Below are 55,730 nucleotides of genomic sequence, written 5' to 3' on the forward strand. Positions count from 1 at the left end.
ATCACTCCGAGGTCTGAGCCCCTCCGCCCGCCCGTCCTCCTCGGGAGGTACGCCGCCCCTGACGAAAAAGCGGGAAGCCCCGGACCATGGCGGTCCGGGGCTTCCCTCGGGTCGTTCCCACTGTGCCCCAGGCAGGATTCGAACCTGCGACACCGGCTTTAGGAGAGCCGTGCTCTATCCCCTGAGCTACTGAGGCGCGCTCGGTGGACAGCGTACCGGATCGGGGATGGGGCGGGCGTTGAGGTTTCCGCGATGCGCGGGTGACCGGGGAGGCGCGTGCGGCGGGGGGCGGGGCCGGTGCCCAGAGGGGCGACTGCCGACTGGGCGTCAGGGGACGTCCAGTAGCCTGCGAGGGACTGCCCAGCACCCGTACGACCACGAAGGCCGCCCGATGAGACCAGCTGCCGCCCCGCACCCGGCTCTCCGCCTGCTCGGGCAGGTCTGGCTGTGGCCCGCGCTGGCCATGCTCTGCATCGGCGGGTACCGGCTCGGGACGCCCGAGCTGTGGCGGGACGAGGTGTCGACCTGGACCGCGGCGACCCGGCCGCTCGGCGACCTGCTCAGGCTGCTCCAGCACATCGACGCCAGCAACGGTGCCTACTACCTGCTGATGCACGGCTGGACCACGGTGGCCGGCGACTCCGTGATCGCGCTGCGGCTGCCCTCGGTGCTGGCGATGGCCGGCGCGGCGGCGTTCGTGGCGCTCACCGCTCAGCGGCTGTTCGGGGGCCGGGTGGCGGCGGTCGGTGGCGGGCTGCTGTTCGCCGTCGTGCCGCTGATCTCCCGGTACGCCCAGGAGGCCCGCTCGTACGCGCTGGTGACCTGTGCGGTCGCCGCGGCGACCTGGTTCCTGCTGCGCGCGCTGGAGCGGCCGGGGCTGCGGCGCTGGGCGCCGTACTGCGTGGCGATGGCGATGGCCGGGGCGGGCCACCTGATCTCGTTCAGCACCGTCGCCGGGCAGGTGGCGGTGGTGCTGCTGCACCTCTGGCAGACCCGCGGCGCGGTGCAGCGGCGGCTGCTCTGGCAGTTCCCGGCGGCGGTGGCCGTGGCGGCGCTGCCGGCCGTACCGGTGCTGCTGCTGGGCAGCCGGCAGTCCGGGCGGCAGCTGGGCTGGATCGGCACGCCGTCCCTCTACCAGCTGCGGCACTTCGGCGAGCCGCTGTTCGGCTCGGCCGGGGTGTTCCACACCTTCCTCCTGCTCGCCCTGCTGGCGCTGGCGCTGCCCGGGCGGCGGCTGCCCGCACTGCAGCTGCTGCTGCTCGCCGTCCTGCCGGTGATGTCCGTCTGGCTGGTTTCGCGGGGCAGCACCTCGTACTTCGTCGACCGGTATCTGCTGTTCACCGTCCCGGCCTGGGCGGCGCTGGCCGGCGGCGGGGTCCGGGCGGTGTACACGACGCTGGCGGCGGCGGCCCGGCGCAGCCGGACCCCGGGGCAGGTCCGGGCCGCCGGGGTGCTGGTGGCGGTCGGGCTGCTGGCGGTGCCCGCGCTGGTGGCGCTGCCGAAGCAGTCCTCGGTGCGGGACGCCGGCTCGCACTCCTTCTCCCGCGAGCCGTACCGGGCGGCCGCCGAGCTGATCGCGGCCGGCTACCGGCCCGGGGACGGCCTGGCGGTCCCGCTGGGCAACCAGAGCTGGTCGATGGTCGGGCCGGGCGTCTCCTACTACCTGCCGGCGGACGTCCGCCCGTACCCGGTCTTCGTCGAGCAGAGTGCGGAGCAGGCGGAGGACCTCTTCCCCTCCGTCTGTCCGCGGCCGGACGAGTGCCTCGGGCAGGGGCAGCGGATATGGCTGCTGGTGCTCGGGGACACCACCGAGCCGCTCGCCGCCATGCCCGACGACCAGGCGCAGGCGCTCCGGGCGCGGTACGGCGCACCGGGCCGGGTGACCCCGCTCGGCGGCGTGACGCTCGCCGTGCTGGACCGCACCGCCCGCTGACGGGCCGGCCGCGGCGCTCGCCGCCTCCCGGATGCGGGTGCGCGGGGGCCGGGCGACCATGGAGCACGGCGATCAGGGCGCCTCCGCCCTGCGGCCCACGGCCGCGACAGCCCCGGGAGGACGAGCCCGTGAGCGAGCAGCCGGCCGGGCGGATGGCCCGGCTGAGGAAGCGGTCGGCGGAGCTGGCCCGCTACGGCCGCGGGCTGCCCGAGCACGTGCCACTGGTCGGCCGGGCCCTCGGCCAGCTGCTCCGGGTGAACCTGCTGGACAGCGCGACCCGGCTGGCCGCGCAGGCCTTCCTGAGCGCGCTGCCCGCGCTGTTCGTGGTCTCGGTGTTCGCCCCGGCCGCGCTCCGCAACGGCATGGCGACCTCGCTCCGCAAGGAGCTGGGCCTGCAGGGCGCGGCCCAGCAGTCGGTCCAGCAGTTGCTGCAGACCAGCCACGAACAGGAGACCGGCGTCGGGGTGCTCGGCGCGCTGGTGACACTGCTGTCGGCGACGGCGCTGAGCCGGGCGATGCAGCGGGTCTGCGAGCGCTGTTGGGAGCTGCCCAAGTCGGGGACCCGGCTGGCGGCCTGGCGCTGGCTGGTCTGGCTGGTGGTCTGGCTGGCCTACCTGGTGTGCCAGACCCCCGTACGGGAGGGCTTCGGGCTCGGTGCCTGGCTGGGGATCCCGCTGGCCTATCTCCTCACGACGGCCATCTGGTGGTGGACGCAGCACCTGCTGCTGGTCGGCCGGGTGCGCTGGCTGCCGTTGCTGCCGGGTGCGCTGCTCTGCGGGGTCGTGGTGGGCGGCCTGGGGATCGCCGCCCGGGTCTACCTGCCCCGGGCGATGTCGCGCAGCGTGGCCCAGTTCGGACCGTACGGGGTGGTCTTCACCAGCCTCTCGTGGCTGATCGTGGCCTTCACCGGACTGACGCTGGCGATCGCGCTGGGCCGGGTGGTGTCCGAGGAGGAGATGGTGGCCCGCCGGCTGGGCACCCGCACCGAGCCGGGCCGTTGGGGCGGCGCCCGGCTCTGACCCCGCGAGGCCACCGCCACCGGAAGCACCGGAAAGCACCCGGAAGCACCGGAAACGCCGACGGGGTGGGAGGCCGGCCGGCCTCCCACCCCGTCGTCCCGAGGCGGGTCGCTCAGAGCAGGCGGGTGATGCGGGAGAGGATGGACGGCGGCGCCAGGTCGGATTTGAGGAGCACCGGGACCTCCGTCCGGTTGTCGCCCGCGCCCACGCTCAGCGTGCCGACCTGGGTACCGGCCTTGGCCTGGTGGCCGAGCTTCGCCGGGTCCAGGGTGAGGGTGCCGGTGATGCCGGGGAAGCCGGCCGCGGTGAGGTCCTTGCCCGCCACGACCGGGACGGTACCGCCGAGGCCGTTGTCGACCCGGCCGACCACGTCGCCCTGCTTGGCCAGGGTCTGCCCGGTCACCCCGTTCTGGGCCGCCTGGACCTGCTTGCCGCTGACCTTCAGCACCGTCGGGAGGATCCCGTCGGTGACCGCGGGGGACGTGGCCGGCTGGCCCAGGGTGACGCCGAGGATCAGCCGCTTCACGCCGCCGATCTCCTTGTACGCGGCCCACATCAGGCAACCGCCGGCCGGGGTGCTGGACCCCGTCTTGACGCCGATGACCCCGGTCTTCGCGTTGATCAGGGTGTTGGTGTTGTAGATCTTCTGCCCGTTGAAGGTGGTGTCCGGGGTCGAGACGATCTGCCGGAAGATCTCGTCCTGCATCGCCTGCTCGGCCAGCTTCAGCTGGTCCTTGGCGGTGCTCTTGGTGTCCGGGCTGAAGCCGGCCGGGTCGGTGTAGACGGTGTTGGCCATGCCGAGCTTGGCGGCGGCGTCGTTCATCTTCTTGACGAACGCGTCCTCCGAGCCGACGTCCCACCGCGCCAGCAGCCGGGCCACGTTGTTGGCCGACGGCAGCATCAGCAGCTCCAGTGCCTGGTACTGGGTGAGCTGCTGGCCCTCGGTCAGGGTGACCCTGGACTCGTCGGTGTTGCCGGACTCCTGGGCGGCCTGCTTGTCGATGGTGATCTTCGGGCCGCTCTCCCCCTTCTTCAGCGGGTGCGACTGCAGGATCAGGTAGGCGTTCATCACCTTGGTGACGCTGGCGATCGAGGCCGGCGTCTCCGGGCCGGAGCTGCCGAGGCTGCCGACGCCGACCACCTCGGCCGCCGACTGGCCCTTGGCCGGCCAGGCCAGGTCCAGCGGGTCGCCGCCGAAGCTGAAGCTGCCCGAGGCGGTCATCTTCACCTTGGTGTCCGGCAGCGGGCGGAGCAGCTGGGCGACCACGACCGCGCCGAGCACGACGGTGAGGAAGACGGTCCAGATGGTGATCCGCTTGAGCGCGCGGCGCAGCGGCGAGACCGGGCGGGCGTTGAGCGCCGCCAGCACGTCCATCGCCTCGGCGGTCGTCGCCGGCCCGAGCATCGGCTGGGTGAGGCTCAGCAGGTCGGGGCCCGCCAGGGGTTCGGTGGTGGCCGCCTCCGGGTTTCGCGACGCGTCCGGGCGCGACGTGTCCACCCGCGACGCCTCCGGGCGCGGCGCGTCCGGGGCGGGCAGCGGCTCCGGCTTCGGCAGCGGCGGGGCCGGCGGCAGCGGCTTCGGGTCGGGGGTGGGGAGCGGCTCGGGCTGCGGGGCCGGGCCGGGCTTCGGGGCCGGCGCGGGCTTCGGCAGCGGCTCGGGCGTCGGCTCCGGCTCGGGGAGGGGCGCCGGCTCCGGGTGCGGCTCGGGCACCGGCTTGGGCACGGTGCCGGAGCCGGGGGCGGCGGGGAGCGCGGCGGCGGCCTTCGCGGAGAGGGGCTTCTCCAGCTTCTCCGCCTTCGCCTGCTCCGGCTGCTGCTTCCCCGACTGCCTCTCGACGGGCTTCCCCGGCTGCGTCTCGGCCGGCTTCTCGACGGGCTCCTCGACGGGCTCCTCGACGGGCTCCTCGATGGGCTTCTCGATGGGCTTCTCGATGGGCTTCTCGGCCTTCGCCGGCTCCTCGTCGTCCACGGGCTGCTCGGCCGGCGCGGCAGTCCGAAGGGCGAGACGCGGGTCGGGACGGGACGAACGGCCGGTGGCTCCGACGGGCTCCTCCCCCTTCGCCGGCGAACGGTCGGCGGCATCACCGGACCCTCCGTCAGCTGCGGCTTCGTCACGCTTCGGGGCGGGCGCGGTGAGCTCCGGCGGCAGCCTAAGGGCCGTGGTCGCATTGTCGACGGGCAGCCGGATCATCGTGGTCTTCGTGTCCACATCCCGGACCCGGAGCTGCACGGTCGAGCCGGCAGTGGCCGTTCCGGACGGCACCTCGACCGGCGCGCCGTCGGCACGGTCGGCGACATCCGCGGCGTCCGCGGCGTCCGAGACATCGGCGGCGTCGGCGGCGTCCGTGGCGGCGGCGTCCGCGGCGTCCGAGACATCGGCGGCGTCGGCGGCGGCCGTAGCGGCCGGACCGGCCGAATCAGCCGTCTCCTGCACACCGTCACCCCCGGCCGGGCGTTCCCGCTCCCCGCCCCGTTCCCCGTCCTGCTCGCGCGCCCGATCGCCGTCCCGCAGCACCCTGTCGGGGGACTCGCCCACGTAACCCAGCCTCCTCAACGACCGGCGGGGCACCGGCAGACCCGATTTCGGGAAGCCGACGCCCCGCCCCGTGTACCTGTACAGTCTCCGCCACCGACGGAGGTTCCGGCCGCCCACACCCCGCCCGACCGGCGGTTATTGCCGCCGCACGGCCGCACCGCGGCCCGTTCACCGCTCAGACGCCGGGCCTGGCGCCGCCGGTTCCCCGCTTCGTACGCAAGGTCACGATTCGGAGGCGTACTCGACAAGCCCGTGTGAGAGGCGTCACGCTGTTTCCCATCCACGCGGGGAGGCTTGGATGGGCAAGAGCCGCAGAACTGTTCCCGAGGAACTCTTGCTGCTCGCATTGGACCCGACCACGGGTACCACGGCGCAGCCGCAGACCCTCGACCTCGGACTCGCCGGGGCACAGCTCGTCGAGCTGTCCCTGGCCGGACGGATCGTCCCGGAGGGCGACCGGATCGCCGTCGTGCTGCCAAGGCCGACCGGCGACCCGACACTGGACCACGCACTGGAGTTGCTGCGCCGACGCGGCAGTCCGGTCCGTGCCGCGCACTGGATCGGCGGGCCCCGGCTGGGGCTGCGGCAGACCTATCTGGCGCACCTGGAGAGGTGCGGCATGGTCACGGCCGTGCCGGGCCAGGTGTGCGGGGTGCTGCCGACGACGCGTTACCAGGCGTCCGACGACTGCACCAACGCCGCGATCAAACAGCGACTGGACACCGCGATCCGCACCGGCGTGCCGCCGGACCCCCGGACCGCCGCACTCGCCGCCCTGGCCCATTCCGTGGGCCTGGGCAAGCATCTGTACCCGGGCAACGAGGGCCGGTCCTCGCGGTCCCGGCTGCGCGACCTCATCCGGTACGACCCGCTGAACGGGATGGTCGCGCACGCCGTCATGGACGTGCAGAACGGCCTGCCGTCCCAGCAGAACCGTTCACCCCAGGGCGGCGGCGCCCCGGCCGGCGCGGGCCACCCCGGCCAGCGCACGGCGAGCCGCAGCGGATCCGGCGGCCGGGTCGTGGCGCCGCGCGTGGGCGTCCGCTGACGCGGCCGGTCCGGGCAGCACAACCCCAGGAACCACCGCACCGCAGCACCACCGCTCCGCAGCACCAGAGCACCGCAGCACCACCGCTCCGCAGCACCAGAGCACCGCAGACCGCACCGCGCCGCGCCGCAGAACAGGAACCGCAGCATCGCGGGAACCGCAGGACGGCACCGCGTGCGGCACGGCGCCGGCCGCACCGCTCACGCCGCCACCCGGCGGAGAGCAACCAGCAGCACGGAGGGGCGGTCGCCCGCGACGGAAGTCGCCGGGCGGCCGCCCCTCCGCCGTCCCCGAGGGCGGCCGGACCGCTCCGCGGAGCCGGGGCCGGGCCACCTCGGCACGTGCCACCAGCACATCCGCGGGCGTCGGCGGCGCCCGCACCGCCATCACAGAACTACCGGATCGAGCCGCAGAGCCGCCTTACCACTCCGGGGTGCCCGCTGTCTCTCAGAAGCGCTTTTCCGATGATCTGTTCTACTGCGCTCCTGTGATTCCCCGGCGCCGACCTGATCCAAGGTGACATGCTGCTCCAAGTCAGGGGGGTTGGTCCCAATTTCCACAGTGTTCCGAGGACTGCCGTTCCAACGATCACCAGAGGTCCGGCCGGAGGTCGACGTGTCCGCGAACATCAATCCCACCGTGCGCCGCAGGCGCCTGGGCTCCGAACTGCGCAAGCTGCGCGAGGGCCTGGCCATGACGGCGGAGGAGGTGGCCGGCCGGCTGATGGTCTCCCAGTCGAAGATCAGCCGCCTGGAGAACGGCCGCCGCAGCATCAGCCAGCGCGACGTGCGCGACCTCTGTGACGTCTACAACGTGACCGACGAGGCGATGCGCGCCAGCCTGATGGAGATGGCCCGGGAGTCCCGGCAGCGCGGCTGGTGGCACGACTTCAACGACATGCCGACCCCCTATAGCGTCTACATCGGCCTGGAGGCCGAGGCCTCCTCGATCCGCGCCTACGAGTCCTCGTTCGTCCCCGGCCTGCTGCAGACCGAGCAGTACGCCCAGGCCGTGGTCGAGGGCACCCAGCCGGACACCGACGCGCTCGCCGTCCAGCGCCGGGTGCAGGTCCGGATGAAGCGCCAGGACCGCGTCAACGGCGAGAACCCGCTCGGCAGTCTCTGGACCGTCATAGACGAGGCGGTCCTGCGCCGCGAGGTCGGCAGCAAGGCCGTGATGGCCGATCAGCTGAAGCACATGCTGGAGCTGAGCCAGCGCTCGAACATCACCATCCAGGTGATCCCCTTCGCCCACGGCGCCCATCCCGGCATGACCGGGACATTCTCCCTGCTCGAGTTCCCCGAGTCAGCCGATTCCACGGTTGTCTACTTCGAAGGGGTGACGAGCGATCTCTACCTGGAGAAGGACGCGGACGTGCGCCGCTATACCAGTCTCTACGACCACCTGCGGGCGGCCGCGCTCGGGGTGGCCGAGAGCCGGTCACTGATAGCCAACATTGAAGAGGGATACCACTCATGAGCACCACCTTCGAGAACGGGACGGCCTGGCGGAAGAGCAGTCACAGTGGCGGCAACGGCGCCTGTGTGGAGATCGCCACGCCGGCCGCGGACGCGGTGGCGGTCCGGGACTCCAAGGACCCACAGGGACCGCAGCTGCACTTCTCGGCCGAGGCCTGGAACGCGTTCGCCAGCGCCGCCGGAGCAGGGGTGTTCGGCGGCTTCTGAACCGACTCCACCGTTCTCGGCCCGGTTGCCCGTGGCGGTGCCCGTCGCCCTCCCCCGGTGGCGGACGCCGCTACGGGCACCTGCGTGCCCGGGGCGTTCGAGGCGGCGGCGCAGTCCACGCGGCAGCCCGCGGGCCGGGGGCAGAACGATGAACCGGCACCGAGCGAGCACCGGCGCCGACCGGGGACCGGGGACCAGGGAGCGGCACCCAACGAGGGCCGGCGCAGACCGGGGCCGGCACCCAACGGGAACACGGCACCCAACGGGGATCAGCGCAGTACGGGGTAACGCGCGGACCAGGCCGCACCCTCCGCGGTGTCCGGGCCGTGCAGCTCCGACCCGTGCATGAGCTCCAGGACGAAGTCGTCGGCAAGCTCCAGCAGCGCCCCGCGCCCCTCCAGGCCGGCCACCAGGCCGGACGGCAGCGCGGTGTCGCCGTGCAGCACACCGAGCAGGTTGCCGCAGATCGCGCCGGTGGAGTCGCTGTCCCCCGAGTGGTTCACGGCCAGCAGCAGGCCCGAGCGGATGTCATGGGCGACCAGCGCGCAGTACAGCCCGATCGCCAGCGCCTCCTCCGCCACCCAGCCCTCCCCCAGGGCCTCGACCCGCTCGGCCGACGGCTCCCCGGCCCGGACCGCGTCCAGCGCCGCCCGCAGCGCCGCCGTGGTCTCCTCGTGCGCCGGCCGCTCGGAGAGCAGGGCCAGGGCCAGGTGGACGCCCTCCTCCAGCGTTCCGCCGCGGGCCGCGGTCTGGACGATCACCGCCAGCGCGCCGGCCGAGAGGTAGCCGGTGGGGTGGCCGTGCGTCAGTACCGAGCACTCCACCGCCAGCTGGAACACCAGGCCGGGCTCCCAGGTGGTGAGCAGCCCGAACGGCGCCGCCCGCATCACCGTGCCGCACCCCTTGGAGTGCGGGTTCTTGGGTGCCTCCAGGGTGCCGAGGCGCTCGGCGTCCGGCCCGGAGAGGCCGGAGAGGCAAGCCTGGCCGGGCGCACGCTGGGCGTACAGCCACTCCTCGCGGCCGAGCCAGCCGAGATCGGCCCGCCGCTCGTCCGGGCCCCAGTCCCGCTGGGTGGCGGACCAGCGCAGGTAGGCGAGGTGGAGGTCGGTGGGCGGGTGCCAGCTGCCGGTGTCCCGGCGGATGTGGGCGCGGATCAGCCCGTCCACGGTGAAGAGCACCATCTGGGTGTCGTCGGTGACCGCTCCGAGCCGCCCGTACGCGGGGACGTAGCCGGTGACGCCCTGCGGGCCGTGCACCGCCCTGATCTTCTCCAGCGACTCGAACTCGATGCCCGCACCGAGCGCGTCACCGATCGCGCCGCCGAGCAGACAGCCCCGCACCCGGCTGCGGAAGTCCTGCTGCTGTGCGCGTGACCACAGTGGCATCACGACGGGGCGCCTTTCGTCCGGGAAGGGGGGCGGCGCGACCCGGGCCGGTCGCGCGCCCTCGCACTGTATTCGAATGGCTGAACAAGTCGAGGGGTTCCGTGGAACAGCAGTCTTCAACAAAATGTTGCTGCACGGGTCATGCGCCGTCCACGGACCACCGCCCCGGGCCTACCGTCCCGGCCCATGACCTCTCCCGCACCCGCCTGGCCACCGCGCCCGCCCTGACCGGCGCACTGACCCTCGGCACCCCGGCGCTCGCCGTCGCCGCCCCGGCCCGCTCTCGCAGCCTGCTGCTCGTCGGCTGAGGCCGCCGGCCGTGGGGTGGCCGCCCCAAGGCCGCTCAGAACCCGCAGGTGTTCCCGTTGGTGTGGTCGACGGCCAGTATGTCGACGGCGGTGTACGTCTCCAGCAGACAGAGCAGCCCCGCGAGGGAGGCGACCACGACCGCCGTCCCCATCAGACCGGGCCGCCGCCGGGCAGCCACCGCCAGCCACGTCGTCCCCGCCGCGCCCACCAGGCTCGCCGCCGGCGCCCCGATCGCCGCGGCCCACACCGCCACGGGCAGGGAGGCGACCGCGTGGCAGACGTCCCCCGCCAGGTCCCGGTGGGTGTCGTGCGCGTACGTCGTGAGCGCGAACCCCAGCACGGCCAGCAGCAACGCCGCCCCGACCACGCCCCACCAGCCGGCGCCGCCCCCGACCGCCGTCCTCCGCACCGCGTCCCCCCTCGTCGTGGCGGCCCCGTCCGGCGGCCGCCACGGCGAGGACGCGGCCACCGGCGCCCCGGTTCCGTCCCCCGCCCCGGCGGCGGTCAGTCGAGCACCGGCAGCAGCTCCGGCAGGTGCCCGTCCGAGGCCAGGGCGGCGGCCTGCCGTTCGGCGGGCACCTCGCCGTAGGTGGTGGTGCGCTGCCGGTGCGGGCGGCCCGCCGCCTCGGCGATCGCCCGGAGGTCCCGGACCGACTTGTAACTCCCGTACGCCGAACCGGCCATCCGCGAGATGGTCTCCTCCATCAGCGTGCCGCCCAGGTCGTTGGCGCCCGAGCGGAGCATCTCGGCCGCGCCCTCGGCGCCCAGCTTCACCCAGCTGGTCTGGATGTTGGGGATGTGCGGGTGCAGCAGCAGCCGGGCCATCGCCACCACCGCGCGGTTGTCCCGGGCGGTCGGCCCGGGCCGGGCGATGCCGGCCAGGTAGACGGGCGCGTTGGTGTGGATGAACGGCAGCGTCACGAACTCGGTGAAGCCGCCGGTGCGCTGCTGGATCTCCGCGAGCAGCCGCAGGTGCCCCAGCCAGTGCTGCGGGGTGTCGACGTGCCCGTACATCATGGTGGACGAGGACCGGATGCCCAGCTCGTGGGCGGTGGTGACGACCTCCACCCAGGTCGCGGCCGGCAGCTTGCCCTTGGTGAGCACCCAGCGGACCTCGTCGTCCAGGATCTCGGCGGCCGTGCCCGGGATGGTGTCCAGGCCGGACTCCTTGGCCTGCTGGAGCCAGTCACGGATGGAGAGCCCCGTCCGGGTCGCCCCGTTGACCACCTCCATCGGCGAGAAGGCGTGCACGTGGATGCCGGGCACCCGCTTCTTCACCGCCCGCGCGATGTCGAAATAGGCGGTGCCGGGGAGGTCCGGGTGGATGCCGCCCTGCATGCAGACCTCGGTGGCGCCGACCTCCCAGGCCTGCTCGGCCCGGTCGGCGACCTGCGCCAGCGAGAGCGTGTAGGCGTCCGCGTCGGTGCGGCGCTGGGCGAAGGCGCAGAACCGGCAGCCGGTGTAGCAGACGTTGGTGAAGTTGATGTTCCGGGTGACGCAGTAGGTGACGTCGTCCCCGACCGCCGCCCGCCGCACGTCGTCGGCGATCCGGCAGAGCGCGTCCAGCGCCGGGCCGTCCGCGTGGAACAGCGTCAGCGCCTGGTCGTCCGTCAGCCTCGCCGGGTCGTCGGCGGCCACCGCCAGGGCCTCGCGGACGTCACCCGTCAACCGTTCCGGCACCGGGAGCGAGGCCTGCTCGCGCAGCACCTCCCAGTCCCCGTAGACGTCCTCGAAGTCGGCGCGGCGGTCGCCGGTGCGGCCCTCGGTGTCGATGGTGGCGTGCAGGTCCGTGCGCCCGTACGAGGCCGGGAGGTCCTCCGGCTCCTGCCAGGGGTGGCCCTGGACCACCGCGTCCGGGCGGGCCAGGCCGGTCTCCGGGTCGGACAGCGCCCGGACGTGCGGCAGCACCCGCGGGTCCAGCCACGGCTCGCCGTGCCGGACGTACTCCGGGTAGACGGCGAGCCGCTCGCGCAGCTCGAAGCCGGCCGCCGCCGACTCCTCCGCCAGCCGGTCGATCTGCGGCCAGGGGCGCTCGGGGTTCACGTGGTCCGGCGTCAGCGGCGAGACCCCGCCCCAGTCGTCGATCCCGGCGCCGATCAGCCGCCGGTACTCGCCGTCCACCAGGTTCGGCGGCGCCTGCAGACAGGCGGACGGGCCCATGATGTGCCGGGCGACGGCCACGGTCGCGACCAGCTCGTCCAGCTCGGCGTCGGGCATGCCGCGCATCGCCGTGTCCGGCTTGGCGCGGAAGTTCTGCAGGATCAGCTCCTGGATGCCGTGGTAGGCCCGGGAGACCCGGCGCAGCGCGAACAGCGACTCGGCGCGCTCCTCGTACGTCTCGCCGATGCCGATCAGGAGCCCGCTGGTGAACGGCACCGAGCTGCGCCCGGCGTCCTCCAGCACCCTCAGCCGGACGGCCGGCTCCTTGTCCGGCGAGCCGTGGTGCGGGCCGCCGGGCTCGCTCCACAGCCGGGTGGCGGTGGTCTCCAGCATCATGCCCATCGAGGCCGAGACCGGCTTGAGCCGCTGGAAGTCCGTCCAGCTCAGCACCCCGGGGTTGAGGTGCGGCAGCAGGCCGGTCTCCTCCAGGATGCGGATGGACATCGCCCGGACGTAGGCGACGGTGTCGTCGTAGCCGTGGGCGTCCAGCCACTCGCGGGCCTCCGGCCAGCGGTCCTCGGGCTTGTCGCCGAGCGTGATCAGGGCTTCCTTGCAGCCGAGTTCGGCGCCCCGGCGGGCCACCTCCAGCACCTCGTCCGGCGACATGAACATCCCGTGCCCGGCCCGGCGCAGCTTGCCGGGGACGGTGACGAAGGTGCAGTAGTGGCACTTGTCGCGGCAGAGCCGGGTGAGCGGGATGAAGACGCTCTTGGAGTAGGTGATGACGCCGGGCCGGCCGGCCGCTTCGAGGCCCGCGTCCCGCACGCGGGCCGCGCTCGCACAGAGATCCAGCAGGTCCGCACCCCTGGCTTGGAGCAGCACCGCAGCCTCGGCCGCGTCCAGCGCGACACCGTCCCGGGCACGGCGCAGGGCGCGCCGCATCGCGTTCGCAGTCGGGGTGTTGGTTGCATCCATGGCGCGACCCTACGCCAGTTCTCGTACATCCGGAGGAGCCAACCCTGAGGAGGTATCAGGGTCGGCTGCGCCCATAGTGCGACCCCTATCTGGCCCTGGAGGGCGATGACTCGGGCCGCCCGGGGCCGTGTAATGGAGGAGCAGAGGCAGTCGGTCACGGTGATGGAGGGGTAGGACGACATGACGGACGACACGGCGACTGAGCGGGACCAGGACGGCGCCGCGGTGCCGTACCGGGCGGGGCGGCGCACGGCGGTGCGGGTCGCGGTTCCGGTGGCGGTGGCGGCGGTGATCGCCGCGGGCGTCGGCCTGGTGCCGGCGCTCGCGGCCGACTCCCCGCCGGACCTGCCGACACTGTCGGCGGAGCAGGTGGTGGCGAAGGCCCTCGGCTCGCAGGCGCAGACGCTCTCGGGCACGGTCTCGGTCTCCGCCGACCTCGGGGTGCCGAGCCAGCTGCTCGGGGCCGGTGCCGGGCTCTCGGCCGGTGGCGGAGTGGGCTCGGGCGGCACCGGCGGCACCAAGCCGTCCGCGGCCTCGCCGGAGGCCAAGCTGACGCAGCTGCTCGGCGGCGAGCACACCCTGCGGGTCGCGGTGGACGGCCCGGACCGCCAGCGGATCGGCCTGATCGAGCAGCTGGCCGGGTACGAGGTGGTCCATAACGGCGACCAGGTCTGGGCCTGGGACAGCTCCAGCAACGAGGCCGTCCACCTGACGGCCCCGCAGGGCTCCCGCCCCGACGGCCACCCCGGTGGCGGCCACCCCGGCAAGGCGCCGCTGACCGAGGTTCCGGCCACCCCGCAGGAGGCCGCCCGCCAGTTCCTCACCGCGGGCGCGGGCACCACGGCCGTCACCGTGGACGGCACGGCGACCGTCGCCGGGCAGAAGGCGTACCAGCTCAGCGTGAAGCCCACCCAGTCCGGCTCGACCATCGGCGAGGTCCGGATCGCGGTGGCCGCCGAGAACGGCGTGCCGCTCGCCGTGCTGGTCAAGGGCGCCGACGGCGGCAAGGTGTTCGACATGCACTTCACCGAGGTGTCGTTCGCCAAGCCGGCCGCCAAGACCTTCGACTTCACGGTGCCCAAGGGCGCCAAGGTGACGGAGCAGAAGGCGGGAGACGCGGCCGAGGCGCCGTCCGGGGCGGAGGCACAGAAGGCCGCCGACGGCCTGAACGTGGTCGGGGAGGGCTGGACGGCGGTGCTGAGCGCCAAGCTGCCCACCGGCGACGTCAGCGTCCCGGCCGAGGGCGGGCACGGCAAGCACGGCAAGGGCGGTCCGGCCCAGCTGCAGAACCCGCTGGCGCTGGCGAAGTCGCTCGGCAAGCCGGTCAAGGGCGGCTCGCTGATCAGCACCAAGGTGCTGAACGTGCTGGTCACCGACGACGGCCGGGTCTTCGCGGGCGCGGTGACGCTGCCGGTGCTGCAGAGTGCGGCCGGGGTGAAGTAAGTGACCCAGGCTCCCGTAACGGGGGACGTTACGGAGCCGGCCGGGGGCCGGGGCGCTGCTGCGCGCCCGGCCCCCGTGGCCCTTCCCGCCTCCCCCGGCTCTCCTTCTCCCGGGTCCCCCGGCGCTTCCTGGTCCCCCGGCTCTCCTTCTCCCGGGTCCCCCGGCGCTTCCTGCTCCCCCGGCTCTCTTGGCTCCCCGACCGACGACGTGATCACGACCCGAGGGCTCACCAAGCGGTTCCGCGGCGGCCAGCTCGCCGTGGACGGGCTGGACCTGACCGTCCCCCGGGGCTCGGTCTTCGGCTTCCTCGGCCCCAACGGCTCCGGCAAGACCACCACCATCCGGATGCTGATGGGCCTGATCGCGCCCACCGCGGGCGTCGCCACCGTGCTCGGCGAGCCGATGCCGCAGTCCGTCGGCACGGTGCTGCCCCGGGTCGGTGCGCTGATCGAGGGCCCGGCGCTGTACGGCTTCCTCTCCGGACGGGACAACCTGGCCCGGTTCGACGCTGCCGATCCGACCGCCGATCCGCGCACCCGCAAGCAGCGGGTCGCCGAGGCGCTGGAGCGGGTCGGCCTGACGGCCGCCGCGGGCAAGAAGGCCCGGGCCTACTCGCTGGGCATGAAGCAGCGGCTCGGCCTCGCCTCGGCCCTGCTCCAGCCGCGCGAGCTGCTGGTGCTGGACGAGCCGACCAACGGCCTCGACCCGCAGGGCATGCGGGAGATCCGGGCACTGGTCCGCGAGGTCGCGGCCGAGGGCACGACGGTCTTCCTCTCCTCGCACCTGCTGGACGAGATCGAGCAGGTCTGCACCCACGCCGCGGTGATGTCGCGCGGCCGGCTGGTGGTGCAGGGCACCGTCGCCGAACTGGCCGCCCGGGCCCAGGGCCGGCTCGTCGTCCGGACCCCGGACGTGGCCATGGCCGCCGAGGTGCTGACCGCGCACCAGGTCGCCGACCTGCAGAAGGGCGAGGACCGGGTGGACGGCGGGCTGGACGCGCCGGCCGACGACGTCCTCCCCCGGATCTGCGCGGCGCTGGTCGCGGCCGGGGTGCGGGTGCACGGCTTCGGTGTGGAGCGGGGCACGTTGGAGGACGCCTTCGTGGCGCTGACCGGGGAGGGCTTCGATGTCGCGGGCTGAGGTGGCGAACAGCGCCGTGGCGGGCGGTGCCGTGGCGGGCGGTGCCGTGGCGGGCAACGCCGGGGTCCCGGGTGTGCCGGGTGTGCCGGTCGTCCCGGTGGCCGGGCGCCGGGCGCAGACGCCGGCCGGGTTCCTGGCGCTGTTCCGCAGCGAGCTGCTGCTGACCTTCCGCCGGGTGCGGACCATGGTGCTGCTGGGCATCCTGGCGGTGCTGCCGGTCCTGATCGGCGTGGTCGTCAAGATCGAGACGGACGGCCCGCGCGGCGGTGAGGGCCCGGCGTTCATCGCGCAGGTGACCCACAACGGCCTGTTCCTGGTCTTCACCGCGCTCGCGGTGGCACTGCCGGTCTTCCTGCCGATGACGGTCGGCGTGGTCGCCGGGGACTCGGTGGCCGGCGAGGCTGCCGGCGGCACACTGCGCTACCTGCTGGTCGCCCCGGCCGGGCGGACCAGGCTGCTGGCCGCCAAGTTCACCGCCGGGCTGGTGTTCTGTTCCGCTGCGACGGCAGCCGTCGCCCTGGCGGCACTGGCCACCGGCGCGGCGCTGTTCCCGCTCGACGACGTCACGCTGATCTCCGGGGAGACCATCGGCCTCGGCTCGGCGCTGCTGCGGGCGGTGCTGGTCGCGATCGTGGTGGCCGCCTCACTGGCCGGACTCGTCGCGATCGGGCTCTTCATCTCGACGCTCACCGGCAGCGGCATCGCGGCGATGGCCGCCACCGTCGGCCTGGTGATCACCATCCAGATCCTGGACAGCTTCCCGCAGCTGCACGCGATCCAGCCGTTCCTCTTCACCCACCACTGGCTGAGCTTCGGTGACCTGCTGCGCGAACCGATGTACTGGGACGGCGTGCTGAAGAACCTCGGGTTGCAGGGCGTGTACGTCGCGGTCTTCGGCTCGGCCGCGTGGGCCCGCTTCACGAGCCGGGACATCACGGCCTGACCTCCGTTCCCCGGCCGACGGCCCCTTCCGGGGTGGCCGGGGAGTCGTGGTCAGGCCGCCCGTTCAGCCGGGGCCGGCCGTCGTCGGCGGGCCGGGCGGCGGGTACAGCGGGCGGCGGGTTCAGCGGGCGGCGGCCGGCGCGGTGGCGGGTCCGGCCGTGCCCGGTCCGGTCATGCCCGGTCCGGCCGTCGTGGAGGCGGCGGCCCGGGCCAGGGCCGCGGCGCGCTCCACCCGGTCGGCCCGCACCCGGCGCAGCGCGTCCCAGGTGAGCAGCACCAGCGCCGCCCAGACCAGGGCGAAGCCGGCCCAGCGCGCGGGCGGCATGGACTCGTGGAACACCGCGATGCCGATCAGGAACTGGAACACCGGCGCCAGGTACTGCAGCAGCCCGAGCACGGTGAGCGGGACCCGCACGGCCGACGCGCCGAAGCAGAGCAGCGGGATCGCGGTGATCACTCCGCTGAGCATCAGCAGCCCCGAGTGCCCCCAGCCGTACGAGCCGGCCACCGTGTGCCCGAGGGTGCCACGGCCGCTGAACTCCAGGTAGACCAGGTAGCCGAGGGCGAAGGGGAACATGAAGGCGCTCTCGGCCGCCAGGCTCTCCAGCCCGCTCAGCCCGACCTTCTTCTTCAGCAGCCCGTAGGTGGCGAAGGAGAGTGCCAGGGTCAGCGCGATCCACGGCAGCCGGCCGTACCCGACGGTCAGCACCACCACCGCGAGGGCGCCGATCCCGACGGCCGCCCACTGCGCCGGCCGCAGCCGCTCCTTCAGCACCAACACGCCGAACCCGATGGTGACGAGCGGGTTGATGAAGTAGCCGAGGCTGGTCTCGACGACGTGCCCGGCGTTGACGCCCCAGATGTAGACGCCCCAGTTGACCGAGATCACGGCGGCGGCCGCGCCCAGCATGGCGAGCCGGCGCGGCTGGCGCAGCAGCGGGCGTATCCAGCCCCAGTGCCGCTGGACGAGCAGCAGCAGCGCAACGGCGACCAGCGACCAGACCATCCGGTTGGCGAGGATGTCGTCGGCCGCGCCCGGCTCCAGCAGCGGCCAGAACAGCGGGAAGAGCCCCCAGATCCCATACGCGGCCACACCGAACCAGAGCCCTCGGCCGGCCTCCTGCTGGGTTGTCTCTGGCATTGCCGGCCTGCCCTCCGCGCGCACGTGTGTCGAGCCGACGGTAGCGGGCCCGGGGGCAGGCTGTCATCTCCGTACGCGCATTTTGGTCATGACAGCGGAGGGACCGGGAACCGTCAGGCGGTGAGCGCGGCGCGCACGGTCTCCGCCAGCGGGACGGTCGGACGGCCGATCAGCCGGGCCAGGTCGCCGGTGCGCAGGCCGAGTTCGCCGCGCGCGATGGCCGCGTCCGTGTCCACGAAGACCTCCGCGAACGCCTCCGGCAGACCCGCCGCCACCAGCCGCTCGACCTGCTCGGCCGGCTCGACCTCGCGGTACACCACCGGCCGGCCCGAGGCCGCGGAGAGCTCCGCCGCGTACTCGCCCATGCTCCAGTCGGCGTCGCCGCTCAGCTCGTACACACCGCCCTCGTGCCCCTCGCCGGTGAGCACCGCGACCGCGGCGTCGGCGTAGTCCTGGCGCGGGGCGGTGGCCACCCGACCGTCCCCGCCACTGCCGAAGACCTCCCCGCGCTCCAGGCTCCCGGCCGCGGTCGCGGTGTAGTTCTCGGTGTACCAGCCGTTGCGCAGCAGCGCGAAGGGCAGGCCGGACTCGCGCAGCACCGCCTCGGTGGCGATGTGCTCCTCGGCGATCCGGAACGTCGCCGCCGGGCCGCCCAGCACGCTCGTGTAGGCCAGCAGCCCGGCCCCGGCCGCCTTCGCCGCGTCGATCACCGCGCGGTGCTGCGCCACCCGGCTGCCGAACTGGTTCCCGGAGATCAGCAGCACCCGGTCGCCGGCCGCGAACACCCCGGCGAGCGTCTCGGGGCGGCCGTAGTCGGCCTCGTGCACCCGCACGCCCCGGGCGGCCCAGGCGGCGGCCTTGTCCGCCGAGCGGACGACCACCGCGATCTGGTCCGCCGGGACGGCAGCCAGCAGCCCCTCCACGACCAGCCGGCCGAGCTGTCCGGTGGCACCGGTGACGACGTACATGTGCTGCTCCCTGGGGTTTCTCACCGCGCGTCGGGGGTCCTCGCCGCGCTTCGGCTTCGAGAACTCACCCTAGGGAGGGCACTAACTTCTGGATAGTACGCACTTCGAAGTAGGGTACTGACATGAAGGTAATGGCAGAGACGTCATCGGCCTCATCGGCCCCGTCGGCCTCGTCGTTCCTCGACAGAGCGCCCGACATCTACGACCGCATGTGCCCGTCGCGCGGCGTCCTGGAGCACGTCACCAGCCGTTGGGGCGTGTTGGTGCTGGTCGCGCTGCGCGAGCGTGGCTACCGCTTCAGCGAGCTGCGCCGCCGGGTGTCGGGCGTGAGCGAGAAGATGCTCGCGCAGACCCTCCAGACGCTGGAGCGCGACGGCTTCGTCCTGCGCGAGGCCCACCCGGTGATCCCTCCCCGGGTCGACTACAGCCTGACCCCGCTCGGACTGGAGGCGGCCGAGCACGTCTCCGCGCTCGCGCACTGGGTGGAGGAGCGGATGTGCGGCGTCCGGGCCGCCCGCGAGGAGTACGACGCCCGGCCGCCTCGCTGAGCCGGGTGAGCACGGCGGCGCGGGTGGGACGGCGGCGCGGGCGAGCACCGCGACGCCGGCGGGTCGGCGGCACCGGCGACCCGCCGGGCAGGGGCGCGGACGGGCGGGGCGCGGCCCGGTCCGGACGAGGCTCGAGCGGGCAGCACCGGGGGTTTTATGCAGACCGGTCTACCTATGTAGACCGGTCTGCATATACCGATCGGATCTGCATATACCGATCGGTCTACAGATTCACCGCGTGGCAAGCCGGCGCAGCAAAATAGGTAGGCCGGTCTACTTACTCTCCCTGCGCCGCGATCAGCGCCGCGAATCCGTCCAGCACCCGGGCAAGTCCGAACGCGTACGCGTGGTCCGGGCTGTACGCGCCGCCGTGGGCCTCGCCGGCCGCGGAGCCGACGCGCGCGGCGACCGGGAACCGTTCGGGGTCGAGGACGCGGGCCAGCAGCTCGGCGTTGGCGGTCCACCACTGGGCGTCGCTCATCGCGCTGTCCTGCTCGGCGGCACGCTCGTCGACGGCCATCCGGGCGCAGGTCTGCACGAAGCCCAGCAGGTGGGTGAGAGCCGCATCCAGCTCCACGTCCGCCAGACCCGTCCCCTCCAGGGCACGCAGCTCGTACTCGTACTTGGCCATCACCCCCGGCCCCAGCGGCGGGCGGCTGGTGGAGACCCCCGCCACCCAGGGGTGCGCCCGGTAGAGCGCCCGGTTGTCGTCGGCCACGGCGGTGACCCGGGCCCGCCAGTCCTCGCCGGCGGGGGCCGTGCGCGGCATCGTCGCGTAGACGGTGTCCAGCATCAGGTCGAGCAGTTCGGCCTTGCCCGGCACGTAGGTGTAGAGCGCCATCGGGGAGACGCCCAACTCCTGGGCGACCCGCCGCATCGTGACGGCGTCCACACCCTCCGCGTCGGCCAGCGCGATCGCCGTCGCGGCGATCTCCGCCGGCGACTTCGCCTGCCGGGGCCCGCGCCGGCCCGGCTTCTCCTCCGCCGACACACCCCAGAGCAGTGCCAGCGTGCGCGCCGGATCTCCTGCACTGCTGCGCTCACTCGCCATGGGGAGATCCTTTCACGGCCGGGCCCGGCTACCGTCTAGCCCATGACCGCCCCCGACCCCCTCCCCGGCACGGACGCCCCGGAGGTCCTCCGCCCCCGGGTCACCTGCCGCCGCTGCCACCGGCCGCTGCACGACCCCGAGTCCCGGATGCTGCGCCTCGGCCCGGAGTGCCGGGACCCGGCGGAGCGCGTCGCCCGCCACGAGGTCGAGCAGGACACGCTGCCGGGGCTGGACGGCCCCTGAAGCCTGCTGGAGAAGGAAGGCTGTGCGTGAGCTCTAGCCGACCAGGCGGCGGCGCCAGTCCAGGGGGGCGACGGTGACGGCCTGGCCCGGGTCGCCGTCCCACGAGGTGTGGAAGCCGCCCGCTTCGAGGGCGGCCACCACCTCGTGGCCGATGGCCGCGGTGGTCTCGGACGAGCCGTCGAAGCCGCCGTAGAGCAGCGTCAGGCCGTGGCCGGCCGCGGCGGCGTCCGTGCACTGGGTGTGGAAGTAGACGAAGCCGCGAGCGTCCGGCCCGCCTTCGCCGCCGATCTCGGACTGCCCGCAGCTGCGGCAGCAGGTGAAGTTCTCGCGGGCGGTGATGCCGGCCTCCTGCAGGGCGGCGAACACACGGGTGAGCCGCTCCGGGTCGGTCTCACCCTGCCAGTGCGCCTGCTCCGCGACGCGCTCCAGCCACAGCCGGTCGGCCAGCACCTGCGCCTGCTCGCGCGAGACCGGCCGGCGATCCTTGGTGACCAGGTAGTCCTCGGCGAGCTCGGCCAGTTCGGCGCGGGAGGCGTAGCCGCCGACCAGCACCTCGCGGACGCGCTTCTCCAACTGCCTGCGGTCGTCCTCGTCCAGGTCGAGCGCCGGCACCTCGCGTGTGGGGCCCAGGTCGAGCAGCGACCAGACCGGACCGGACTCCCAACCGGCCTCCTGCCGGGCCCAGCCGGTCAGCACCGCGACCACGACCTCGGGACCGTCGGCCGGCGTCCGGAAGTGCCGGTCGGAGGAGCCGTCGCGGTACTCCAGCGTGTACTCCCCGCCGGACTCGTGCCAGACCTGCGCGAAGACGTCGGGCAGGTCGGGAACCCGCTGGATCACCAGGAACCGGTCACCGTCGCCGCCGATCCGGCGGACCAGCCCGGCCAACTCCTCCGCGGACAAGCGGACATGCCGCTCCCTGTTCTCCGTCTCGACCACGATCTCAAGCACACGCAGACTCTGGCACACCCCCCTGACAGCCACTATCCGGGGATCACCTCCTCGGGTCTCGGGCCTCGGGCCTCGGGCCTCGGGCCTCGGGCCTCGGGTCAGGGTCCCGTCTCCTCCTCCGGGGGCGCACCCCGGCCCGACACTCCCTCGGCGGGGGGAGACGGTCCGCCGGTGCAGACGATGGATCCGGTCGCCCGCTGCGCGATCGTCGAGGGGTCGGTAAACCCCGTTCCCACCGCAGGAGTTCACGATGTCCCGCCGCCACCTGTCGAACACGACCACAGCCGCCGCGCCCCGCTGGGCCGTGTGGACGGCGTGGGCCACCGTGCTGTGCACGGTCCCCTCGTGCGTGTGGCGGCTGGCGTTGGGCTTCGGGGCCGACGTCGGCTTCACCGGCAGGCTCGGCGAGCTGTACACCGGTCCGGCGATCATGGTCTACGTGCTGGTGCTGTCGGTCGCGTCGCAGGCGGCGGCCTGCCTGACGCTGGGCCTGGTCCGGCCGTGGGGCGAGCGGGTCCCGAACTGGGTTCCGGGGCTGGGCGGCCGGCGCATCCCGCGGGCGGCGGTGACCGTCCCCGCCGGGCTGGGCGCTGCGGCCGTGACCGCGCTCTGCGCCGCGGTCACGCTGATCCCCGGCGGCCCTCTGGACAACCCCGACTTTCCCCGGGGCACCGCCGGCCTGGTGATGGACGCCTGCTACGCGCCGCTGCTGTTCTGGGGCCCGCTCGTGGCGGCGCTCACCGTCGCCTACGCCCGGCGTCGCCGCGCCGAAGCGGCGGCACCGGCAGCGGAATGAGCACCGGCAGCGGGACCGAACGCCGGAGGGCGCGGCCGGGCCCTCCCTGCCGCCACCACCACCCGCTGCCGCTGATCAGCTCCTACGCCAGCGGCCCGACCTGGGTCGTCACCGTGGACGGCGCATCGGACGTCGACGCGACGCTGTGGGCGTCGGCGATCTGTTCCACGGCGCCGCACACCCAGGTGTTCAGCGGGCCGGTCGCGGTTCCGGCGCGGAGCCAGCAGACCTTGCAGGCCCTGTGCCCGGCCGGCCAGTACGCCACCGGAGGCGGCGGGCGCGTCGACCTCGGCGCCCTCAACGTCGAGGGGTCCTTCGCCACCGGGAACGACCTGAACGACCAATGGTCCGGGGCCGGAGCGGTGTCCGCGCCGACGGGTAACGTCCTCGCCGACCCGGTCTCCGTCCACCGTCTCCGTCCACCGCCGAAGGACCTCCGTTGGCACGCACCACACCGCCCCGCCCCGCGGACATCGTCGCCGCGTTCCCCGAACTGGCGCCGCTGGCCCGCGAGACCGTCCGGTTGCACCCGCGCCGCGGCGAGCCGACGGTGCGCGACAGCTCCGTCGGCGGGCCGCTGCTCTGGCCGGCGGGCGAGCCCTGGCCGGTGTGCGAGCGGGAGCACGAGGACGACCACGGGCTGCCGGTGTCGCCGAGCGACGTCCGGCTGGAACGGCAGATCCTGGGCGAGGCCCGGAAGCGGCCGCGGCGACCGGGAGCCGACTTCCTCACGCCGGAGGAGCGGGCGGCGCTCGACCGCGCCGGGGAGGGCCACCCGTGGAGCACGGCACCGAACGCGATGCTGCCCGTGGCCCAGTTGTACGCACGGGACGTACCGGGCCTGCCCTGCCCGGACGGTGCCGACCTGCTCCAGGTGCTGTGGTGCCCGCTCGACGGCCACGGGGAGGACATGCCGGTCGTGCACCTGGTGTGGCGGTCCTCCGCCGACGTCCGGGCCGTGCTGACCGACCCTCCCGCGCCGGCCGACGTGGAGAGCCACGGCGGGACGGTCCCGGAGCCGTGCGTGCTCCACCCCGAGGTGGTCACCGAGTACCCGGCGCCGTTGGAGCTGGACCGGGAGCTGCGGTCCCGGATCCGGCAGTGGGGCGAGACGTCCGGCCGCCCTGGGGGCGGCGACCCTGCCTGCTACCAGTCGGACCTCTCCGTCGCCCCCGGCTGGAAGGTCGGCGGGTGGGGCCCGTGGAGCTTCCGCGATCCGTGGGCGATGACCTGCGGCGCGTGCGGGGCCGCCATGACACCGTTGCTGACGATCAGCTCCGGCGGCTCGGACGGGACATGGGCGCCGCTGGAGGAGCAGGGTGTGCCGGCGGACGCGGAGGCCCGGCGCGACATCGACGACCCGGTCATGGTGCAGATCGGCCGGGGCTACAACCTGCAGCTCTACTTCTGCCCGACGTCCTTCGACCACCCGCACCTCGAGGTCATGCAGTAGCCGGCGGTCGGCCTCGCTGCGAGCACTGGAACGTTGCCCCGCAGGCCTGTTGGGGATCGGACGGTGAGCATCCCCGCCGTCCCGGCGCGACAGCCCAGGGCGTAGTGTGCGCGGAGTGAACGAACTGATCTTCCGGGCCAAGGACCGGTACCGTCCGTCCTGGTCGCACCTCCTGATGACGCTCGTCATCTTCGGTCTCGAAGGCTCCTTGGCCGTCGTCAAGATGGGTCCCACGGCTGGCGCTTGGCTGATCGGCGGAACGATTCTGCTCCTGACACCCCTCGGCTGCGTCACGTTCCGGAGCTGGTCCTCGGTCGGCCCCGCCGGAATAACCATCTGCTGGGGCCTCGGGCGCGGCCGCACCTACCCGTGGCACGAGGTCCAGTGGATCGACGTGCGGAAGATCGAGAGCCAGACCGGCGACTCGCAGGCGGCCCGGATGTTCCTCACGAGCGGGCGGCGCCGCTCGCTCCCCGGGCTCCAGAACAGCGACATGTACCCCGACTCCGAATTCGACGTCGACTTCCAGCGCGTCGTCAACTGGTGGGAACTGAGCACGGACGAGGCTGCTCGGGTCCGGCCGCAGAAGCAGTTCCGGGACCGGATCTCGCCAACGGTGCTCGGCCTCCTCATCGCGGTCCTCATCGCGGTCGTCGCCGGAGCCGTCTTCGTACTGATGCACTAGGACCGTCTGACACATGATCATCTGACTGGTTCGCGGAGCCGTGGGATCAGGGGCCCGGACCAACGGCCTCACGGTAGCGGTCGGCGAGCTCGCCGAAGCGCAGGGCGATCGCCCGGAACCACTCAGGGCGGGCGAGTGGCCGGTCCTCCCCGGGAGCGGCCGAGGGCCTGGCTCCGCTCCCACACCGCATCCGTCACCCCATCTCGACCTACCACAAGACCGATCATCAGACCGGCTTTAGAGTGCTTCCCGTGGCGGATCATCAGGACGAGACCAGGGTGGCCTACGACGGGGTCGTGGAGCTGTACGCATCACTGTTCGCGGACCGGCTGGAGGGGCGGCCGTTCGCCCGGGCCATGATCGGCACCTTCGCCGAACTGGTGCGCGAGACGGGCAACCCGCGGGCCGCGGACGTCGGGTGCGGGCCCGGACATCTGACGGCCATGCTGCACGAACTGGGCCTGGACGCCTTCGGACTCGACCTCTCCCCGGGCATGGTCGACCACGCCCGGGGGGCCCATCCGGCGCTGCGCTTCCAAGAGGCGCGGATGGAGTCCCTGCCGGTCGAGGACGGCGCGCTCGGCGGCGTACTGGCCCACTACTCGATGATCCACACCCCGCCGGGGGAACTGCCGGAGCTGCTCGCCGAGCAGGTGCGCGTCCTGGCACCGGGCGGCCTGCTCCTGGTCTCCTTCTTCGGGACCGACGGACCGGAGCCGGTCCGATTCGACCACAAGGTGACGCCCGCCTTCAGCTGGCCGGTGGACGGCCTCGCCGAACTGCTGGCCGACGCCGGGCTCGTTCCCTTCGCCCGGCTGCTCCACGACCCGGCCTCCGAACGGGGCTTCCTCGACGCCCACCTGCTGGCCCGCCGTTCGTAGGGCCTGTACGACAATGCCCGCACGGCAACGCCACGTGTTGTGACGAGGCTTCAGCCCCTGGGTCGAGACCTCGTCACCGTTGCGGCCGGTCGGGCGCGGCCTGCCGGTCTGTATCCGCCCCGCGTCCTTCGTTCCCTCGCGCCCTGAGGTCAGGTGGGAGGGCGCCGGTGGCAGTCGCGGAGTGGGAAGTCGGAGGGGCCGACTTCCCGCTACGGGTCCGAGGCGGCTGGTCTGACCCTGGGACCGGCCCCGGGTCGGGGGTTGAGACGGGCAGGGTGCCAGGTGGTGTTGCGGCCGGCGCCCTCGCGATAGGCGATCCGCTGGACGGCGGTGAGCAGGCGGTAGAGATTCAGGGCAGCGTCCGACTCGTCGGCGTCATAGCCGAGTTGGTGGATGAATGCTTCGAGCTGGGGCCAGTCGAAGTCGTCGGGGACGGTCGGGGTGCATCCGGTGGCGGTATGCGCGTTGAAGGCGGCGGCGACGGCGTAGTGGGCGGCGGCGAGCGCGTTGGCGAGCGGAGGCTGCGGCGGCACTTCGGGCATGGAGGTGCCCTTCATGGGAGGGGTGACAGGGGGCGATCAGTTCGGTGTGCGCCGGGCGGGCGCGTCATCCTCGGGCTTTGCAACCTTGACAGCGGTGATGACGCCGAGGACGACGGTGACGATCGCGAGCGCGATCAGGACGGCGAACGCGGCGCCGACGAGGAAGTCGATGGTGCCGGTTCTCATCGGCGGATCCCGATGACGTGGTGGCCGAGGTGGGCGGCGAGGCCGTGCAGAAGTTCGTGGGCCTGGTCGCGGGTGAGGGGGAAGGCGAGCTGTTCGCCGGGGCCGGCGTGGACGTCCAGGTCGACGGCGAGCCGGAGCTGCACGGTGGCGTCTGGGACGGCCTCAACGGCGAGGTAGGGGACGGTCGTTCGCTCGACATGGGTGGAGCTGGTGACGAGCGGGATCACGACTCCCACGGGTCACCTCGTCGGGCGCCGGGGAAGGAGTTCGGGCTCACGCGGCGGCGTCCAGCTCGAACCAGACGCTCTTGCCGCGCTTGCGGGGGTCGGCCCCGAAGCGGTGGGTGAGCGAGCGGACCAGGTGGAGCCCTCGGCCGGAGAGCTCGTAGGGGTCGGCGGAGGTTCGCTGCTCGGGGAGGTCCGGACTGTCGTCGCTGACCGAGACGCGGACGGTCCGGTTCAGGAGGACGACCACCACGAGGGGCGCCTGACTGCCGGCGTGCTTCCAGGCGTTGACGAAGAGCTCGTGGAGGGCGAGTTCGGCGTCGCGGATCACATCGTCCGGCCAGCCGGAGGAGCCGAGGACGTCCCGCAGCTCGTCGCGGGCGGCGGACCAGTCGGGAGGGTTGAAGGCACGCACGAAGAACCTCCGGAAGAGGAGAGGGAGTTCGCGGCGGAGACGTGACCGTGAGCCAGGCCGCACATGGCTGCTCTGCGGCGCCAGGGAAGGCATTACTGACGCTCCGTCGTGTGATCGGTGCAACACTGAGAGTAGGGGGTTGAGTGGCAAGGTTGCAAGCCGATCGATGAGGCTCCCCTACTGCCATCACTCGTTGGTGGCGCCATAGAAGACTTGTGCGCGAGACTGCGCTGACAGGGAAGGACAGCCGTGGGATACAAGGGGCCGATCAGCCAGCGGCAGCGCCGATTCGGCGAGGAGCTGCAACGCCTGCGCAGCGCAGCCGGATTGTCCGCGCCGGAGGCCGGCGCGCTGGTAGGCATGAAGGGTCCGGCGGTGAGCCACACCGAGGCCGGACGGATCACCCTCAACCCGGAGCGACTTGAGATCTGGCTCGACGCGTACGGATGCCTTGATCCTGCCTACCGCGCGAAGATCGCCGACATGGGTCGCAGCACTGGGAAGGGCTGGTGGACGGACTTCACGGATCGCGTTCCATCGCTGTCACTTGATCTCGCAGAGACAGAGTCCAGCTCCGCCTCGATCGACAACTATGAGACCTTCTACGTTCCCGGCCTTCTCCAGACGCCCGCCTACGCCGAGGCCATCTATGAAGACGCACATCACAACCGCAAGTTGGATGTGGCAGCCGAGATCGATTTTCGGATCCAGCGGCAGCGAATCCTCACCGATCTACCCCATCGGGAATTCCGATTCGTAATCCATGAGACAGCACTGCGCTTGCGATTCCCAGGCGATGCCGTGATGAGGGAGCAGCTCCTGCATCTGCTCGATATTTCAGAGCTTCCCAACGTCAGCATTCAGGTCTTGTCCTTCACTGCCGCGAAGAAGCCACCCCACACGGGCCAGTTCGTGCTTCTCGATCCCGGAGCATCAGACCTCTCCACGGTAATTGTGGATCACCCAAGCCACACCGAGTATCTTGGCGACCGGCGCTCGATCGAGAGTTACCGAACGACGTTCAACCAACTGAGCGAGCTTGCGCTGCCTTCCGTCGATACAAATCAGTCCCTGACCACACTCTCCTCCTCCCGCGACTCGTGGGGACTCATTCGACATCTCCTCTACTTGATCCAGACCTGAAGGGCGCGCCCGATGTCCGAACTTCGTTGGCAGAAGTCATCGTTCAGTGGCTCGAACGAGGGCGGCAGCTGCGTTGAACTCGCCTCCGGATCCGGCGACCTCCGCCACGTCCGCGAGTCCGACGACCCGGACGTCATCGTGACCACCACCGCCGCCAAGCTCCGCGCCTTCATCCTCGGAGTCAAGGCCGGCGAGTTCGACCACCTCGTCTGACCGGCCCGAGCCGGGGCGGTGGCCGCCACTTCGGCGGCCACCGCCCTCCCCCTCACCAGGGCGCTACGGCCCTGTCACACGTGGCGCCCGGGCAGCCGGTGGCATAGGTCTGGGTCACGCCGATCGCCATCAGGTAGCGGTGGCCCGCGTAGGCCTTGGCTTTGAGCCCCTCGGCGTCGACGCGCCGCCAGTCGAAGTACACGACCCGCTCGGAGTCCCGGTCCAGATACGGCTTCGCATCCGGGCCGCTCAGGGACGACCGGTCGTCCCAACTGCCCATCACCAGCGGAATGCCCCTGCCGTCCGCGACTCCGACCGTCAGCGTGATCCCCTTCCGCCCGTCGCCGGGCACGTGGTCGACGCTGACCGTGTTCGGCCGGGCCAGCGCCTCCGCCGTCTGCTCGGCCGTCGCATCGCCGCCCGGGCTGTGCATGTGCCGCAGCTGCTGCACCAGGTTCTTGCCGTCGGATCGCACCTTCCAGCCGAGCCCTTCGGCCGCCCGGTCCAGGTCGGCGAGCCGCTGCTCGATCTCGCCGTCGAACGCCGCGTACAGCACCGTCGTCCTCTGGCACACCACTGGCGACCAGGCCGGCTTGCTGCCGAAGGTCTCGCTGCGGGCCTCCGCATGACAACGGTCGGCGACCGAGCTGTCCAGGACCTCCGCCCAGGACGCCGCCGCCTTCAGCCGCGCCGTGTGGTCGTCGGCGAACGTCACCGCCCGTTCGCGGGCCTCACGCGTGTCGGCCGCGCGGGCCAGTCCCGCCGCGTCCGGCGCCTTGGGAAGGGTAGTCAGATCGAAAAAAGCCCAGGCGAACACCGCGACGACGATCACCGCCGCCGCCACGACCAGGCCGAGCAACGTCAACAACACCCGCCGTATCCCGGACCGGACCGAGCCATCCCCCGCTCTCATGGCCACCACCGTAGCCACAGCCTCCCATCCAGCCCTCGCGCGAGATGCCTCCGAGACACCCCTGCAACGGGCCCGAGACTCGCCGCAGGTCCACGCCCACGCGGCCCCGGCAAACTCCGGCGGCCGCACCGGCTCTTCGACAACCCCGACGCGGTCACGTCACGTCCGAGTCAAAAGCTCGCCAAGCCGTGGCGCCCGCCCCCTCCGCCGCGCTATCAACATGAGAGCAGGACCGCCGCCTGGCGGTCCGGGACACGGGGGAACTCACATGAGCAGCATCCGCGCCGGTAGAAGCACGCTGGCACTCGTCAGCCTCGCGGCAGTAGGCGCGCTGACCCTCACCGCTTGCAACGACGACAACTCGTCGGACACGGCCACGAACACTCCGCCCCCGGCCGCCGCCCCGACGACCCCGGCGGCCGCCCCGACCACGCCCGCCGCCGCGCCGAGCACCCCGGCCGCCGCGAGCCCGTCCAGCAGCGCTCCGGCCGGCGCCACCGCCAGCGCGCCCGCGCCCGCGGCCGGCGGCGGCACGGACGCCACCCCGGGGCAGACCTTCAAGATCGGCCAGCCCGCGCAGGTGCAGTTCACCTCCGGCAGCACCAAGGGCGTCATCGCACTCGCCGTCAGCTCGATCGAGACGGGCGACCCGGCCGACCTGGACTCGCTCAAGCTCGGCGACAAGGTGAAGGGCCTCGTCCCGTACTACGTCCACTACTCGATCACCAACGCGGGGACCACGGACCTGTCCTTCACCAGCGTGGACCACATCAAGGGCCTCCTGCCGGACGGCAGCGAGGCCCAGGAGCTGATGATCATCGGCGGCTTCGCCAAGTGCCCGAGCTCGTCGCTCCCGAAGGGCTTCACCAACGGCCAGACCGCCCAGGGCTGCGCCGTCGCGCTCGCCCCGACGGCCACCAAGGTCACGGGCGCCGAGTACTGGGGCTCCCCCTACACCCTCGGCAAGGGCGCCATCTCCTGGAAGTAGCGGTGCACGGTACGGGTGCCGGTACCGGGCTTCCGCCGGCCCGGCACCCGTACCGGCCGCGACGGCGGCCCGCCGAGGCATCGGGCCGGACCCCCGGGGTACCGTCCCCCTCATGAACGAGTCCCGCCACCCGTCGCCCCGCCAGGACGCAGGCGCAGTCCGCTCCCTCCGGGCCCGCTACGCCCGCAGCTACCGGCTGCGGGTCGCCGCGCTGTTCGCCGGGGTCGTCCGCGACGGACTCCTCGGCGCCTTCAAGGCCGTGGCGAAGGCGTCCCGCCGCTCCGACCCGGGTGACAGCGACTGCTGACGCCGCGTCGCGGCGGGGCGGGGCGGGGCCGGGCGGGGCCCCGCCCTGCTCAGCCCTGCCCCGCCCTGCTCAGCCCTGCGCCGGCGCCTGCGCGCCCACGGGCAGCAGGCCGCGCTCGCCGAAGACCTTCTTGGCGACGAACGTGGCGTTGAGGGCGCGGGGCATGCCGCAGTAGACGGCCGAGTGCAGCAGCGCCTCGACGATCTCCTCGGGGCCGAGGCCGACGTTGAGGGCGGCGTTGATGTGCACGTCCAGCTGCGGTTCGCAGCCGCCGAGGGCGGTGAGCATGCCGAGCGTGACCAGCTGCCGGTCACGGGGGGCCAGGCCGGGCCGGTCGTAGATGTCTCCGAAGGCCCAGGCGACGACCTGGTGGCCCAGCTCCGGCGAGATGTCCGCCAGTGCGTCGATGACCTTCTGCCCGCCCTCCCCGTCGATGCGGGTCAGGACCTCCATGCCGTGGTCGAAGCGCTCCTGGCGGGTCGCGGCGGGGGCAGCAGCGGCGGCGTTCTTCATGGATGGTCCGTTTCCGCCGCCGGGACGGCAGCTGTTCGTTGCGGGTGAGCCTGCACTCCGGCCGCGGGATTCGCGTCTCCGCCGGCCACACCAAGGACAGTAGGAGTTGGAGTCCGCTCTAAGGCAAGCACCGCCGCACCGCCCGCACGTCGCCCCGCGGACAGCCCCGCGCATCCCCCTGGCGCCGCGCATCCCCCTGGCGCGATTCTCCGTACCATGTATAGTGTACTGCGTACGGGGTATTCGCCGACGATAGGGCCTTCATCCATGCAGATCACCGCTGCCGCCGTTTCGCTCACCGTCGAGGACGAGGCCGCCTCCTCGGCCTTCCTCCAGAAGCACTTCGGATTCGCCGAGCAGATGGCGGCCGACGGGTTCGTCTCGCTCGGGCGGGAGGACTCCGGGATGAACGTGATCTTCCTGCGGCGCGGGATCAAGGTGCTGCCGGAGGGGTTCCGGGACCAGCACGCGGCCGGGCTGATCCTCGCCTTCGACGTCACCGGCCTGGAGGGCGAGGAGGCACGGCTCCGCGGGGAGGGCGTGGAGATCACCATGCCGCTGCTGGAGGAGCCGTGGGGCGAGAAGCTCTTCCAGGTCACCGACCCGAACGGGGTCGTGATCCAGCTGGTCGAGTGGGTTCGGCGGTAGCACCGGCGCAGTAGCGGAAACGACGGCGCTCCCATGGCCCGGGCCGTGGGAGCGCCGTCACCGCGCAGACCTCAGGCGACGGTCCAGGTGTCGTTCCCCGCCAGCAGCGCGGCCAGCTCGCCCTGGCCGCGCTGGGCGACCGCCGTGGCGAGCTGGGAGGCCATCAGCTCGTCGTACACCGGGCGCTGCACGCTCCGCAGCACGCCGATCGGGGTGTGGTGCAGCGTGTCCGTGTCGGCGATCCGGGAGAGGGCGAACGCCCCGGCCGGGCCGGCGGCATGGGCGTCGTGGACGACCACCGAGGCCTCGTTGCCGGCGGTGACGGCGTCGACGAACAGCTCGCCGTCCGGGCTGCGGAAGACGCCCTGGGAGCGGTCCGCGCCGAACCGGATCGGCTGCCCGTGCTCCAGGCGGATCAGCGCCTCGTCCCGGGTGTTCGGCTCCTTCAGGACCTCGAAGGCGCCGTCGTTGAAGATGTTGCAGTTCTGGTAGATCTCCACCAGCGCCGTGCCCTCGTGCTCCGCCGCCGCCCGCAACACCGACTGGAGGTGCTGGCGGTCGGAGTCGATGGTCCGCGCGACGAACGACGCCTCCGCGCCGATCGCCAGGGAGAGCGGGTTGAACGGGGCGTCCAGCGAGCCCATCGGCGTCGACTTGGTGATCTTGCCGACCTCGCTGGTCGGCGAGTACTGGCCCTTGGTGAGGCCGTAGATCCGGTTGTTGAAGAGCAGGATCTTCAGGTTGACGTTCCGCCGCAGCGCGTGGATCAGGTGGTTGCCGCCGATCGAGAGCGCATCACCGTCACCCGTCACCACCCAGACGCTCAAGTCCTGCCGGGACGACGCGAGCCCCGTGGCGATGGCCGGCGCCCGGCCGTGGATCGAGTGCACGCCATAGGTGTTCATGTAGTACGGGAACCGCGACGAACAGCCGATCCCGGAGACGAAGACGGTGTTCTCCCGCTTGATCCCCAGCTCCGGCATGAAGGCCTGCACGGCCGCCAGGATCGCGTAGTCACCGCAGCCCGGGCACCAGCGGACCTCCTGGTCGGTCTTGAAGTCCTTGGCGCTCTGCGGCGTGTCGTCCTTCGGGACCAGCTTCAACGAGGGGAACTTCTCGCTCATCGGTTGTCCTCCTCGCTCGCCGGTGCGGCCGCCGAGTTGCTCGCCGACTCGTCCAGATTGCCGATCGCCGCCCACAGCACGTCGGCCAACTGCGCCGCCTTGAACGGTAGTCCGCGCACCTGGTTGTAGGACTGCGCATCCACCAGGTACTTGGCGCGCAGCAGCAGCGCCAGCTGCCCGAGGTTCATCTCGGGGACGATGACCTTGTCGTAACTCTTCAGCACCGCGCCGAGATTGGCCGGGAAGGGATTCAAATTCCGCAGGTGGGCCTGGGCGACATGGCCGCCGTCCGCGCGGACCCGGCGGACGGCCGCGGTGATCGGCCCGTAGGTCGAACCCCAGCCGAGCACCAGCACGCGTGCCTCACCGGACGGATCGTCGACATCGATGGCAGGAACGGTGATCCCGTCCACCTTGGCCTGCCGGGTGCGGACCATGAAGTCGTGGTTGGCCGGGTCGTACGAGATGTTGCCGGTGCCGTCCTGCTTCTCGATGCCGCCGATCCGGTGCTCCAGGCCCGGCGTACCGGGGACCGCCCACGGGCGGGCCAGCGTCTGCGGGTCCCGCAGGTACGGCCAGAACGCGCCGTCCTCGCGGTTCGGACCGGTCGCGAAGTCCGGTTCGATCGCGGGCAGTTCGTCGACCTCCGGGATCCGCCAGGGCTCGGAGCCGTTGGCCAGGTAGCCGTCCGACAGCAGGAACACCGGCGTCCGGTAGGTGACCGCGATGCGTGCCGCCTCCAGCGCCGCGTCGAAGCACTCGGCCGGGGTGGCCGGGGCCACGATCGGCACCGGGGCCTCGCCGTTGCGCCCGAACATCGCCTGGAGGAGGTCCGCCTGCTCGGTCTTGGTCGGCAGACCGGTGGACGGCCCGCCGCGCTGGATGTCGACCACCAGCAGCGGCAGTTCGAGCGAGACGGCCAGGCCGATGGTCTCGCTCTTGAGCGCCACGCCAGGGCCCGAGGTGGTCGTCACGCCGAGTGCGCCGCCGAAGGCCGCACCCAGCGCCGCGCCGATGCCGGCGATCTCGTCCTCGGCCTGGAAGGTGCGTACGCCGAAGTTCTTGTGCCGGCTCAGCTCGTGCAGGATGTCCGAGGCCGGGGTGATCGGGTACGAGCCGAGGTAGAGCGGCAGCCCGGAGCGCTCGGCGGCGGCGATCAGGCCGTAGGACAGGGCCAGGTTGCCGGAGATGTTGCGGTAGCGGCCCGGGGGCAGCTTCGCCGGCGACACCTCGTAGGAGACCGCGAAGGACTCCGTCGTCTCGCCGAAGTTCCAGCCCGCCCGGAAGGCGCTGATGTTGGCCTCGGCGATCTGCGGCTTCTTGGCGAACTTGGTGCGCAGGAAGGACTCGGTGCCGCGGGTGGGCCGGTGGTACATCCAGGAGAGCAGGCCCAGGGCGAACATGTTCTTCGCCCGCTCGGCGTCCTTGCGCGCCAGACCGCTTTCCTTGAGCGCCTCCAGGGTCAGCGTGGTCAGCGGCACCTTGTGCAGGTGGAACGCCTCCAGCGAGCCGTCGGCCAGCGGGTCGGCCGGGTAGCCGACCTTGGCCAGGGCGCGCTTGGTGAACTCGTCGGTGTTGACGATGATCTCCGCGCCGCGCGGCAGGTCCGGCAGGTTCGCCTTGAGGGCGGCCGGGTTCATCGCCACCAGGACGTTGGGCGCGTCCCCCGGGGTCAGGATGTCGTGGTCGGCGAAGTGGAGCTGGAAGGACGAGACACCCGGCAGCGTCCCGGCAGGGGCCCGGATCTCGGCCGGGAAGTTGGGCAGGGTGGAGAGGTCGTTTCCGAAGGACGCCGTCTCCGAGGTGAATCGGTCACCGGTGAGCTGCATCCCGTCGCCGGAGTCTCCGGCGAACCGGATGATCACCCGGTCCAGTCTGCGGATCGGCTTGGCGCGCCTGGGCTGCGGACTCGTCGGCGCGGCGACACCGGAACGGTCCTCACCCGTCCCGGAGCGGCCCTGACCGCCGTCCGAGCCGTCCACTGCTTCTGACTGATCGACCTGACTGGTCACTGCCGCGGACCTCCTCGTGGGCACCAGCCGCGGGCGTGAGCCGTGTGCCCCGTCCGCCTGGTGCACCTCTCGCATCCTATGCGGGTAAGGATTGCCTTGGACGGAACTACCGGATGCGGCGGCAAATCGCTGCCACATTGGGTACAACGCCTTGAATCCGCGCTCCCATACCGGGCCGGAGTACCGGCACGGGAGTGCGAACCGGGGAATACCGGCCCGGGAATACCGGCGCGGGAGTATCGGCCCCGGCGTACCGGCCCGGGCGTACCGGCCCGGGAGTGCGGGCTAGGAGTTCAGGTAGGTGAGCACCGCCAGCACCCGGCGGTGGTCCTCCGGGCTCTGGGCCAGACCCAGCTTGAGGAAGATGTTGCTCACGTGCTTCTCCACCGCGCCGTCCGAGACCACCAGCTGCTTGGCCACCGCGGTGTTGGTCCGGCCCTCGGCCATCAGCCCGAGCACCTCGCGCTCGCGCGGGGTCAGCCCGGCCAGCACGTCACTCTTGCGGCTGCGGCTGAGCAGCTGCTGCACGACCTCCGGGTCCAGCGCGGTGCCACCCCCGGCGACCCGGACCACCGCGTCCACGAACTCGCGCACCTCGGCGACCCGGTCCTTCAGCAGGTAGCCCACACCCCGGGTGGAGCCGGCCAGCAGCTCGGAGGCGTACCGCTCCTCCACGTACTGCGAGAGCACCAGCACGCCCAGCTCCGGGTAGAGACCACGGAGCGTGACGCAGGCGCGGACGCCCTCGTCGGTGTGGGTGGGGGGCATCCGGACGTCGGCGACCACCACGTCGGGCAGCGCGCCGTCGGCGGCCAGGTCGTGGACGGCCTTCAGCAGCGCCTCGCCGTCCCCGACGCCCGCCACGACCTCCAGACCCCGGTCGGTGAGCAGCCTGGTCAGGCCCTCCCGCAGCAGTACGGAGTCCTCGGCGATGACGACGCGAAGCATGGTGGCCTTCCGGGTTGGTACGGCTGCGGGCTGGGCTGACGGGTGTCAGTCTTCCCTACTCGTAAGGCCGTCGGGCAATAAATCGCACCGGGCTGCACCACCGGGCACCGCCGGGCAGGGACGGAGGACCAACCGGGCCGCGCCGGAGCACCGCCAGGCACGGCCGAGAACCGCCAGGCACGGCCGAGGACCGCCGGGCGCCGAGGCCGGATCGCCGCGCGCGACGGCACCCCGGCCCCCGGCCGCCCGCCTCACATGGTGCGGATGGCCACCGCGTCGCACAGGCCCTGCAGCGCCGCCTTGGCAGCGCCGTCCGGCAGCGGGTCGAGCAGCGCGCGGGCCTCCTCCGCGTGCCGCAGCGTCTCCCGGCGGGCATGCTCCAGCGCCGGGTGGCGGCGCAGCAGCCGCAGCGCCTCGGCGTGCCGCTCGTCGTCGCCGAGGTCGCCGTCGATCAGCTCGCGCAGCCGCAGGTCGGCCGGGTCGGACTCGTCCACCGGCATCTGCCGGAGCAGCAGGGTGGGCAGGGTCGGCACGCCCTCACGCAGGTCGGTCCCGGGAGTCTTGCCGGACTCGTGGCCGTCACTGGCGATGTCGAGCACGTCGTCGGCCAGCTGGAACGCGATGCCGATGCGCTCGCCATAGGCGCTGAGGATGTCCGTCACCCAGGGCTCGGCGCCGGCCAGCAGTGCTCCTATCCGGCAGGAGACGGCGATCAGCGAGCCGGTCTTGCCGGCCAGCACGTCCAGGTAGTGGCGCAGCGGGTCGTCGTCCGGGCCGGGGCCGGCGGTCTCCAGGATCTGACCGGTGACCAGCCGTTCGAAGGCGTCGGCCTGTACGCGGACGGCCTCGGGGCCGAGGTCGGAGAGCACCTGGGAGGCGCGGGAGAAGAGGAAGTCACCGGTGAGGATGGCGACCGAGTTGTCCCAGCGCGAGTTGGCGCTGGGGGCGCCGCGGCGAACGGGGGCCTCGTCCATCACGTCGTCGTGGTAGAGCGTCGCGAGGTGGGTCAGCTCGACGACGACGGCGGCCGGCACCACGCCGGGCGCGTTGGCGTCGCCGAACTGGGCGGCGAGCATCACCAGCAGGGGGCGGAAGCGCTTGCCGCCCGCTTCCATCAGGTGGCTGGCGGTGACGGTGATGAAGGGGACGTCGCTCTTGACGGCTTCCATGAGCGCCGCCTCCACCGCGTCCATCCCGGCCTGGACGTCACGGGTCAGATCGCGGTCCTGCACGCTGAGCCCAAAGGGTCCCACGACGGTCACGAAGACCACTCCTCTGTCCCTGGTCGATCTAGCGGCCTGGTCCCTGAGTGCCGCCGCTTGGCCATACAGGCAGGGTATCCGGTCGCGAGTGGATCACTGCACGGGCGTGCGGGTCCTGTCATGGTCGGGCTGGACCCGCAGGTCGGAGCCGGTCCGGAAGCGGCGCGTCCGGACCGCGCGGAGTGTTGCGCGGCCCGGACGGTGAAGCGCCGACGGGTAATCGGCCCGGGGCTCAGCGGACGAAGAGCGAGGCCTTCGACGCCAGGTCCAGGAAGTACTGCGGAAGCAGGCCGAGGCCGAGGGTGACGAGGACGCCGACGCCGATCGCGGTGGCCGTGAAGGCGCTCGGGATGGCCACGGTCGGGCCGCCCGGCTGCGGGTCGGAGAAGAACATCAGCACGATCACCCGGATGTAGAAGAACGCGGCCACCGCCGAGCTGAGCACACCGACGATCACCAGCGGGGTCGCCCCGCCGGCCGCGGCGGCCTGGAAGACCGCGAACTTCCCGGTGAAGCCCGAGGTGAGCGGGATGCCCGCGAAGGCCAGCAGGAAGAGCGCGAACACCGCCGCGACCAGCGGCGAGCGCCGGCCCAGCCCTGCCCAGCTGGACAGGTGGGTCGCCTCGCCCTTGGAGTCGCGCACCAGGGTGACCACGGCGAAGGCGCCGAGCGTCACGAAGGAGTACGCCAGCAGGTAGAACAGCACCGCGCTGAGGCCCTGCTTGTTGGTGGCGATCACGCCGGTCAGGATGAAACCGGCGTGCGCGATGGAGGAGTAGGCGAGCAGCCGCTTCACGTCCTGCTGGGTGACGGCCAGGACGGCGCCGACCACCATCGTCAGGATCGCCACGCCCCAGAGCACCGGCCGCCAGTCCAGCCGCAGACCGGGGAAGGCCACGTAGAACAGCCGGAGGAGGGCGCCGAACGCGGCCACCTTGGTCGCGGCCGCCATGAAACCGGTGACCGGGGTCGGCGCGCCCTGGTAGACGTCCGGGGTCCAGGAGTGGAACGGCACCGCGCCGACCTTGAAGAGCAGTCCGACCGCGAGCATCGCCAGGCCCACCAGCAGCAGCGCGTCGTTCTGGGTGGTGGAGAGGAGCGCCGGGGTGGCCAGCGCCTTGCCGGAGATGACGTCGGCGATGTCGCCCAGCCGGACGCTGCCCGCGTACCCGTACAGCAGGGCGGTGCCGAACAGGAAGAACGCCGAGGCGAAGGCCCCTAGCAGGAAGTACTTGACCGCCGCCTCCTGGGAGAGCAGCCGGCGGCGCCGGGCCAGCGCGCAGAGCAGGTAGAGGGGGAGGGAGAAGACCTCCAGCGCCACGAACATGGTCAGCAGGTCGTTGGCGGCGGGGAAGAGCAGCATCCCGCCGACCGCGAACATGGTGAGCGGGAAGACCTCGCTGGTGGCGAAGCCCGCCCGGACGGCGGCGCGCTCCTGCTCGCCGCCCGGCGTGGCGGCGGCCTGCGCGGCGAAGGCGTCGGCCGGCTCACCGCCCGCCTTGGGCTCCAGCTTCCGCTCGGCGTAGGTGAGCACCGCGACCACGGCGGCCAGCAGGATCACGCCCTGCAGGAAGAGCGCCGGACCGTCGAGCGCGACCGAGCCCATCGCCAGCAGGTCGACCTTGGTGGAGCCGTAGCCCTGGGAGGCGAGCACCACCACGGCGGTGAACGCTCCGGCCAGGCCGAGCAGGGCCAGCCAGACCTGCGCCCAGTGCCGGTGCCGGCGGGGCAGGAAGGCCTCCAGCAGGATTCCCGCCACGGCGGTGCCGAAGACCACCAGCATCGGGGAGAGCTGTCCGTACTCGACATGCGGCGCCGGGATGCTCTGGGTGTTGCCGCCGGCGGCGGCGAGCCATCCGGTGGTGCTCACTTGTGCTCACCTCCTGAGGTGGCGTCTCCGTGGGCGGCGACCGGGTGGGCCGGCGCCGGGTCGGACTGGTGGACCTGCGAGAGGGTCGCGTCCACCGCCGGGTTGACGATGTCGGTGAGCGGCTTCGGGTAGACGCCGAGCAGGACGGTCAGGGCCAGCAGCGGGGCGACCACCACGAGTTCGCGTACCTTGAGGTCGGGCATGGTGCGCACGCTCTCCTTGACCGGCCCGGTCATGGTGCGCTGGTAGAGCAGCAGGGCGTAGAGCGCGGCAAGCACGATGCCGAAGGTCGCGACGATGCCGATCGCCGGGTACCGGGTGAACGTGCCGACCAGGACGAGGAACTCGCTGACGAACGGCGCCAGGCCGGGCAGCGAGAGGGTGGCCAGGCCGCCGATCAGGAACGTCCCCGCGAGCACCGGGGCGACCTTCTGCACACCGCCGTAGTCGGCGATCAGCCGGGAGCCGCGGCGGGAGATCAGGAAGCCGGCCACCAGCATCCACGCGGCGGTGGAGATGCCGTGGTTGACCATGTAGAGGGTGGCACCGCTCTGGCCCTGGCTGGTCAGCGCGAAGATGCCCATGATGATGAAGCCGAAGTGCGAGATGGAGGCGTAGGCGACCAGCCGCTTGATGTCCTTCTGGCCGATGGCGACCAACGCGCCGTAGATGATCCCGATCACCGAGAGGACGAGGATCGCCGGGGCGAAGGTCTTCGAGGCGTCCGGGAAGAGGCCGAGGCAGAAGCGGAGCATCGCGAAGGTGCCGACCTTGTCGACCACCGCGGTGATCAGCACGGCCGTTCCGGCGGTGGACTCGCCCATCGCGTTCGGCAGCCAGGTGTGCAGCGGCCAGAGCGGGGCCTTCACGGCGAAGGCGAAGAAGAAACCGAGGAACAGCGCCTTCTCGGCGGTGCCGCTGAGCACCAGCCTGCCGTCGGCGATCGCGCCGGTCAGCGTCGGGAGGTCGAAGGTGGCGAAGCCCTGGTCCTGCGCGATCACGTACAGGCCGATCACGGCGGCCAGCATGATCAGGCCGCCGAGCAGGTTGTAGAGCAGGAACTTCACCGCGGCGTACGAGCGCTGACGCGCCGACTCGGGGCCGCCCGCCTTGTCGCCGAAGCCGCCGATCAGGAAGTACATCGGGATCAGCATGGCTTCGAAGAAGACGTAGAAGACGAAGACGTCGGTGGCGTAGAAGGAGACGATCACCATCGCCTCGACCGCCAGGATCAGGGCGAAGAAGCCCTGGGTGCGCCTGCGGTTCTCGAAGGTGCCGTCCGGCGCGGCCGGCGCCGGGTCGGCGTCGTGCCAGGAGGCCAGCATCACGATCGGCACGAGCACGGCGGTGAGCAGCGCCAGCACGGTGCCGATGCCGTCCACGCCGAGCGAGAAGGTGATGCCGAAGGAGCGGATCCAGCTGTAGGACTCGGTCAGCTGGTACCGCGCGCCGCCCGGCTCGAACTGCCCGGCCACGGCGGCGGCCAGGGCCAGGGTGACGGCCGAGACGCCGAGCGCGACGGCCTTGGTGGTCCGCCGCCGGGCCTCGGTGGACCCGGCGGGCAGTGCGGCGGTGAGCACCGCGCCGGCCGCCGGGACGGCGCAGGTGGCGGACAGCAGGGCACTCATCGCCACACCCCCGGAGATGAACTGGGCCTATTCATCAGACGGACCTCATCAGGAGAGTCGTGGCGACCAGCACCAGCGTGCCGCCGAACATGGAGAGCGCGTACGAGCGGACGTAGCCGTTCTGGATCCGCCGCAACCGGCTGGAGATGCCGCCGATGGTGGCGGCCAGGCCGTTGACGAAGCCGTCCAGCCCGCGACTGTCGAAGAAGACCAGGGCCGCGGTGAGCGCCGAGCCGGGCCGGACCAGGACGGCGTGGTTGAAGTCGTCCTGGAGCAGGTCGCGACGGGCGGCCCGGGTGAGCGGGGAGCCGACCGGCGGCATCACCGGGACGGCGGAGCGCCCGTACATCACGTACGAGAGCGCGACGCCGACCAGCATGCAGACCGTCGCGAGCAGCGTGACGACCGACGGGCTGAGCGGCGAGTGGCCCTCCTCGTACCCGGTGACCGGCTCCAGCCAGTCCAGGAAGGAGTTGTTCAGGACGAACAGGCCGCCCGCGAAGACCGAACCGAAGGCCAGCAGGATCATCGGGGTGGTCATCGTCTTCGGCGACTCGTGCGGGTGCGGGTCGTGGCCCTCGGCGTCGGGCTGCCAGCGCTTCTCACCGAAGAAGGTCATGATCATCACCCGGGTCATGTAGAACGCGGTGACGGCCGCGCCCACCAGGGTGCAGAGTCCGAGGATCCAGCCCTCGGTGCCGCCCTTGGCGAAGGCCGCCTCGATGATCTTGTCCTTGGAGAAGAAGCCGGACAGGCCCGGGAAGCCGATGATGGCCAGGTAGCCGAGGCCGAAGGTGACGAAGGTGATCGGCATGTACTTGCGCAGGCCGCCGTAGTGACGCATGTTCACCTCGTCGTTCATGCCGTGCATGACCGACCCGGCGCCGAGGAACAGACCGGCCTTGAAGAAGCCGTGCGTGACCAGGTGCATGATCGCGAAGGCGTACCCGATCGGGCCGAGGCCGGCCGCCAGGATCATGTAGCCGATCTGCGACATGGTCGAGCCGGCCAGCGCCTTCTTGATGTCGTCCTTGGCACAACCGATGATCGCACCGAAGAGCAGCGTGACCGCGCCGACCACCACCACGGCGGTCTGGGCGTCCGGCGCCAGGTTGAAGATCGGGCCGGAGCGGACGATCAGGTAGACGCCGGCGGTCACCATCGTGGCCGCGTGGATCAGGGCCGAGACCGGGGTCGGACCCTCCATGGCGTCCCCGAGCCAGGACTGCAGCGGCACCTGGGCGGACTTGCCGCAGGCCGCCAGCAGCAGCATCAGACCGATCGCGGTCAGCTTGCCCTCGCTCGCCTGGCCCGCGCCGTCGAAGACCGGCTCGAACGTGAAGGAACCGAACTCCGCGAACATCAGCATGATCGCGATGGAGAGGCCCATGTCGCCTACGCGGTTGACGATGAACGCCTTCTTGGCGGCCGTCGCGGCGCTCGGCTTGTGCTGCCAGAAGCCGATCAGCAGGTACGAGGCGAGGCCCACGCCCTCCCAGCCGAAGTACAGCAGCAGGTAGTTGTCGGCGATCACCAGCAGCACCATGGCCGCCAGGAAGAGGTTCAGGTACGCGAAGAAGCGGCGCCGGCGCTCGTCGTGCGCCATGTACCCCACCGAGTAGAGGTGGATCAGCGTGCCCACTCCGGTGATCAGCAGGACGAAGGTCATCGAGAGCTGGTCGAGCCGGAACGCCATGTCGGCCTGGAAGCCGTTCACCGGGATCCAGGTGTAGAGGTATTTGGTGACGGCGCGGTCCTCGGCGTCACGGCCCAGCATGGCCGAGAACAGGGCGAGCCCGAAACCGAAGGAGAGCGCGGCGAGCGCGGTGGCGAGCCAGTGACCGAAGCGGTCGAAGAGCCGGCCGCCGAGCAGCAGCAGGGCAGCACCGGCCAGCGGGGCCGCCACCAGCAGCGGAATGAGAGAGTTCACCGAAGGCCCTCCGCCTACAGCTTCATCAGATTGCTGTCGTCGACCGAAGCGGAGTGCCTGGTCCGGAAGATGGAGACGATGATGGCGAGGCCGACCACGACCTCGGCCGCCGCGACCACCATGGTGAAGAACGCGATGATCTGGCCGTCCAGATTGCCGTGCAGCCGGGAGAAGGTGACCAGGGCCAGGTTCGAGGCGTTGAGCATCAGCTCGACGCACATGAACAGGACGATCGCGTTGCGCCGGATCAGCACGCCGGAGGCACCGATGGTGAACAACAGGGCGGAGAGATACAGGTAGTTGACCGGATTCACTCCGCGCCCTCCTCGTCGTGGCCGTTCGGAGCGGCGTGGTTGTTGGTCGCCGCCGGCTCCAGCTCCTTGTGCGAGCCGTTGCGCGGACCCGTGAGGGGACCGGTCACCGGCGGGCGCTCGGATGGTGCGCGGCCCAGCCAGTCGGCGGTGGTGGACTCCAGCTCGGCCATCCGCCGGAGCATCTCCTGGCTGACGTCGCGGATCTGGCCACGCTCGCGCAGGGTCTCCATCACCGAGTCCTCGGCGATCGTGCCGTCCGGCAGCAGGCCGGGGATGTCCACCGCGTTGTGCCGGGCGTAGACGCCGGGCGCGGGCAGCGGCGGGACCTGGATGTTGTCCTGGATCCGCTGGGCGGCCAGCTCGCGCTGGGTCTTCGGAGCCTTCACGTGCTCGCGGTGCGTCAGCACCATGGCGCCGATCGCGGCCGTGATCAACAGTGCGCCGGTGACCTCGAAGGCCCAGACGTACTTGGTGAAGATCAGCCGGGCCAGGCCCTGGACATTGCCCTCGGCGTTGGCCTCGGCGAGGCCGGTGAAGGTGTCCAGCTTGGCGTTGGCGAGGCCCGCCATCAGCAGCACGCCGAAGCCGAGCCCGCAGAGCACCGCGGCGAACCGCTGGCCCTTGAGCTGCTCCTTCATCGAGTCGGCGCTGGTGACGCCGACCAGCATGACCACGAAGAGGAAGAGCATCATGATCGCGCCGGTGTAGACGACGATCTGCACGACACCCAGGAAGACCGCGCCCTGGGCCATGTAACAGACCGCCAGGGCGAGCATGGTGGCCGCCAGGCAGAGCGCGCTGTGCACGGCCTTCTTCATCAGCAGCATGCCGAGCGCGCCGCCGACGGCGATCACCGCGAGCACCCAGAACTGGACGGCCTCGCCGGTGGAGGTCGCGCCCGTCACGGCGGCGAGGTCGAGCGAGGTGGAGGCGGCGGTCACTGCTGGGCCTCCTTCTCCCGGGCGGTGCGCTCCTGCTGGACCGTCCCCGGCGCCGCCGCGGTGATCTCGCCCCGGTAGTAGGCGCCCTCGTCGGTGCCCGGGAAGATCGCGTGCGGGGTGTCGACCATGCCCTCGGAGAGGCCGACCAGCAGCTGCTCCTTGGTGAAGATGAGGTCCTTGCGGGAGGAGTCCGCGAGCTCGTACTCGTTGGTCATGGTGAGCGCGCGGGTCGGGCAGGCCTCGATGCAGAGGCCGCAGAGGATGCAGCGGGCGTAGTTGATCTGGTACACCACGCCGTACCGCTCGCCGGGCGAGTAGCGCTCCTCCTCGCGGTTGTCGGCGCCCTCGACGTAGATCGCGTCGGCCGGGCAGGCCCAGGCGCAGAGCTCGCAGCCGACGCACTTCTCCAGGCCGTCCGGGTGCCGGTTCAGCTGGTGGCGGCCGTGGAAGCGCGGAGCGGTGGGCTTCTTCTGCTCCGGGTACTGCTCGGTGAGCCGCTTCTTGAACATGGCCTTGAAGGTCACGCCGAAGCCGGCGGCCGGCCCGAGGACGGAAGGCTTGTCGGGCCGGTCTGGCCGGTCGCCGCTGCCGTTCTGGTCGGACGACATCTCGGTTCAGCTCCCTTCGGAATGGTCGGCCCCGTTGAGGGCGTCCTGGAGTTGCTTCGGGGCGCGGCTGCGCCGGCGCGGGACCGGCGGGAGCTCCTGACCGGGCAGCGGGGGCACCGGGTACCCGCCCGCCATCGGGTCGAACGCTCCCCCGGGCTTCGGCCGGGGGGTGCCCGCACCGCCCGACGGCGCTGCCTCCTCCTCCGGCTCGGGCTTGCGCCTCATGACGTCCCGGGCCAGGGCGAGCAGCAGGATCGCGCCCGCCGGGGCGCCGACGTACAGCACCACCTCGCCGAAGTCGTAGCCCTCGTTCCGCAGCGCCCGGACGCTGGACACCATGACCAGCCAGACCAGCGAGACCGGGATCAGCACCTTCCAGCCCAGCTTCATGAACTGGTCGTAGCGGAGCCGGGGAAGGGTGCCGCGCAGCCAGATGAAGAAGAACAGCAGCAGCTGGATCTTGAGCGTGATCCAGAGCATCGGCCACCAGCCGTGGTTGGCCCCCTCCCAGAAGGTGGAGACCGGCCAGGGCGCGCGCCAGCCGCCCAGGAAGAGGGTGGACGCGACCGCCGAGACGGTGACCATGTTGACGTACTCGGCCAGCATGAACATCGCGAACTTCAGCGAGGAGTACTCGGTGTTGAAACCGCCGACCAGCTCGCCCTCGGCCTCCGGGAGGTCGAACGGCGCCCGGTTGGTCTCGCCCACCATCGCGATGATGTAGACGATGAAGGAGACCGGCAGCAGCACCGCGAACCAGGTCGGCTGCTGCGAGGCGACGATCTCCGAGGTGGACATCGAGCCCGAGTAGATGAACACCGCCGCGAAGGAGAGGCCCATCGCGATCTCGTAGCTGATCATCTGGGCCGACGAGCGGATCCCGCCGAGCAGCGGGTACGTCGACCCGGACGACCAGCCGGCCAGCACGATGCCGTAGATGCCGACCGAGGCGGTCGCCAGGATGTACAGCAGCGCCACCGGGAAGTCGGTCAGCTGGAGCGGCGTCCGGGTACCGAAGATCGACACCTCGTCGCCGGCCGGGCCGAAGGGGATCACCGCGAAGGCCATGAACGCGGGGATGGCGCAGACGATCGGGGCCAGGATGTAGACCACCTTGTCGGCGCTCGTGACCACCAGGTCTTCCTTGAGCGCCAGCTTCACGCCGTCGGCGAGCGACTGCAGCATGCCCCAGGGGCCGTGCCGGTTGGGGCCGATGCGCAGCTGCATCCAGGCCACGACCTTGCGCTCCCAGACGATCGCGATCAGGACCGTGCCGACCAGGAAGGCGAAGCAGAAGACCGCCTTGAGCAGCACCAGCCACCAGGGGTCGCGGCCGAAGAAGCCCAGGGTCTCGTACGCGGCGAGGTTCACTGCTCCTCCTCCGTGGTCGTGGCGGACTTGGCGCCGGGGGTGGCCTCGGCGGACTCGGTGGTCGCGGGGAGGGGCGCGGCGGTCGGGGCGGTCGCGGCGGTGGCGGTGACGGCCTCGGTGGTCGCGGTGACGGTCGGGGTGGTCGAGGTCGGGGCGGTCGCGGCGGTGGCGGTGGTCGCGGTGACGGCCTCGGTGATGGTGTCGGCCGCGATGGTGACCAGGTGGCCGACGGTGGTACCGAGGGCCCGGTAGGCCCCGCCCGGGGAGGAGTTGAGCGGGATCCAGACCGTGCGGTCCGGGATGTCCTTGGTGATCTCCAGCGGCAGCGTCAGCGAACCGGCCGGGCCGGTCAGCCGCAGTGCGGCGGTACCGGTCCGGGTGGTGCCGGTGTGGGCTGTGGCGGTGTGGGCTGTGCCGGTGTGGGCTGTGCCGGTGTGGGCCGTGCCCGTCGCGGCGGTGCCGGCCTCGGCGGCGCCGACCTGTCCGGCGCCGATCTCCTCGGCGGTGGCCGGGGAGATCCGGGCGACCGCCCGGTGCCGGGTGCCGGCGAGGTGCGGGTCGCCCTGCTGGAGCGTGCCGTTGTCCAGCAGCTGGCGCCAACCCGCCAGCACCGCCTGGCCGGTGGCCGGCCGTGGCAGCAGCCCGGGGTGGGTGGCCGGGTCCGTGGACCGGTCCCCGGCCCACGGCGCGAACCGGTCCAGCTCCAGCCGGACGGCCCGGACGTCGGCCAGCCCGAGCCGGTGCCCCAGCGCGTCGGCCAGCATGTTCAGCACCCGGGAGTCCGGGTGGAGGTGACGGCCCATCTGCTGGTCGGGCTTGAGCGCGGCCTCGAACATCCGCACCCGCCCCTCCCAGTCCAGGAAGGTGCCGGCCTTCTCGGCCACCGCGGCGACCGGCAGCACCACGTCGGCCCGGGCGGTGACGGCGGACGGGCGCAGCTCCAGCGAGACCACGAACGGCACCGCGGCCATCGCCTCCTCGGCGAGCGCCGGGTCCGGCAAGTCGTCCGGGTCGACGCCGCCGATCAGCAACGCGTCCAGATCACCCGCGGCGGCGGCCGCGAGGATCTGGTCGGTGTCCCGGCCGAGACGGGCCGGGAGTTCGGCCACGCCCCAGGCGGCAGCGGCCTCGGCCCGGGCGGCCGGCGCGGAGACCGGACGGCCGCCGGGCAGCAGCCCGGGCAGCGCGCCGGCCTCGACGGCGCCGCGCTCACCTGCCCGGCGCGGGACCCAGGCCAGCCGGGCACCGGTGGCGTGGGCCAGCCGCAGCGCGGCGGTGAGTGCGCCGGGGACCGCGGCCAACCGCTCACCGGCGAGAATGACGGCGCCGGGGGTGCGCAGCATTTCGGCGGCGCGGCCGGCGTCGTCGTTCAGCGGCTCGTCGGCGGCGAGGGCCGCCAGCCACTCGGCCTCGGTGCCCGGGGCGGCGGGCAGCAGCGCGCCGCGCAGCTTGGTCAGCCCCCGGGAGCCGTAGGCGGCGATCGAGTACACCTTGAGGCCCGCGGCGCGGGTGGCCTTGCGCAGCCGCAGGAAGACGATCGGCGACTCCTCCTCGGGCTCGAAGCCCGCGAGCAGGACGGCCGGAGCGCTCTCCAGCTCCTGGTAGGTGACGCCGGTGCCGTCGAGGTCCGTGCCGCGGCCGGCGACGGCGGCGGCGAGGAAGTCCGCCTCCTCGCCGCTGTGCGGGCGGGAGCGGAAGTCCACGTCGTTGGTGCCGAGCACCACCCGAGCGAACTTGGCGTAGGCGTAGGCGTCCTCGACGGTGACCCGGCCGCCGGTGAGGACGCCGGTGCGGGCACCGCGCAGACCCTCGGCGGCCCGGGCCAGTGCCTCCGGCCAGGAGGCGGGGGTCAGTTCACCGGTGCCGGCGTCGCGGACGAGCGGTGTGGTGAGCCGGTCGCGCTGCTGGGCGTAGCGGAAGGCGAACCGGCCCTTGTCGCAGTTCCACTCCTCGTTGACCTCCGGGTCCTCCCCCGCCAGCCGGCGCAGCACCTTGCCGCGTCGGTGGTCGGTGCGCTGGGCACAGCCGGAGGAGCAGTGCTCGCAGACGCTCGGCGAGGAGACGAGGTCGAACGGGCGGGAGCGGAAACGATAAGCCGCCGAGGTGAGCGCACCGACCGGGCAGATCTGGATGGTGTTGCCGGAGAAGTACGAGTCGAGCGGCTCGGCGTCGCCGATACCGACCTGCTGGAGGGCACCGCGCTCGACCAGGTCGATGAACGGGTCCCCGGCGATCTGCTGCGAGAAACGGGTGCAGCGGGCGCAGAGCACACAGCGTTCGCGGTCCAGCAGCACCTGGGTGCTGAGCGGGATCGGCTTCTCGTAGGTGCGCTTCATCCCCTCGAAGCGGGAGTCGGTGTCGCCGGTGGACATCGCCTGGTTCTGCAGCGGGCACTCGCCGCCCTTGTCGCAGACCGGGCAGTCCAGCGGGTGGTTGATCAGCAGCAGCTCCATCACGCCGCGCTGCGCCTTCTCGGCCACCGGTGAGCTGACCTGCGTCCGGACCACCATGCCCTCGGCCACCGGAATGGTGCACGAGGCGACCGGCTTGCGCTGGCCCTCGATCTCGACGATGCACTGCCGGCAGGCGCCGGCCGGATCGAGCAGCGGGTGGTCGCAGAAGCGCGGGATCTGGGTGCCGATCTGCTCGGCGGCCCGGATCACCAACGTCCCCTTGGGGACCTGCACTTCGACGCCGTCGATGGTGAGCGTGACCAGTTCGACCGCGGCCTTGGAGGTGGATGGCTCTGTGATCGTCACGCGTGCACCTCCCTTTCGGTGGCGGACTGGTGGCCGGGGCGGGGGCCGTCGGCCCAGACGGTGGAGGCGGCCGGGTCGAACGGGCAGCGGCGCTCGGCGAGGTGCTGCTCGTACTCGGCCCGGAAGTGCTGGAGCGAGGAGACGATCGGGCTGGCCGCGCCGTCGCCCAGGGCGCAGAAGGACTTGCCGTTGATGTTGTCGGCGATGTCGAGCAGCTTCTCCAGATCGCCGTCGACGCCCTCGCCGGCCTCGATCCGCTTGAGCAGCTGGACCAGCCAGTAGGTGCCCTCGCGGCACGGGGTGCACTTGCCGCAGGACTCGTGGGCGTAGAACTCCGTCCAGCGGGTCACGGCCCGGACCACGCAGGTGGTCTCGTCGAAGATCTGCAACGCCTTGGTGCCGAGCATCGAGCCGGCCGCGCCGACGCCCTCGTAGTCGAGCGGGACGTCGAGGTGCTCATCGGTGAACATCGGGGTGGACGAGCCGCCCGGGGTCCAGAACTTGAGCCGGTGCCCGGCCCGGACACCGCCGCTGATGTCCAGCAGCTCGCGCAGGGTGATGCCGAGCGGGGCCTCGTACTGGCCGGGGTTGGTGACGTGGCCGGAGAGCGAGTAGAGCGTGAAGCCGGGGGACTTCTCGGTGCCCAGGCCCTTGAACCACTCCTTGCCCTTGGCCAGGATCGGCGGCACCGAGGCGATCGACTCGACGTTGTTGACGACCGTCGGGCAGGCGTAGAGGCCGGCGATGGCCGGGAACGGCGGGCGCAGCCGCGGCTGGCCGCGGCGCCCCTCCAGCGAGTCCAGGAGGGCCGTCTCCTCGCCGCAGATGTACGCACCGGCGCCGGCGTGCACGGTGATGTCGAGGTTGATGCCGGAGCCCAGGATGTCCTTGCCGAGCAGCCCCGCCTCGTACGCCTCGGCCACCGCGGCATGGAGCCGGCGCAGCACCGGGACGACCTCGCCGCGCAGGTAGATGAACGCGTGGTCGCAGCGGATCGCGTAGGACGCGATGATCATGCCCTCGATCAGCGAGTGCGGGTTGGCGAACAGCAGCGGGATGTCCTTGCAGGTGCCCGGCTCGGACTCGTCCGCGTTCACCACCAGGTAGTGCGGCTTGCCGTCGTTCTGCGGGATGAACTGCCACTTCATGCCGGTGGGGAAGCCGGCGCCGCCGCGGCCGCGCAGGCCGGCGTCCTTGACCAGGGCGATCACGTCGTCCGGGGGCATCGCGAGGGCCGCCTTCAGGCCCTCGTACCCGGAGTGGCGGCGGTAGGTGGCGAGCGTCCAGGGGCGGCTGTCGTCCCAGGAGGCGGAGAGCACGGGGGTGAGCAGCTTCTCGGCCGGCTCGGCGGAGGTCATCACGCTTCGGTCCCTTCGTGGCCGGTGCCCTCGCGGTTGGTGCCGTCGCGGCCGGTGCCCTCGCGGTTGGTGCCGTCGCGGCCGGTGCCCTCGCGGTTGGTGCCGTCGTAGCGGGTGCCGTCGGGGCGGGCTCCCTCGTGGCGGGGCGAGACCACCTTGGCGCCGGCCGTTCCGGGCAGGGCCTCGCCCCTGGCCAGGCGCAGGCCTGCGAGCGAGGGCGCACCGCCCGCCCCGGACTCGTCGACGGCACCGGGGCGCTCGTCCGGGAAGCCGGCCAGGATCCGGGCCGACTCCTTGAAGCTGCAGAGCCGGGCGCCACGGGTGGGCCGGACGTCCTCGCCCGCCCTCAGGTCGTCGACCAACTGCCGGGCGCTCTCCGGGGTCTGGTCGTCGAAGAACTCCCAGTTGACCATCACCACGGGGGCGTAGTCGCAGGCGGCGTTGCACTCGATGTGCTCGATCGAGATCTCGCCGTCCTCGGTGGTCTCGTTGTTGCGGATCCCGAGGTGCTGCTGGAGCTCGTCGAAGATCTGGTCCCCGCCGAGCACCGCGCACAGGGTGTTGGTGCAGACCCCGACGTGGTACTTCCCGGCTGGCCGGCGCCGGTACATGGTGTAGAAGGTGGCGACGGCGGTGACCTCCGCCGTGGTGAGGTCCAACTGCTCGGCGCAGAAGCGGATGCCGGTCGCGCTGACGAAACCCTCCTCCGCCTGCACCAGGTGCAGCAGCGGCAGCAGGGCGGACCGGGCCACCGGGTAGCGGCCGATCAGCTCCGCGGCGTCGGCGGCGAGGCGGGCGTGCACCTCCTCGGGGTACGGCTTGGCCGGCAGTGCCGGCAGTCCGAGTTCCACATTGCTCACCGGTCCACGCCTCCCATCACCGGGTCGATCCCGGCCACCGCGACGATCACGTCGGCGACCTGGCCGCCCTCGCACATCGCCGCCATCGTCTGCAGATTGGTGAACGACGGATCCCGGAAGTGGACCCGGTAGGGGCGCGTCCCGCCGTCGCTGACCACGTGCACGCCCAGCTCGCCCTTGGGTGACTCGACCGCCGCGTACGCCTGGCCGACCGGGACCCTGAAGCCCTCGGTGACCAGCTTGAAGTGGTGGATCAGGGCCTCCATCGAGGTGCCCATGATCTTGCGGATGTGGTCGAGCGAGTTGCCCATCCCGTCCGGACCGACGGCCAGTTGGGCCGGCCAGGCGATCTTCTTGTCGGCCACCATGACCGGGCCGGGGCGGAGCCGGTCCAGGCACTGCTCGACGATCCGCAGCGACTGGCGCATCTCCTCCAGCCGGATCAGGAAGCGCCCGTAGGAGTCGGCGCTCTCCGCGATCGCGACCTCGAAGTCGTAGTCCTCGTAGCCGCAGTACGGGTCGGTCTTGCGCAGGTCGTGCGGCAGGCCGGTGGCGCGCAGGATCGGGCCGGTGGCGCCGAGGGCCAGGCAGCCGGGCAGGTCGAGGAAGCCGACGTCGACCAGGCGGGCCTTGAACACCGGGTTTCCGGTGGCCAGTTTGTCGTACTCGTGCATCCGGGAGCGGAGCGTCTTGACCGCCTCGCGGATCTGGTCGACGGCCCCGGGCGGGAGGTCCTGGGCGAGGCCGCCGGGACGGACGTAGGCGTGGTTCATCCGCAAGCCGGTGACCAGCTCGAAGACGTCCAGGATGAGCTCGCGGTCGCGGAAGCCGTAGATCATCAGCGTGGTGGAGCCGATCTCCATACCGCCGGTGGCCAGGCAGACCAGGTGCGAGGAGATCCGGTTGAGCTCCATCATCAGGACGCGGATGACGCTGGCCCGGTCCGGGACGTCATCGGTGATGCCCAGCAGCTTCTCGACCGCCAGGCAGTAGGCGGTCTCGTTGAACAGCGGGGTCAGGTAGTCCATCCGCGTCACGAAAGTGGTGCCCTGGACCCAGCTGCGGAACTCCATGTTCTTCTCGATGCCGGTGTGGAGGTAGCCGATGCCGCAGCGGGCCTCCTTCACCGTCTCGCCGTCGATCTCCAGGATCAGCCGCAACACGCCGTGGGTGGACGGGTGCTGGGGGCCCATGTTGACGATGATGCGCTCGTCGTCGGCCCGGCCGACCGCCTCGACCACCTCACCCCAGTCGCCGCCGGTGACGGTGAAGACCCGGCCCTCGGTGGTCTCGCGGGCTGCCGCGGTCTCCGCTGCCGCCGCGGCCTCCTCGGCCGATGCTCCGGCAGCCGCTCCCTCGGGCGATGCCCCGGCCGACGCGCCGGACGACGCGCCGCCCCCGGCCGCTCCGTCGGCCTTCTCGTAGTGCTGAGTACTCATCAGCTGTACGACCTCCGCTGGTCGGGTGCCGGGATCTGGGCGCCCTTGTACTCGACGGGGATGCCGCCGAGCGGGTAGTCCTTGCGCTGCGGGTGGCCGAGCCAGTCGTCCGGCATCATGATCCGGGTGAGCGCGGGGTGGCCGTCGAAGACCAGGCCGAAGAAGTCGTAGACCTCGCGCTCGTGCCAGTCGTTGGTCGGGTAGACGCTGACCACGGACGGGATGCGCGGGTCGGCGTCCGGCGCGGTCACCTCCAGCCGGATCAGCCGGCCGTGGGTGATCGAGCGCAGGTGGTAGACCGCGTGCAGCTCGCGGCCCTGGTCGCCCGGGTAGTGGACGCCGCTCACCCCGAGGCAGAGCTCGAAACGGAGCGCGGGGTCGTCGCGCAGGGTTCGGACGGTCTTCAGCAGGTGCTCGCGGGCGACGTGGAACGTCAGCTCGGCGCGATCGACGACGGTCTTCTCGATCACGTCCGCCGGGTCGAGGCCCTGCTCCTCCAGGGCGCCCTCCAGCTCGTCGGCGACCTCGTCGAACCAGCCCCCGTAAGGGCGTCGGCTCGCGGGCGGCAGCGCGATCGGGGCGGCGAGGCCGCCGAAGCCGGAGGTGTCACCGCTGCCCTTGGCACCGAACATGCCCTGGCGCCGGCCGACCACCTCGACCGGGATCTCGCGGTGCGGCTGCTCCCGGCGGGTCTCGGGTACCTGGTCGTTCATCGCAGCTGCCCCCGCATCTCGCTCACCGGGGTGGCCTTCAGGGCCAGCGCCTCGCCCAACTCCTCGGCCCGGCGGCGGTTCACGCCCAGCGGCTCGTGCTGGATCTTGTCGTGCAGCTTCAGGATCGCGTCCATCAGCATTTCCGGGCGGGGCGGGCAACCGGGCAGGTAGATGTCCACCGGGACGATGTGGTCGACACCCTGCACGATCGCGTAGTTGTTGAACATCCCGCCCGAGGAGGCGCAGACGCCCATCGAGATGACCCACTTGGGGTTGGCCATCTGGTCGTACACCTGGCGCAGCACCGGGGCCATCTTCTGGCTCACCCGCCCCGCCACGATCATCAGATCGGCCTGCCGGGGGGAGCCCCGGAAGACCTCCATGCCGAACCGGGCCAGGTCGTAGCGGCCGGCTCCGGTGGTCATCATCTCGATCGCGCAGCAGGCCAGTCCGAAGGTGGCCGGGAAGAGCGACGCCTTGCGCACCCAGCCCGCGGCCGTCTCCACACTCGTGAGCAGAAAGCCGCTCGGCAGCTTCTCCTCGATTCCCATCAGATCCCTCTCAATGCCCTCGGTGCCCTCAAGTCCTGTGATTGGTCCGCTCGTTCGGGTCGCTGCACCCGGCCGGGCTTGTCCGCCCGTTCACAAAGTCAGCGGCCGCCCCGCACTCAGTCCCACTCCAGGCCGCCGCGGCGCCAGACATAGGCGTAGGCGACGAAGACGGTGGCGATGAACAGGAGCATCTCGACCAGCCCGAAGATCCCCAGGGCGTCGAAGCTGACCGCCCACGGATAGAGGAAGACGATCTCGATGTCGAAGACGATGAAGAGCATCGCCGTCAGGTAGTACTTGATCGGGAACCGACCGCCGCCCACGGGCTGCGGGGTCGGCTCGATGCCGCACTCATACGCCTCCAACTTGGCCCGGTTGTAGCGCTTCGGGCCGGTCAGTGAGGCCATCACGACGGAGCCGACCGCGAACGCCGCCGCGATGGCACCGAGTACGAGGATCGGCGCGTAGGCATTCATAACCCCCGCTCCCTCCGTCCAGTCGTCCTTGACTGCAGATCGGAACCGACGGGTCACGCTGTGGTGAACCCGCGTTCCAGTTCCCGAGATCCACCTCATGTGAGGCAGTTCACAAAGCCTGGAACGAGCGCATCCTATGCCCGTCGGCTTGTGATCTGCGACACGCAGTTCACGACGATCTTTGTGATCTACGCCACCCCTGGAATGGTGGCGAAAGTGAACATGCCTAGAGTTGTCAACGCAAAGAAGTCAAATGGTCACAACCAGTCGCATTTATCTGCGAAGCGGCTGGTCAGGGCCGCGCTTCTATATCAACTATGCTCCGCCCAGAGCAAATTTCTGGGCGCCAGGTTGACGTGTTATAGAGGCTCACTCGCAGGGGTGGCAGGTCTCCGAACGCCCGCTTGACCCTTCGTTCACAAGCGCGCGAGCGGGGCGGCGGGGGGGGCCGCGGGGTGGCGAGGCGGGGTGGGGCGAAGGCGGGGCGGCGGGGTGGGGCGAGCGGATGGGTCGAACGACCGGGCCGGGCAGGGATGAAGTGGGGCGGGGCTGGTCGCTGACCGGGCCAGGGGCGGCGGCCAGGCAGGACCGGGGCCGGGCAGGGGCGGGGGCAGGGGCGGGGGTGGGGGTCGGGGTGGGGGTGGGGGTGGGGGTGGGGGTCGGGGTGGGGGTCGGGTGCCGGGTACCGGATACCGGGTGCCGAGTGCCGGAGAGGGGTGGAGCTGGGAACCGCCGCCGGTTAGGGGCGGAGCTCAGGCGGGGCAGGGCAGGGAGGCAGGACAGGGCTAGGTGCTCAGGAACCGGTCTCCCAGACCCAGGCGGCGATACCGACGCGGTTCCGGGCGCCGATCTTGCGCTGGATCGTGGCGAGGTGGTTCTTCACCGTCCCGGCGGCGATGAACAGTTGCGAGCCGATCTCCGCATTGGTCGCCCCGCCGGCGACGAGCTGGGCGATCTCCGTCTCCCTCGCGGTGAGCTCCTCGATGAATTCCGGACGCTGGCGCTCCGGCCCGCTCTGCGGCTCGTTCCTCCCCTGCCTCTCCTTCCTCCCTTTCCTCCCCTGTTCCTGTCGCCCCTGCTCCTGGTGGCCCCGCTCCTGCTCCTGCTCCTGCCCCCGGTGCGACAGCTGCTGCAGCAGGCGGACGGTGACCTGCGGACTGATCAACGCATCCCCGGCGACCGCGGCCCGGACCGCCTCGGCCAGCAGCGCCGGACCCGAACGCTTCAGCAGGAATCCGGCCGCGCCGGCCCGGATCGCCGTGTGCACGTACTCGTCCAGGTCGAAGGTGGTCACCACAACCACCCGAAACTCCCGGCCCAGCTGCCGGGTCAGCTCCAGGCCGTCCAGCCGGGGCATCCGGATGTCCGCGAGGATCACGTCCGGCCGCAGCCGGTGGGCGGCCTCCACCGCCAGTGCGCCGTCCTCGGCCTCGCCCACCACCTCGATGTCCGGCTGAGCGTCCAGAATGATCCGGTACGCGCTGCGGATCGCCTCGTCGTCGTCGGCGAGAAGGACTCGGATACTCATCGGCCCTCCAAGGGCATCGTCGCGGCGACTCGCCAACCGCCGGCCTTCTCCCGCCCGGAGGCGAGCGTCCCGCCCAGCGCCTCCACCCTGGCCGCCAGCCCGGCCAGTCCGCTGCCGCCCCGCACGGCACCTCCACGACCGTCCTCTCCACGGCGGGCCTCTCCCAGGCGCGCCCCGGGCGCATGTGGGCCCCCGCCGTCGTCCCACACCATGACCTCCAGCCTCCGGCCCTCGCGCCGCACCCGGACATCCACCACACGTGCCGCGGGTGCGTGACGGCGGACGTTGGTCAGCGCCTCGACCACGATCCGGTACGCCGTCGCCGCCACCTCCCGGGGTACGCCGGCCTGCACCTCCGGGGCGTCCAACCGGACGGTGGCACCGCCTGACTCCGCGAACCGATCGGTGAGGGCGGTGAGTTCGGCCAGGCCCGGCTGCGGCCCCCGCTCCGGACCGTCCGTCTCCCCGCTGCGCAGCAGGTGGACGGTACGGTCCAGCGAGGCCAGCGCCAGCTGCCCGGCCTTCTCTATCCGCTCGAACAGCTCCGCCGCCCGGGCCGGATCGGAGGCGGCCAGCACCATGCCCGCCTGCGCCTGGGCAACCATGCCGCTGACATCGTGCGCGACGAAGTCGTGCAGGTCGTGGGCGAGTTCGAGCCGCTGGGCGCGACGGGCCGCCGCCACCGAGCGGCGCCTCTTCTCGTCCAGCCCGCGC

Annotated in this window: 53 protein-coding genes and 1 tRNA gene (1 of these 54 running past the window's edge); 19 read left to right on the top strand and 35 right to left on the bottom strand. The window is 72.0% G+C overall.

Features of this window, described 5'->3' with window-relative positions:
* Positions 1-123: 123 nt before the first annotated feature.
* A tRNA-Arg gene (locus ACZ3YO_RS28250) sits at positions 124-196 on the bottom strand.
* Between the two features lie 195 nt (positions 197-391).
* On the opposite strand from ACZ3YO_RS28250, the gene ACZ3YO_RS28255 reads away from it, so the two are divergent.
* The gene (locus tag ACZ3YO_RS28255; protein WP_465574593.1) at positions 392-1,933 is read left to right on the top strand and encodes a glycosyltransferase family 39 protein; all 1,542 of its coding nucleotides are present in this window, start codon (positions 392-394) and stop codon (positions 1,931-1,933) included.
* A gap of 128 nt (positions 1,934-2,061) precedes the next feature.
* Positions 2,062-2,952 carry a YhjD/YihY/BrkB family envelope integrity protein gene (locus tag ACZ3YO_RS28260; RefSeq protein WP_465548150.1) on the top strand — a complete coding sequence of 297 codons (891 nt, stop codon included), beginning with the start codon at positions 2,062-2,064 and terminating at the stop codon, positions 2,950-2,952.
* 112 nt (positions 2,953-3,064) lie between these two features.
* Here the strand turns inward: ACZ3YO_RS28260 and ACZ3YO_RS28265 are convergent, their stop codons facing one another.
* Complete coding sequence (locus tag ACZ3YO_RS28265) at positions 3,065-5,488, bottom strand: hypothetical protein (RefSeq protein ID WP_465574596.1); 2,424 nt, start codon at positions 5,486-5,488, stop codon at positions 3,065-3,067.
* A gap of 298 nt (positions 5,489-5,786) precedes the next feature.
* On the opposite strand from ACZ3YO_RS28265, the gene ACZ3YO_RS28270 reads away from it, so the two are divergent.
* The 3 genes from ACZ3YO_RS28270 (at position 5,787) to ACZ3YO_RS28280 (ending at position 8,221) form a co-directional block, all read left to right on the top strand.
* A complete protein-coding gene (locus ACZ3YO_RS28270) occupies positions 5,787-6,536 on the top strand; it encodes a GOLPH3/VPS74 family protein (RefSeq protein WP_396324500.1) in 750 nt (249 codons plus the stop codon).
* A gap of 615 nt (positions 6,537-7,151) precedes the next feature.
* A complete protein-coding gene (locus ACZ3YO_RS28275) occupies positions 7,152-8,015 on the top strand; it encodes a helix-turn-helix domain-containing protein (protein ID WP_465574599.1) in 864 nt (287 codons plus the stop codon).
* A complete protein-coding gene (locus ACZ3YO_RS28280) occupies positions 8,012-8,221 on the top strand; it encodes a DUF397 domain-containing protein (RefSeq protein WP_396324502.1) in 210 nt (69 codons plus the stop codon). Before ACZ3YO_RS28275 ends, ACZ3YO_RS28280 begins: the two co-directional genes overlap by 4 nt.
* A 269-nt stretch (positions 8,222-8,490) precedes the next feature.
* On the opposite strand, the gene ACZ3YO_RS28285 is transcribed toward ACZ3YO_RS28280, so the two are convergent.
* From ACZ3YO_RS28285 to ACZ3YO_RS28295, 3 genes are all read right to left on the bottom strand, one after another.
* On the bottom strand, positions 8,491-9,606 hold the full coding sequence (locus tag ACZ3YO_RS28285) for an ADP-ribosylglycohydrolase family protein (RefSeq protein WP_465548153.1): 1,116 nt from the start codon (positions 9,604-9,606) through the stop codon (positions 8,491-8,493).
* Between the two features lie 343 nt (positions 9,607-9,949).
* Entirely contained in the window at positions 9,950-10,324 is a 375-nt protein-coding gene (locus ACZ3YO_RS28290) for a hypothetical protein (RefSeq protein WP_465574603.1), read from the bottom strand.
* Between the two features lie 95 nt (positions 10,325-10,419).
* Positions 10,420-12,990, bottom strand: coding sequence for a bifunctional FO biosynthesis protein CofGH (locus ACZ3YO_RS28295; RefSeq protein WP_465574606.1), 2,571 nt, complete (start codon positions 12,988-12,990; stop codon positions 10,420-10,422).
* Between the two features lie 180 nt (positions 12,991-13,170).
* Between ACZ3YO_RS28295 and ACZ3YO_RS28300 the strand changes: the two genes are divergently transcribed.
* From ACZ3YO_RS28300 to ACZ3YO_RS28310, 3 genes are all read left to right on the top strand, one after another.
* Entirely contained in the window at positions 13,171-14,433 is a 1,263-nt protein-coding gene (locus ACZ3YO_RS28300) for a LolA family protein (RefSeq protein ID WP_465574609.1), read from the top strand.
* 207 nt (positions 14,434-14,640) lie between these two features.
* Complete coding sequence (locus tag ACZ3YO_RS28305) at positions 14,641-15,573, top strand: ABC transporter ATP-binding protein (protein ID WP_465574612.1); 933 nt, start codon at positions 14,641-14,643, stop codon at positions 15,571-15,573.
* The gene (locus ACZ3YO_RS28310) at positions 15,560-16,516 is read left to right on the top strand and encodes an ABC transporter permease (protein ID WP_465574615.1); all 957 of its coding nucleotides are present in this window, start codon (positions 15,560-15,562) and stop codon (positions 16,514-16,516) included. The genes ACZ3YO_RS28305 and ACZ3YO_RS28310 overlap by 14 nt, the downstream gene beginning before the upstream one ends.
* Positions 16,517-16,636: 120 nt before the next feature.
* Here ACZ3YO_RS28310 and rarD read toward each other — a convergent pair whose 3' ends face one another.
* Both rarD and ACZ3YO_RS28320 read right to left on the bottom strand, forming a co-directional pair.
* Positions 16,637-17,656, bottom strand: coding sequence for an EamA family transporter RarD (rarD, locus tag ACZ3YO_RS28315; protein WP_465574618.1), 1,020 nt, complete (start codon positions 17,654-17,656; stop codon positions 16,637-16,639).
* Positions 17,657-17,769: 113 nt separating this feature from the next.
* On the bottom strand, positions 17,770-18,624 hold the full coding sequence (locus tag ACZ3YO_RS28320; RefSeq protein ID WP_465574621.1) for an SDR family oxidoreductase: 855 nt from the start codon (positions 18,622-18,624) through the stop codon (positions 17,770-17,772).
* 131 nt (positions 18,625-18,755) lie between these two features.
* Here ACZ3YO_RS28320 and ACZ3YO_RS28325 point away from each other — a divergent pair, with 131 nt between their 5' ends.
* Positions 18,756-19,172 carry a winged helix-turn-helix transcriptional regulator gene (locus tag ACZ3YO_RS28325; RefSeq protein ID WP_465574752.1) on the top strand — a complete coding sequence of 139 codons (417 nt, stop codon included), beginning with the start codon at positions 18,756-18,758 and terminating at the stop codon, positions 19,170-19,172.
* Between the two features lie 277 nt (positions 19,173-19,449).
* Here ACZ3YO_RS28325 and ACZ3YO_RS28330 read toward each other — a convergent pair whose 3' ends face one another.
* Positions 19,450-20,223, bottom strand: coding sequence for a TetR/AcrR family transcriptional regulator (locus ACZ3YO_RS28330; RefSeq protein ID WP_465574624.1), 774 nt, complete (start codon positions 20,221-20,223; stop codon positions 19,450-19,452).
* 42 nt (positions 20,224-20,265) lie between these two features.
* On the opposite strand from ACZ3YO_RS28330, the gene ACZ3YO_RS28335 reads away from it, so the two are divergent.
* A complete protein-coding gene (locus ACZ3YO_RS28335; RefSeq protein ID WP_465574627.1) occupies positions 20,266-20,466 on the top strand; it encodes a DUF6011 domain-containing protein in 201 nt (66 codons plus the stop codon).
* 33 nt (positions 20,467-20,499) lie between these two features.
* On the opposite strand, the gene ACZ3YO_RS28340 is transcribed toward ACZ3YO_RS28335, so the two are convergent.
* Positions 20,500-21,417, bottom strand: coding sequence for a DUF6891 domain-containing protein (locus ACZ3YO_RS28340; protein WP_465574630.1), 918 nt, complete (start codon positions 21,415-21,417; stop codon positions 20,500-20,502).
* Positions 21,418-21,667: 250 nt separating this feature from the next.
* Here ACZ3YO_RS28340 and ACZ3YO_RS28345 point away from each other — a divergent pair, with 250 nt between their 5' ends.
* The 4 genes from ACZ3YO_RS28345 to ACZ3YO_RS28360 all read left to right on the top strand — a co-directional run bounded on the left by ACZ3YO_RS28345 (position 21,668) and on the right by ACZ3YO_RS28360 (position 25,232).
* Complete coding sequence (locus tag ACZ3YO_RS28345) at positions 21,668-22,213, top strand: hypothetical protein (RefSeq protein WP_465574633.1); 546 nt, start codon at positions 21,668-21,670, stop codon at positions 22,211-22,213.
* Positions 22,214-22,652: 439 nt separating this feature from the next.
* Positions 22,653-23,666 (top strand): hypothetical protein, encoded by a 1,014-nt coding sequence (locus ACZ3YO_RS28350; RefSeq protein WP_465574636.1) that lies wholly within the window; start codon positions 22,653-22,655, stop codon positions 23,664-23,666.
* A 115-nt stretch (positions 23,667-23,781) separates the two neighbouring features.
* The gene (locus ACZ3YO_RS28355; protein ID WP_465574639.1) at positions 23,782-24,351 is read left to right on the top strand and encodes a hypothetical protein; all 570 of its coding nucleotides are present in this window, start codon (positions 23,782-23,784) and stop codon (positions 24,349-24,351) included.
* Between the two features lie 251 nt (positions 24,352-24,602).
* Positions 24,603-25,232, top strand: coding sequence for a class I SAM-dependent methyltransferase (locus tag ACZ3YO_RS28360; RefSeq protein ID WP_465574642.1), 630 nt, complete (start codon positions 24,603-24,605; stop codon positions 25,230-25,232).
* A gap of 209 nt (positions 25,233-25,441) precedes the next feature.
* Here ACZ3YO_RS28360 and ACZ3YO_RS28365 read toward each other — a convergent pair whose 3' ends face one another.
* From ACZ3YO_RS28365 to ACZ3YO_RS28380, 4 genes are read right to left on the bottom strand one after another with little or no spacing between them, the layout of a single operon-like run.
* Positions 25,442-25,774, bottom strand: a complete 333-nt coding sequence (locus ACZ3YO_RS28365) for a hypothetical protein (RefSeq protein WP_465574645.1) — start codon at positions 25,772-25,774, stop codon at positions 25,442-25,444.
* A gap of 36 nt (positions 25,775-25,810) precedes the next feature.
* On the bottom strand, positions 25,811-25,960 hold the full coding sequence (locus tag ACZ3YO_RS28370) for a hypothetical protein (RefSeq protein WP_465574648.1): 150 nt from the start codon (positions 25,958-25,960) through the stop codon (positions 25,811-25,813).
* Positions 25,957-26,196 carry a hypothetical protein gene (locus tag ACZ3YO_RS28375; RefSeq protein WP_465574650.1) on the bottom strand — a complete coding sequence of 80 codons (240 nt, stop codon included), beginning with the start codon at positions 26,194-26,196 and terminating at the stop codon, positions 25,957-25,959. Before ACZ3YO_RS28375 ends, ACZ3YO_RS28370 begins: the two co-directional genes overlap by 4 nt.
* A gap of 37 nt (positions 26,197-26,233) precedes the next feature.
* On the bottom strand, positions 26,234-26,599 hold the full coding sequence (locus ACZ3YO_RS28380; RefSeq protein WP_465574653.1) for an ATP-binding protein: 366 nt from the start codon (positions 26,597-26,599) through the stop codon (positions 26,234-26,236).
* A gap of 249 nt (positions 26,600-26,848) precedes the next feature.
* On the opposite strand from ACZ3YO_RS28380, the gene ACZ3YO_RS28385 reads away from it, so the two are divergent.
* Both ACZ3YO_RS28385 and ACZ3YO_RS28390 read left to right on the top strand, forming a co-directional pair.
* Positions 26,849-27,742, top strand: coding sequence for a helix-turn-helix domain-containing protein (locus tag ACZ3YO_RS28385; protein ID WP_465574656.1), 894 nt, complete (start codon positions 26,849-26,851; stop codon positions 27,740-27,742).
* A 12-nt stretch (positions 27,743-27,754) separates the two neighbouring features.
* Positions 27,755-27,955: a DUF397 domain-containing protein gene (locus tag ACZ3YO_RS28390; RefSeq protein WP_465574659.1), complete on the top strand. Its 201-nt coding sequence runs from the start codon at positions 27,755-27,757 to the stop codon at positions 27,953-27,955.
* 52 nt (positions 27,956-28,007) lie between these two features.
* Here ACZ3YO_RS28390 and ACZ3YO_RS28395 read toward each other — a convergent pair whose 3' ends face one another.
* Positions 28,008-28,787: a hypothetical protein gene (locus ACZ3YO_RS28395; protein ID WP_465574662.1), complete on the bottom strand. Its 780-nt coding sequence runs from the start codon at positions 28,785-28,787 to the stop codon at positions 28,008-28,010.
* A gap of 349 nt (positions 28,788-29,136) precedes the next feature.
* Here ACZ3YO_RS28395 and ACZ3YO_RS28400 point away from each other — a divergent pair, with 349 nt between their 5' ends.
* Both ACZ3YO_RS28400 and ACZ3YO_RS28405 read left to right on the top strand, forming a co-directional pair.
* Positions 29,137-29,856 carry a hypothetical protein gene (locus ACZ3YO_RS28400; RefSeq protein ID WP_465574665.1) on the top strand — a complete coding sequence of 240 codons (720 nt, stop codon included), beginning with the start codon at positions 29,137-29,139 and terminating at the stop codon, positions 29,854-29,856.
* A 112-nt stretch (positions 29,857-29,968) separates the two neighbouring features.
* Complete coding sequence (locus tag ACZ3YO_RS28405) at positions 29,969-30,163, top strand: hypothetical protein (protein WP_465574667.1); 195 nt, start codon at positions 29,969-29,971, stop codon at positions 30,161-30,163.
* A 69-nt stretch (positions 30,164-30,232) separates the two neighbouring features.
* On the opposite strand, the gene ACZ3YO_RS28410 is transcribed toward ACZ3YO_RS28405, so the two are convergent.
* Positions 30,233-30,616, bottom strand: coding sequence for a carboxymuconolactone decarboxylase family protein (locus ACZ3YO_RS28410; protein WP_465574755.1), 384 nt, complete (start codon positions 30,614-30,616; stop codon positions 30,233-30,235).
* A gap of 327 nt (positions 30,617-30,943) precedes the next feature.
* Between ACZ3YO_RS28410 and ACZ3YO_RS28415 the strand changes: the two genes are divergently transcribed.
* Positions 30,944-31,324: a VOC family protein gene (locus ACZ3YO_RS28415; RefSeq protein WP_465574671.1), complete on the top strand. Its 381-nt coding sequence runs from the start codon at positions 30,944-30,946 to the stop codon at positions 31,322-31,324.
* A 71-nt stretch (positions 31,325-31,395) separates the two neighbouring features.
* On the opposite strand, the gene ACZ3YO_RS28420 is transcribed toward ACZ3YO_RS28415, so the two are convergent.
* The 20 genes from ACZ3YO_RS28420 to ACZ3YO_RS28515 all read right to left on the bottom strand — a co-directional run.
* On the bottom strand, positions 31,396-32,448 hold the full coding sequence (locus ACZ3YO_RS28420) for a 2-oxoacid:ferredoxin oxidoreductase subunit beta (RefSeq protein ID WP_465574674.1): 1,053 nt from the start codon (positions 32,446-32,448) through the stop codon (positions 31,396-31,398).
* On the bottom strand, positions 32,445-34,460 hold the full coding sequence (locus ACZ3YO_RS28425) for a 2-oxoacid:acceptor oxidoreductase subunit alpha (RefSeq protein ID WP_465574677.1): 2,016 nt from the start codon (positions 34,458-34,460) through the stop codon (positions 32,445-32,447). Before ACZ3YO_RS28425 ends, ACZ3YO_RS28420 begins: the two co-directional genes overlap by 4 nt.
* 285 nt (positions 34,461-34,745) lie before the next feature.
* Positions 34,746-35,408: a LuxR C-terminal-related transcriptional regulator gene (locus ACZ3YO_RS28430; RefSeq protein ID WP_396324531.1), complete on the bottom strand. Its 663-nt coding sequence runs from the start codon at positions 35,406-35,408 to the stop codon at positions 34,746-34,748.
* Between the two features lie 251 nt (positions 35,409-35,659).
* Complete coding sequence (locus tag ACZ3YO_RS28435) at positions 35,660-36,670, bottom strand: polyprenyl synthetase family protein (RefSeq protein WP_465574681.1); 1,011 nt, start codon at positions 36,668-36,670, stop codon at positions 35,660-35,662.
* Positions 36,671-36,902: 232 nt separating this feature from the next.
* Positions 36,903-38,540 (bottom strand): NADH-quinone oxidoreductase subunit NuoN, encoded by a 1,638-nt coding sequence (gene nuoN / locus ACZ3YO_RS28440; protein WP_465574684.1) that lies wholly within the window; start codon positions 38,538-38,540, stop codon positions 36,903-36,905.
* Positions 38,537-40,168: an NADH-quinone oxidoreductase subunit M gene (locus ACZ3YO_RS28445; RefSeq protein ID WP_465574687.1), complete on the bottom strand. Its 1,632-nt coding sequence runs from the start codon at positions 40,166-40,168 to the stop codon at positions 38,537-38,539. Before ACZ3YO_RS28445 ends, nuoN begins: the two co-directional genes overlap by 4 nt.
* Before the next feature lie 34 nt (positions 40,169-40,202).
* The gene (gene nuoL, locus ACZ3YO_RS28450; protein WP_465574690.1) at positions 40,203-42,098 is read right to left on the bottom strand and encodes an NADH-quinone oxidoreductase subunit L; all 1,896 of its coding nucleotides are present in this window, start codon (positions 42,096-42,098) and stop codon (positions 40,203-40,205) included.
* Positions 42,099-42,112: 14 nt separating this feature from the next.
* The gene (gene nuoK, locus ACZ3YO_RS28455) at positions 42,113-42,412 is read right to left on the bottom strand and encodes an NADH-quinone oxidoreductase subunit NuoK (protein ID WP_209412994.1); all 300 of its coding nucleotides are present in this window, start codon (positions 42,410-42,412) and stop codon (positions 42,113-42,115) included.
* Positions 42,409-43,353: an NADH-quinone oxidoreductase subunit J gene (locus tag ACZ3YO_RS28460; RefSeq protein ID WP_465574693.1), complete on the bottom strand. Its 945-nt coding sequence runs from the start codon at positions 43,351-43,353 to the stop codon at positions 42,409-42,411. The genes nuoK and ACZ3YO_RS28460 overlap by 4 nt, the downstream gene beginning before the upstream one ends.
* Positions 43,350-43,961: an NADH-quinone oxidoreductase subunit NuoI gene (gene nuoI / locus ACZ3YO_RS28465; protein WP_465548187.1), complete on the bottom strand. Its 612-nt coding sequence runs from the start codon at positions 43,959-43,961 to the stop codon at positions 43,350-43,352. Before nuoI ends, ACZ3YO_RS28460 begins: the two co-directional genes overlap by 4 nt.
* Before the next feature lie 6 nt (positions 43,962-43,967).
* A complete protein-coding gene (gene nuoH / locus ACZ3YO_RS28470) occupies positions 43,968-45,332 on the bottom strand; it encodes an NADH-quinone oxidoreductase subunit NuoH (RefSeq protein ID WP_465574695.1) in 1,365 nt (454 codons plus the stop codon).
* The gene (locus tag ACZ3YO_RS28475) at positions 45,329-48,091 is read right to left on the bottom strand and encodes an NADH-quinone oxidoreductase subunit G (protein ID WP_465574698.1); all 2,763 of its coding nucleotides are present in this window, start codon (positions 48,089-48,091) and stop codon (positions 45,329-45,331) included. Before ACZ3YO_RS28475 ends, nuoH begins: the two co-directional genes overlap by 4 nt.
* Complete coding sequence (gene nuoF / locus ACZ3YO_RS28480) at positions 48,088-49,449, bottom strand: NADH-quinone oxidoreductase subunit NuoF (protein ID WP_465574701.1); 1,362 nt, start codon at positions 49,447-49,449, stop codon at positions 48,088-48,090. The genes ACZ3YO_RS28475 and nuoF overlap by 4 nt, the downstream gene beginning before the upstream one ends.
* Positions 49,449-50,288 (bottom strand): NADH-quinone oxidoreductase subunit NuoE, encoded by an 840-nt coding sequence (gene nuoE, locus ACZ3YO_RS28485; protein ID WP_465574758.1) that lies wholly within the window; start codon positions 50,286-50,288, stop codon positions 49,449-49,451. The genes nuoF and nuoE overlap by 1 nt, the downstream gene beginning before the upstream one ends.
* A 17-nt stretch (positions 50,289-50,305) precedes the next feature.
* Positions 50,306-51,748 (bottom strand): NADH-quinone oxidoreductase subunit D, encoded by a 1,443-nt coding sequence (locus ACZ3YO_RS28490; RefSeq protein WP_465574704.1) that lies wholly within the window; start codon positions 51,746-51,748, stop codon positions 50,306-50,308.
* Positions 51,748-52,461 carry an NADH-quinone oxidoreductase subunit C gene (locus ACZ3YO_RS28495; RefSeq protein ID WP_396324543.1) on the bottom strand — a complete coding sequence of 238 codons (714 nt, stop codon included), beginning with the start codon at positions 52,459-52,461 and terminating at the stop codon, positions 51,748-51,750. Before ACZ3YO_RS28495 ends, ACZ3YO_RS28490 begins: the two co-directional genes overlap by 1 nt.
* Positions 52,458-53,012, bottom strand: a complete 555-nt coding sequence (locus ACZ3YO_RS28500; RefSeq protein ID WP_405361061.1) for a NuoB/complex I 20 kDa subunit family protein — start codon at positions 53,010-53,012, stop codon at positions 52,458-52,460. Before ACZ3YO_RS28500 ends, ACZ3YO_RS28495 begins: the two co-directional genes overlap by 4 nt.
* A gap of 116 nt (positions 53,013-53,128) precedes the next feature.
* Positions 53,129-53,488, bottom strand: coding sequence for an NADH-quinone oxidoreductase subunit A (locus ACZ3YO_RS28505; RefSeq protein WP_014137597.1), 360 nt, complete (start codon positions 53,486-53,488; stop codon positions 53,129-53,131).
* A 793-nt stretch (positions 53,489-54,281) separates the two neighbouring features.
* The gene (locus ACZ3YO_RS28510) at positions 54,282-55,016 is read right to left on the bottom strand and encodes a response regulator (protein ID WP_465574709.1); all 735 of its coding nucleotides are present in this window, start codon (positions 55,014-55,016) and stop codon (positions 54,282-54,284) included.
* Positions 55,013-55,730 carry the 3' portion of a sensor histidine kinase gene (locus tag ACZ3YO_RS28515; RefSeq protein ID WP_465574712.1) on the bottom strand. Its footprint extends 392 nt past the window's final position, so the window shows 718 of its 1,110 coding nt (coding positions 393-1,110); its start codon lies off the right edge, out of view; it ends in the stop codon at positions 55,013-55,015. Before ACZ3YO_RS28515 ends, ACZ3YO_RS28510 begins: the two co-directional genes overlap by 4 nt.

It is taken from the genome of Kitasatospora sp. NPDC022785, from assembly GCF_055561295.1.

Excerpts from the sequence above, each read along its gene's own strand:
- ACZ3YO_RS28255 (WP_465574593.1), top strand. The coding sequence starts at position 392 with ATGAGACCAGCTGCCGCCCCGCACCCGGCTCTCCGCCTGCTCGGGCAG.
- ACZ3YO_RS28270 (WP_396324500.1), top strand. The coding sequence starts at position 5,787 with ATGGGCAAGAGCCGCAGAACTGTTCCCGAGGAACTCTTGCTGCTCGCA.
- ACZ3YO_RS28280 (WP_396324502.1), top strand. The coding sequence starts at position 8,012 with ATGAGCACCACCTTCGAGAACGGGACGGCCTGGCGGAAGAGCAGTCAC.
- ACZ3YO_RS28285 (WP_465548153.1), bottom strand. The coding sequence starts at position 9,606 with ATGCCACTGTGGTCACGCGCACAGCAGCAGGACTTCCGCAGCCGGGTG.
- ACZ3YO_RS28295 (WP_465574606.1), bottom strand. The coding sequence starts at position 12,990 with ATGGATGCAACCAACACCCCGACTGCGAACGCGATGCGGCGCGCCCTG.
- ACZ3YO_RS28300 (WP_465574609.1), top strand. The coding sequence starts at position 13,171 with ATGACGGACGACACGGCGACTGAGCGGGACCAGGACGGCGCCGCGGTG.
- ACZ3YO_RS28310 (WP_465574615.1), top strand. The coding sequence starts at position 15,560 with ATGTCGCGGGCTGAGGTGGCGAACAGCGCCGTGGCGGGCGGTGCCGTG.
- rarD (WP_465574618.1), bottom strand. The coding sequence starts at position 17,656 with ATGCCAGAGACAACCCAGCAGGAGGCCGGCCGAGGGCTCTGGTTCGGT.
- ACZ3YO_RS28320 (WP_465574621.1), bottom strand. The coding sequence starts at position 18,624 with ATGTACGTCGTCACCGGTGCCACCGGACAGCTCGGCCGGCTGGTCGTG.
- ACZ3YO_RS28325 (WP_465574752.1), top strand. The coding sequence starts at position 18,756 with ATGGCAGAGACGTCATCGGCCTCATCGGCCCCGTCGGCCTCGTCGTTC.
- ACZ3YO_RS28330 (WP_465574624.1), bottom strand. The coding sequence starts at position 20,223 with ATGGCGAGTGAGCGCAGCAGTGCAGGAGATCCGGCGCGCACGCTGGCA.
- ACZ3YO_RS28335 (WP_465574627.1), top strand. The coding sequence starts at position 20,266 with ATGACCGCCCCCGACCCCCTCCCCGGCACGGACGCCCCGGAGGTCCTC.
- ACZ3YO_RS28345 (WP_465574633.1), top strand. The coding sequence starts at position 21,668 with ATGTCCCGCCGCCACCTGTCGAACACGACCACAGCCGCCGCGCCCCGC.
- ACZ3YO_RS28365 (WP_465574645.1), bottom strand. The coding sequence starts at position 25,774 with ATGCCCGAAGTGCCGCCGCAGCCTCCGCTCGCCAACGCGCTCGCCGCC.
- ACZ3YO_RS28370 (WP_465574648.1), bottom strand. The coding sequence starts at position 25,960 with ATGAGAACCGGCACCATCGACTTCCTCGTCGGCGCCGCGTTCGCCGTC.
- ACZ3YO_RS28390 (WP_465574659.1), top strand. The coding sequence starts at position 27,755 with ATGTCCGAACTTCGTTGGCAGAAGTCATCGTTCAGTGGCTCGAACGAG.
- ACZ3YO_RS28400 (WP_465574665.1), top strand. The coding sequence starts at position 29,137 with ATGAGCAGCATCCGCGCCGGTAGAAGCACGCTGGCACTCGTCAGCCTC.
- ACZ3YO_RS28405 (WP_465574667.1), top strand. The coding sequence starts at position 29,969 with ATGAACGAGTCCCGCCACCCGTCGCCCCGCCAGGACGCAGGCGCAGTC.
- ACZ3YO_RS28410 (WP_465574755.1), bottom strand. The coding sequence starts at position 30,616 with ATGGAGGTCCTGACCCGCATCGACGGGGAGGGCGGGCAGAAGGTCATC.
- ACZ3YO_RS28415 (WP_465574671.1), top strand. The coding sequence starts at position 30,944 with ATGCAGATCACCGCTGCCGCCGTTTCGCTCACCGTCGAGGACGAGGCC.
- ACZ3YO_RS28420 (WP_465574674.1), bottom strand. The coding sequence starts at position 32,448 with ATGAGCGAGAAGTTCCCCTCGTTGAAGCTGGTCCCGAAGGACGACACG.
- ACZ3YO_RS28430 (WP_396324531.1), bottom strand. The coding sequence starts at position 35,408 with ATGCTTCGCGTCGTCATCGCCGAGGACTCCGTACTGCTGCGGGAGGGC.
- ACZ3YO_RS28445 (WP_465574687.1), bottom strand. The coding sequence starts at position 40,168 with ATGAGTGCCCTGCTGTCCGCCACCTGCGCCGTCCCGGCGGCCGGCGCG.
- nuoI (WP_465548187.1), bottom strand. The coding sequence starts at position 43,961 with ATGTCGTCCGACCAGAACGGCAGCGGCGACCGGCCAGACCGGCCCGAC.
- nuoF (WP_465574701.1), bottom strand. The coding sequence starts at position 49,449 with ATGACCTCCGCCGAGCCGGCCGAGAAGCTGCTCACCCCCGTGCTCTCC.
- ACZ3YO_RS28490 (WP_465574704.1), bottom strand. The coding sequence starts at position 51,748 with ATGAGTACTCAGCACTACGAGAAGGCCGACGGAGCGGCCGGGGGCGGC.
- ACZ3YO_RS28495 (WP_396324543.1), bottom strand. The coding sequence starts at position 52,461 with ATGAACGACCAGGTACCCGAGACCCGCCGGGAGCAGCCGCACCGCGAG.
- ACZ3YO_RS28500 (WP_405361061.1), bottom strand. The coding sequence starts at position 53,012 with ATGGGAATCGAGGAGAAGCTGCCGAGCGGCTTTCTGCTCACGAGTGTG.
- ACZ3YO_RS28505 (WP_014137597.1), bottom strand. The coding sequence starts at position 53,488 with ATGAATGCCTACGCGCCGATCCTCGTACTCGGTGCCATCGCGGCGGCG.
- ACZ3YO_RS28510 (WP_465574709.1), bottom strand. The coding sequence starts at position 55,016 with ATGAGTATCCGAGTCCTTCTCGCCGACGACGACGAGGCGATCCGCAGC.